47 protein-coding genes and 2 pseudogenes (1 of these 49 running past the window's edge) are annotated in these 57,671 nt (G+C 63.1%); 23 read left to right on the forward strand and 26 right to left on the reverse strand.

From position 1 onward, the window contains the following. Positions 1-670, reverse strand: a pseudogene (locus EBB56_RS21930) (hypothetical protein); the annotation flags it as partial. A 637-nt stretch (positions 671-1,307) separates the two neighbouring features. Between EBB56_RS21930 and EBB56_RS15655 the strand changes: the two are divergent. The 3 genes from EBB56_RS15655 to EBB56_RS15665 all read left to right on the forward strand — a co-directional run bounded on the left by EBB56_RS15655 (position 1,308) and on the right by EBB56_RS15665 (position 5,582). Next, positions 1,308-2,633 carry an MFS transporter gene (locus EBB56_RS15655; protein ID WP_124804774.1) on the forward strand — a complete coding sequence of 442 codons (1,326 nt, stop codon included), beginning with the start codon at positions 1,308-1,310 and terminating at the stop codon, positions 2,631-2,633. A gap of 296 nt (positions 2,634-2,929) precedes the next feature. Further along, positions 2,930-5,314, forward strand: a complete 2,385-nt coding sequence (locus EBB56_RS15660; RefSeq protein ID WP_221621201.1) for an arylsulfatase — start codon at positions 2,930-2,932, stop codon at positions 5,312-5,314. A 70-nt stretch (positions 5,315-5,384) separates the two neighbouring features. Further along, a complete protein-coding gene (locus EBB56_RS15665) occupies positions 5,385-5,582 on the forward strand; it encodes a hypothetical protein (RefSeq protein ID WP_124804775.1) in 198 nt (65 codons plus the stop codon). Positions 5,583-5,643: 61 nt separating this feature from the next. Here the strand turns inward: EBB56_RS15665 and EBB56_RS15670 are convergent, their stop codons facing one another. Next, the gene (locus EBB56_RS15670) at positions 5,644-6,441 is read right to left on the reverse strand and encodes a M48 family metallopeptidase (RefSeq protein WP_045993710.1); all 798 of its coding nucleotides are present in this window, start codon (positions 6,439-6,441) and stop codon (positions 5,644-5,646) included. A gap of 215 nt (positions 6,442-6,656) precedes the next feature. On the opposite strand from EBB56_RS15670, the gene gdhA reads away from it, so the two are divergent. Both gdhA and EBB56_RS15680 read left to right on the forward strand, forming a co-directional pair. Further along, a complete protein-coding gene (gene gdhA / locus EBB56_RS15675; RefSeq protein WP_045993711.1) occupies positions 6,657-8,009 on the forward strand; it encodes an NADP-specific glutamate dehydrogenase in 1,353 nt (450 codons plus the stop codon). Positions 8,010-8,240: 231 nt separating this feature from the next. After that, complete coding sequence (locus EBB56_RS15680) at positions 8,241-9,017, forward strand: hypothetical protein (protein ID WP_124804776.1); 777 nt, start codon at positions 8,241-8,243, stop codon at positions 9,015-9,017. Positions 9,018-9,139: 122 nt separating this feature from the next. Here EBB56_RS15680 and EBB56_RS15685 read toward each other — a convergent pair whose 3' ends face one another. Further along, the gene (locus EBB56_RS15685; RefSeq protein WP_108133392.1) at positions 9,140-10,846 is read right to left on the reverse strand and encodes a potassium/proton antiporter; all 1,707 of its coding nucleotides are present in this window, start codon (positions 10,844-10,846) and stop codon (positions 9,140-9,142) included. A 188-nt stretch (positions 10,847-11,034) separates the two neighbouring features. Between EBB56_RS15685 and EBB56_RS15690 the strand changes: the two genes are divergently transcribed. Next, positions 11,035-12,261 carry an ABC transporter substrate-binding protein gene (locus tag EBB56_RS15690; RefSeq protein WP_052704430.1) on the forward strand — a complete coding sequence of 409 codons (1,227 nt, stop codon included), beginning with the start codon at positions 11,035-11,037 and terminating at the stop codon, positions 12,259-12,261. Between the two features lie 25 nt (positions 12,262-12,286). Here the strand turns inward: EBB56_RS15690 and EBB56_RS15695 are convergent, their stop codons facing one another. Together EBB56_RS15695 and EBB56_RS15700 are read right to left on the reverse strand one after the other, a co-directional pair. Then, positions 12,287-13,066, reverse strand: coding sequence for an alpha/beta fold hydrolase (locus tag EBB56_RS15695; RefSeq protein WP_124804777.1), 780 nt, complete (start codon positions 13,064-13,066; stop codon positions 12,287-12,289). 214 nt (positions 13,067-13,280) lie between these two features. Beyond that, positions 13,281-13,970, reverse strand: a complete 690-nt coding sequence (locus EBB56_RS15700; protein ID WP_108133390.1) for a 7-cyano-7-deazaguanine/7-aminomethyl-7-deazaguanine transporter — start codon at positions 13,968-13,970, stop codon at positions 13,281-13,283. 711 nt (positions 13,971-14,681) lie between these two features. Between EBB56_RS15700 and EBB56_RS15705 the strand changes: the two genes are divergently transcribed. Further along, positions 14,682-15,011, forward strand: a complete 330-nt coding sequence (locus EBB56_RS15705) for a metalloregulator ArsR/SmtB family transcription factor (protein WP_045993715.1) — start codon at positions 14,682-14,684, stop codon at positions 15,009-15,011. A 175-nt stretch (positions 15,012-15,186) separates the two neighbouring features. Here the strand turns inward: EBB56_RS15705 and sohB are convergent, their stop codons facing one another. Further along, a complete protein-coding gene (sohB, locus tag EBB56_RS15710; RefSeq protein WP_124804778.1) occupies positions 15,187-16,218 on the reverse strand; it encodes a protease SohB in 1,032 nt (343 codons plus the stop codon). 143 nt (positions 16,219-16,361) lie between these two features. Here sohB and EBB56_RS15715 point away from each other — a divergent pair, with 143 nt between their 5' ends. After that, positions 16,362-16,670 (forward strand): SCP2 sterol-binding domain-containing protein, encoded by a 309-nt coding sequence (locus EBB56_RS15715; RefSeq protein WP_045993717.1) that lies wholly within the window; start codon positions 16,362-16,364, stop codon positions 16,668-16,670. A gap of 41 nt (positions 16,671-16,711) precedes the next feature. Here EBB56_RS15715 and nudC read toward each other — a convergent pair whose 3' ends face one another. From nudC to EBB56_RS15735, 4 genes are read right to left on the reverse strand one after another with little or no spacing between them, the layout of a single operon-like run. Further along, on the reverse strand, positions 16,712-17,488 hold the full coding sequence (gene nudC, locus EBB56_RS15720) for an NAD(+) diphosphatase (protein ID WP_124804779.1): 777 nt from the start codon (positions 17,486-17,488) through the stop codon (positions 16,712-16,714). Further along, the gene (gene dnaQ, locus EBB56_RS15725; RefSeq protein WP_108133387.1) at positions 17,488-18,264 is read right to left on the reverse strand and encodes a DNA polymerase III subunit epsilon; all 777 of its coding nucleotides are present in this window, start codon (positions 18,262-18,264) and stop codon (positions 17,488-17,490) included. The genes nudC and dnaQ overlap by 1 nt, the downstream gene beginning before the upstream one ends. A gap of 47 nt (positions 18,265-18,311) precedes the next feature. Further along, entirely contained in the window at positions 18,312-18,746 is a 435-nt protein-coding gene (gene rnhA / locus EBB56_RS15730; protein WP_231498692.1) for a ribonuclease HI, read from the reverse strand. A gap of 23 nt (positions 18,747-18,769) precedes the next feature. After that, on the reverse strand, positions 18,770-19,471 hold the full coding sequence (locus EBB56_RS15735) for a class I SAM-dependent methyltransferase (protein ID WP_231498691.1): 702 nt from the start codon (positions 19,469-19,471) through the stop codon (positions 18,770-18,772). 208 nt (positions 19,472-19,679) lie between these two features. Here EBB56_RS15735 and gloB point away from each other — a divergent pair, with 208 nt between their 5' ends. The 7 genes from gloB (at position 19,680) to EBB56_RS15770 (ending at position 30,007) form a co-directional block, all read left to right on the forward strand. Then, positions 19,680-20,447 (forward strand): hydroxyacylglutathione hydrolase, encoded by a 768-nt coding sequence (gene gloB / locus EBB56_RS15740; RefSeq protein WP_045993722.1) that lies wholly within the window; start codon positions 19,680-19,682, stop codon positions 20,445-20,447. A 74-nt stretch (positions 20,448-20,521) separates the two neighbouring features. Continuing rightward, positions 20,522-21,715, forward strand: coding sequence for a transglycosylase SLT domain-containing protein (locus EBB56_RS15745; protein ID WP_045993723.1), 1,194 nt, complete (start codon positions 20,522-20,524; stop codon positions 21,713-21,715). A gap of 45 nt (positions 21,716-21,760) precedes the next feature. After that, positions 21,761-23,587, forward strand: a complete 1,827-nt coding sequence (locus EBB56_RS15750) for an extracellular solute-binding protein (protein ID WP_108133385.1) — start codon at positions 21,761-21,763, stop codon at positions 23,585-23,587. 190 nt (positions 23,588-23,777) lie between these two features. Then, positions 23,778-24,851: a microcin C ABC transporter permease YejB gene (locus tag EBB56_RS15755; RefSeq protein ID WP_083970510.1), complete on the forward strand. Its 1,074-nt coding sequence runs from the start codon at positions 23,778-23,780 to the stop codon at positions 24,849-24,851. A 2-nt stretch (positions 24,852-24,853) separates the two neighbouring features. Next, positions 24,854-25,927 (forward strand): ABC transporter permease, encoded by a 1,074-nt coding sequence (locus tag EBB56_RS15760; RefSeq protein WP_253028636.1) that lies wholly within the window; start codon positions 24,854-24,856, stop codon positions 25,925-25,927. Then, on the forward strand, positions 25,917-27,506 hold the full coding sequence (locus tag EBB56_RS15765) for an ABC transporter ATP-binding protein (protein WP_124804781.1): 1,590 nt from the start codon (positions 25,917-25,919) through the stop codon (positions 27,504-27,506). The genes EBB56_RS15760 and EBB56_RS15765 overlap by 11 nt, the downstream gene beginning before the upstream one ends. A 206-nt stretch (positions 27,507-27,712) precedes the next feature. Then, positions 27,713-30,007 carry a GGDEF domain-containing protein gene (locus tag EBB56_RS15770; protein WP_162816497.1) on the forward strand — a complete coding sequence of 765 codons (2,295 nt, stop codon included), beginning with the start codon at positions 27,713-27,715 and terminating at the stop codon, positions 30,005-30,007. 142 nt (positions 30,008-30,149) lie between these two features. Here the strand turns inward: EBB56_RS15770 and EBB56_RS15775 are convergent, their stop codons facing one another. Next, entirely contained in the window at positions 30,150-30,845 is a 696-nt protein-coding gene (locus EBB56_RS15775; RefSeq protein ID WP_124804782.1) for a pseudouridine synthase, read from the reverse strand. Next, the gene (locus tag EBB56_RS15780; protein ID WP_045993728.1) at positions 30,845-31,660 is read right to left on the reverse strand and encodes an amidohydrolase; all 816 of its coding nucleotides are present in this window, start codon (positions 31,658-31,660) and stop codon (positions 30,845-30,847) included. Before EBB56_RS15780 ends, EBB56_RS15775 begins: the two co-directional genes overlap by 1 nt. 209 nt (positions 31,661-31,869) lie before the next feature. Between EBB56_RS15780 and rarD the strand changes: the two genes are divergently transcribed. Beyond that, complete coding sequence (gene rarD, locus EBB56_RS15785; RefSeq protein WP_045993729.1) at positions 31,870-32,769, forward strand: EamA family transporter RarD; 900 nt, start codon at positions 31,870-31,872, stop codon at positions 32,767-32,769. Here rarD and EBB56_RS15790 read toward each other — a convergent pair. Beyond that, the gene (locus EBB56_RS15790; RefSeq protein WP_124804783.1) at positions 32,745-35,174 is read right to left on the reverse strand and encodes an EAL domain-containing protein; all 2,430 of its coding nucleotides are present in this window, start codon (positions 35,172-35,174) and stop codon (positions 32,745-32,747) included. The genes rarD and EBB56_RS15790 overlap by 25 nt on opposite strands. Positions 35,175-35,459: 285 nt before the next feature. Between EBB56_RS15790 and EBB56_RS15795 the strand changes: the two genes are divergently transcribed. The 4 genes from EBB56_RS15795 to EBB56_RS15810 all read left to right on the forward strand — a co-directional run bounded on the left by EBB56_RS15795 (position 35,460) and on the right by EBB56_RS15810 (position 39,886). Then, positions 35,460-36,617, forward strand: a complete 1,158-nt coding sequence (locus EBB56_RS15795; protein WP_124804784.1) for an NAD(P)/FAD-dependent oxidoreductase — start codon at positions 35,460-35,462, stop codon at positions 36,615-36,617. A gap of 100 nt (positions 36,618-36,717) precedes the next feature. After that, positions 36,718-38,430, forward strand: a complete 1,713-nt coding sequence (locus EBB56_RS15800) for a SulP family inorganic anion transporter (RefSeq protein WP_045993732.1) — start codon at positions 36,718-36,720, stop codon at positions 38,428-38,430. 270 nt (positions 38,431-38,700) lie between these two features. Continuing rightward, positions 38,701-39,387 carry a DNA-binding transcriptional regulator CsiR gene (gene csiR / locus EBB56_RS15805; protein WP_108449393.1) on the forward strand — a complete coding sequence of 229 codons (687 nt, stop codon included), beginning with the start codon at positions 38,701-38,703 and terminating at the stop codon, positions 39,385-39,387. A gap of 286 nt (positions 39,388-39,673) precedes the next feature. Continuing rightward, positions 39,674-39,886 (forward strand): ribbon-helix-helix protein, CopG family, encoded by a 213-nt coding sequence (locus EBB56_RS15810; RefSeq protein ID WP_045993734.1) that lies wholly within the window; start codon positions 39,674-39,676, stop codon positions 39,884-39,886. A 156-nt stretch (positions 39,887-40,042) separates the two neighbouring features. Here EBB56_RS15810 and EBB56_RS15815 read toward each other — a convergent pair whose 3' ends face one another. The 9 genes and pseudogenes from EBB56_RS15815 to EBB56_RS15850 all read right to left on the reverse strand — a co-directional run bounded on the left by EBB56_RS15815 (position 40,043) and on the right by EBB56_RS15850 (position 50,008). Continuing rightward, positions 40,043-41,947 (reverse strand): protein kinase domain-containing protein, encoded by a 1,905-nt coding sequence (locus tag EBB56_RS15815; protein ID WP_124804785.1) that lies wholly within the window; start codon positions 41,945-41,947, stop codon positions 40,043-40,045. A gap of 64 nt (positions 41,948-42,011) precedes the next feature. Next, positions 42,012-43,292, reverse strand: coding sequence for a 2-oxo acid dehydrogenase subunit E2 (locus EBB56_RS15820; protein ID WP_409360216.1), 1,281 nt, complete (start codon positions 43,290-43,292; stop codon positions 42,012-42,014). 210 nt (positions 43,293-43,502) lie between these two features. Next, positions 43,503-43,709 (reverse strand): annotated as a pseudogene (locus EBB56_RS22420) (biotin/lipoyl-containing protein); the annotation flags it as partial. Positions 43,710-43,730: 21 nt separating this feature from the next. After that, on the reverse strand, positions 43,731-44,708 hold the full coding sequence (locus tag EBB56_RS15825; protein WP_045993737.1) for an alpha-ketoacid dehydrogenase subunit beta: 978 nt from the start codon (positions 44,706-44,708) through the stop codon (positions 43,731-43,733). A 1-nt stretch (position 44,709) separates the two neighbouring features. After that, entirely contained in the window at positions 44,710-45,918 is a 1,209-nt protein-coding gene (locus tag EBB56_RS15830; RefSeq protein ID WP_045993738.1) for a thiamine pyrophosphate-dependent dehydrogenase E1 component subunit alpha, read from the reverse strand. A 343-nt stretch (positions 45,919-46,261) separates the two neighbouring features. Continuing rightward, on the reverse strand, positions 46,262-46,996 hold the full coding sequence (locus EBB56_RS15835) for an ABC transporter permease (protein WP_124804787.1): 735 nt from the start codon (positions 46,994-46,996) through the stop codon (positions 46,262-46,264). Beyond that, complete coding sequence (locus EBB56_RS15840) at positions 46,989-47,933, reverse strand: ABC transporter ATP-binding protein (RefSeq protein ID WP_124804788.1); 945 nt, start codon at positions 47,931-47,933, stop codon at positions 46,989-46,991. The genes EBB56_RS15835 and EBB56_RS15840 overlap by 8 nt, the downstream gene beginning before the upstream one ends. Then, a complete protein-coding gene (locus EBB56_RS15845) occupies positions 47,930-49,084 on the reverse strand; it encodes an ABC transporter permease (RefSeq protein WP_311767540.1) in 1,155 nt (384 codons plus the stop codon). Before EBB56_RS15845 ends, EBB56_RS15840 begins: the two co-directional genes overlap by 4 nt. Positions 49,085-49,105: 21 nt before the next feature. Then, positions 49,106-50,008, reverse strand: a complete 903-nt coding sequence (locus EBB56_RS15850) for an ABC transporter substrate-binding protein (RefSeq protein WP_045993742.1) — start codon at positions 50,006-50,008, stop codon at positions 49,106-49,108. 87 nt (positions 50,009-50,095) lie between these two features. On the opposite strand from EBB56_RS15850, the gene EBB56_RS15855 reads away from it, so the two are divergent. Then, positions 50,096-51,235 carry a DUF1853 family protein gene (locus tag EBB56_RS15855; RefSeq protein WP_124804789.1) on the forward strand — a complete coding sequence of 380 codons (1,140 nt, stop codon included), beginning with the start codon at positions 50,096-50,098 and terminating at the stop codon, positions 51,233-51,235. A 2-nt stretch (positions 51,236-51,237) separates the two neighbouring features. On the opposite strand, the gene cysS is transcribed toward EBB56_RS15855, so the two are convergent. After that, the gene (cysS, locus tag EBB56_RS15860; protein ID WP_124804790.1) at positions 51,238-52,623 is read right to left on the reverse strand and encodes a cysteine--tRNA ligase; all 1,386 of its coding nucleotides are present in this window, start codon (positions 52,621-52,623) and stop codon (positions 51,238-51,240) included. Between the two features lies 1 nt (position 52,624). Next, entirely contained in the window at positions 52,625-54,304 is a 1,680-nt protein-coding gene (locus tag EBB56_RS15865) for a glutamine--tRNA ligase/YqeY domain fusion protein (protein ID WP_045993745.1), read from the reverse strand. A 172-nt stretch (positions 54,305-54,476) separates the two neighbouring features. On the opposite strand from EBB56_RS15865, the gene EBB56_RS15870 reads away from it, so the two are divergent. Both EBB56_RS15870 and EBB56_RS15875 read left to right on the forward strand, forming a co-directional pair. Next, positions 54,477-54,977, forward strand: coding sequence for a peptidylprolyl isomerase (locus EBB56_RS15870; RefSeq protein ID WP_045993746.1), 501 nt, complete (start codon positions 54,477-54,479; stop codon positions 54,975-54,977). Positions 54,978-55,035: 58 nt separating this feature from the next. Next, complete coding sequence (locus tag EBB56_RS15875) at positions 55,036-55,818, forward strand: UDP-2,3-diacylglucosamine diphosphatase (RefSeq protein WP_311767537.1); 783 nt, start codon at positions 55,036-55,038, stop codon at positions 55,816-55,818. A 62-nt stretch (positions 55,819-55,880) separates the two neighbouring features. Here the strand turns inward: EBB56_RS15875 and EBB56_RS15880 are convergent, their stop codons facing one another. Beyond that, the gene (locus EBB56_RS15880) at positions 55,881-56,942 is read right to left on the reverse strand and encodes a GTP-binding protein (RefSeq protein WP_124804791.1); all 1,062 of its coding nucleotides are present in this window, start codon (positions 56,940-56,942) and stop codon (positions 55,881-55,883) included. 326 nt (positions 56,943-57,268) lie between these two features. After that, a protein-coding gene (locus EBB56_RS15885; protein WP_045993748.1) for a SurA N-terminal domain-containing protein crosses the window boundary here: on the reverse strand, positions 57,269-57,671 show its 3' portion. The gene runs 1,418 nt beyond the window's last position; the window shows 403 of its 1,821 coding nt (coding positions 1,419-1,821); its start codon lies beyond the right edge, outside the window — the gene reads right to left on this strand; it ends in the stop codon at positions 57,269-57,271.

Here is a 57,671-nt window from a genome sequence, read left to right on the forward strand (position 1 = left end):
CCAGGCCTAGAGAGACGTTGAACGCCAAGACGCCTCTGGAGGTATACGCGGAGGTTCTCCAGAAGTCAGTGCCCGGATCTCCGGCACTCCAATAGTGTTGCGCTTGTAGGTTGAGACCGCCGGTTTCCTCCATGTGTTGTTCTGGAGCAAGGTTCAGTGCTTGTGATGCCTTACGATATAAAGCTGGCAGGTCATCGCTTCTGCCCGAGCACTCCTCTCCATCCACCTCTTCTATGATGTGCTTGCAGACACTTTCAATTAGGGACTTGGCCATTGTGATAGCACCCTCAGGGTCCGATGTTCTTCGAGACAACGTCTTCTGCCATGCTATATGAACATGGGTTGAGTCAAAGTTTTCGAGTGTATCGGTAATAGCCATATCAGATGGAGCACCTACTTGCTCCAGCTTGTCGAGGAGGGGCCTAAACTCGCTCCAGATGAACTGTCTTCTCGGTTCATACTGCTCGATTTTCTTGATGAAGCTCCAGAGCTGGCTTGGTGAACGGCATGTCTTAACCATTTGAGGAACAAGCTGCGCTATGCTTGGGTCATCTAGCAAAGCGGCTCGAATCTGAGAGTATTCGAAATCGCTAGCATCACCACCTGTGGCACGGGCCACCATCATGTTTTGCATCGATTCAGCATGTTCCAGCAAAAGCTGTCTATCCATGTTCTTGTCCTTCAACCCCATTGATCCGACGTCTAGCTTTCTCCCAGAGGCACTGTTATGACCTCTCGCTCTACGCGAATACCTACAGTAGCGCTGGACGATGGTTACCGCCAAGCTCCAAGTACGAACTCATTGCTTCTGTTACAGGAAAACGCTACATTGAGGAGGAATCAACACAGCCAAGCTGCTGATTTTAAATGGGTTTTCGGGTTGATGAGGGCGATCCCTGTCCCTCCGCCACCTCGAATCCAGAAGGGGATCAGTCGAAAGACTGATCCCCTTCTTCGTTTCTGCCCTCTTCCTTCAACAGCTCCCTGCCTGTCGGCACGCCAGTCCTTCGACGGTCTCGAGGCGCTGCCCCGCCATGGTCCTGCACACATGGTTCTTCACACCAGTGACTGCACACCAGCTACTGCACATCTGGTTCTGTACACCAGGCCCCCCAGCAGCAAGGTGTGTTCACCGGTTGTCGTGAAAAGGTCACCGATTGTCGTTGATGGATTGGCGACAACGCCGCAAATCGTGCACCCTGCTTGCATCTGTTGCTCCAGGCAGCACGACAGGGACGAACCAGACACGATGCATCAAGGCGCCAGATAACTACAGGTGGTGCAACGTGCATGTCGGAGGAGCTAGCATGAGGTCTCTTTCCAGCACCGGTTTTGCGATTTTCGGCGCGGCCCTGGTCGCCATCAGCTACGGACTCGCCCGTTTTGCCTTCGGCCTGTTTGTCCCCCAGATTCGCGATGAGCTGTCGCTGACGCCTGATGCCATCGGCATCATCGGCGCCCTTCCCCTGATCAGCTTCCTGCTGTCCACGGCGGTGGCGCCTTACGCCACCGATCGTCTTGGTGCCCGCTACGCAGCGGTACTGTCCGGGCTTTTCGGTATCGTCGGCCTGGCACTGATCAGCCGTGCGGCCGATGCGACCATGCTCAGCATCGGGGTGTTCGCCTGCGGCATCTGTACCGGCCTGATGATGCCCGCACTCACCGCCGGGATGCAGGCGCTGGTGAGACGCTCACTGCATGCTCGTGTCAGTTCGGTCATGAATGCGGGAACCAGTATCGGCGTGATCGTCGCCGTGCCAACGGTACTGTTCATGGCGGACGCCTGGCGACTGGCCTATCTGTCCTTCGCCCTGCTGACGGTCATCGGCGTGTGCGCTACCTGGCTGTACCTACCCTCGGTGTCGCGCATCACGCCTTCCAACGCCGCCGACCCACCTGCATTGCGTGAACTGCCGTGGTCACGGCTCGTGAGGCTCACCCTGTTTTCCTACGCGATGGGCTTCATCTCGGCCGCCTACTGGATCTTTGCTCCGGACCTGGTGGTGACCCTTGGCGGTCTGTCACCAAGCGCCACGGGGTGGCTGTGGCTCGCCGTCGGCATCGCCGGTCTCGGCGGTGCGGTGGTGGCGGATCTGGCCGACCGCAACAATCCGCCCATCACCCAGGCCTTAATGCTGACCATGCTGGCGGCAAGCCTGGCATTGCTTGCCGCCAGCCCCGCCCAACCCGTGCTGGCGGCATTCTCCGCTCTGGTCTTTGGCCTCGCCTACATGAGCTTGACGGGTCTTTACCTGATGACCGGCATTCGCCTGCTGCCCGGGCGCCTGGCGATGGGGCCGGTGCTGCCTTTCATGGCCGTGTCGCTCGGCCAGGCCACCGGCTCGCCGGTCATCGGCGAATTGCTCAATGTCTTCAGCTATGCCGAGGGGTTCGCCATCTTCGCGTCAATCGGCATCCTGGTTGCCCTGCTGTCGCCCTTGTACCCAGGCCATATTCATCAGGTGGGCGATGAAGAGGTGGAAGATCCTCCGGGCCTCCAGTCCGCCTACGATCTACAGCTGCAGAACGAAGCGGGCGAGCCACTGGAGGACCCTGAATACTTGGCTGGAGAAGACCCACGAGATGAGCCGACCGCCGGTCTTGAACACAGCCATAAAGAAGAACGGGGCTGACCCAAGACGCAGCTCCCAAATAGCGCCAAGCCCGGCATAAGTCATGCCCCTGCCAGGACCATGCGGCAATCCTGACCGGGGTCAATCACCCTAGATAACGTCGCGTCATCTCTCCTCGGTGTTATCGCCGCCGATAGCTCGGCCTGCTGTGATGAGTGACCCATAATTTCGGAACGAGTCGCCACCGAAACACAGCAACGATTGTCGCCAGGGACACGCCCGTCGAGCCAGCGTTTCCATGCGCAGCAATCCGCTATCGAGGAAGGTGTGTCATGCAGAGGTCCGTGCAAAGGTCCATGCAAGTCATGGTCGGCGTCCTCGCCGGCCTGGTGCTGCTCTCTCCCGTATCGGGCCCGGTTGGGGCAAGCCAGTCCGAGACCGGTCAGCCCGAGACGGACGGAGCGTTATTACCCTTCGCCCCCGCCCCCATGCCGAGCGATGTACCACCTCGCCTCCAGGACGCCACCATGCAGTGGCCGGACGAGCCGTCCCACCTGCCGGAAGACGCCCCCAATGTTCTGATCGTCATGCTGGATGATGTGGGCTTCGGGGTGTCCGAGGTCTTCGGTGGCGAAATCAGGATGCCAGCGCTGTCGCGCCTGGCCGATGAAGGCATCGAGTACACCGGCTTTCATACCACGTCCATCTGCTCTCCCACGCGGGCGTCCCTGCTGACCGGTCGCAATCATACCCGGGTGGGCTCCGGTACCATTGCCGAACGGGCGGTGGCCTTCGACGGCTATACCGGCGTGATTCCGAAGAATGCCGCCACCATGGCCGAGGTGCTCAAGCAGTACGGCTACCACACCGCCGCCTTCGGCAAGTGGCACAACACCCCGGCGGTCGAGACGACAGCGATCGGCCCCAAGGATCGCTGGCCCACCGGCTATGGTTTCGAGCACTTCTACGGCTTTCTGGGGGGCGAGACGTCTCAGTGGGAGCCACGCCTGACCGTGGACACCCTGCATGTCGAGCCCCCCGAAGACGATCCCGACTACCACCTGACCGAGGACCTGACCGACCAGGCGCTCGCGTGGCTCGCCGACTACCGGGCCTTCGATCCGGACAAGCCGTTTTTCATGTACTGGGCGCCGGGTGGGGCCCACGGCCCCCATCACGTTGCACCGCAATGGGCCGATCGCTACGACGGCCAGTTCGACGATGGCTGGGATGCCTACCGCGTGCGCACCCACCAGCGACAGCTCGAGATGGGCATCATTCCGCCGGGCACAGAACTCACGCCACGCGACGACAGCCTGCAAGGGTGGGACGAGATTCCCGAGAGCCAGCGCGACTTCCAGACTCGCCTGATGGAAATCTACGCCGGCTTCGTGGAGCACACCGACAGCCAGGTCGAGCGACTGCTCGAGGGCATGGCGGAAATGGGGCTTAGAGACAATACCCTGGTCATCTACATCGTCGGGGACAATGGCTCCAGTGCCGAAGGCCAGCACGGCTCGATCAGCGAACTGCTGGCCCAGAACAATATCGGCAGCAGTGTCGCCCAGCAGCTAGAGGTACTGGATCGCATGGGCGGCCTCGATGTTCTCGGCAGCCCCCAGACCGAAAACATGTACCACGCCGGCTGGGCCTGGGCGGGCAGCACTCCCTTCAAGGGCACCAAGCTGCTCGGTGCCTATTTCGGCGGGACCCGCAACCCCATGGTCATCTCCTGGCCCGGCCATATCGCACCGGATGAGCAGGTACGTCACCAGTTCCACCACGTGGTGGATATTGCCCCGACCCTCTACGACATTCTGGACATCCCGCTGCCGGACGTCGTCAACGGCTACCCGCAGATGCCGATGGACGGTATCAGCCTGGCCTACACCTTCGACGACGCCGATGCCCCCGGACGCAAGCACCACCAGTTCTTCGACAATAACGGCAGTCGAGGGCTCTACCTGGATGGCTACTTTGCCGGTACCTTTGGCCCGCTGGTTCCCTGGGATACCTCGAGCGCGGCACAGCGGATCGCCGACTGGGATTCCGCCGAAGATGTGTGGGAACTCTACGACCTGCGAAGCGATTTTTCCCAGGCCAGAGATCTGGCCCACGCTCAGCCTGAGCGACTGGCCATGATGAAACAACGCTTCATGGATATCGCCGAGGACAACAAGGCCTTCCCCACCGGTGCGGGCAACTGGCTTCGCGTCCACCCCGAGGACCGGGTCAAGACGCGCTACGATCACTGGACCTTTACCCAGACAACTCAACGCATGCCGGAATTTTCGGCCCCCGGCGTTGGTCGCCAGAGTACCCGGGCCAGCCTGCGTATCGACACTGGCCAGGGCGATGCCGAGGGCGTGCTGTATGCCATCGGAGGTGCCGGCGGCGGGCTCAGCGTCTATCTTGATCAGGGCAGGCTGACCTACGAGTACAATATGCTGCTGATGGAGAATACCCGCATTCACACAGCCGCCCTGGCTCCGGGCAGCCACGACATCGTCATCACCACCCGGATCCCGGTGCCCGGTAAAGCCGCGCAGGTGACGATCGAGGTGGATGGGCAGACCGCGGCGGAAGGTCAGGTGCCCACGACGGTTCCCCTGGCCTTCAGCGCCAGCGAGACCTTCGACGTGGGCCGCGATCTGGGGTCCCCCGTCTCACGCCACTACGCAGAGCGACGCCCTTTCGCCTTTGGCGGCAAGATAGAAGCCTTTACGATCGAGCTGCTCTAATTGGTGAGGCTTTCGAACTTTACGTCGGCAATCAGGGTCATACCCGTGAACTATGCCGAGATGGATGGACATGAAGCATTATCGTGTGGAGAGTTATCAGACAAGAACGATGAAGCGCACTCGCTGGGCGGTGGTGGCATTTTCGGATTCCTCTCCCAACGCCTCACGGCGGGTGGTCTCTCGCCACGATGGACAGGACGAAGCCAGGGCCGCCGCCGCGGCCCTGGCCTTTGAAGACAAGCTCGGTCGAACGCCTACCAACGTCTGACCCACCTGTTGATCTGATTTTCACGCCGTATTACCGAGCGCAGGCACTTTTCAGACAAGCCCTAGCAGCGGCTGGGCGAAACGCCTCTGTAAACCTCCTTGGCCTGCACCATCTCGGCACGCAACCCTTCGATACGTGACTGATGCCCCGGATGGGTGGACAGGATCTCCGGCGGTTGATCACCGCCAACCGATGCCATGTTGCGCCAGAGGGCGACGCTCTCGCCGGGATCGAATCCGGCGCGCGCCATGATGGCCAGCCCCATCACGTCGGCTTCGGACTCATGGGCACGACTGAACGGCAAGGCGATACCGAGCTGGCTGCCGATGCCCAGCGCCTGGAGCAAGGGCTCCTGACCCACGTCGCCCTCGCTCATCAGTCCTACCACCAGCAGCACGGCCTTGATGCCCAGTTGCTGGGTCAATCGTTCGTTGCCATGGTCGGCGAGCACATGGGCGATCTCGTGACCGACCACCGCCGCCAGCTGGGCGGGCGTCTGAGCGACCTGCAACAGCCCCGAGTGCACGCCGATGCGCCCTCCCGGCAAGGCAAAGGCATTTGGCGAGGGATTGTCGAACACGACCACCTGCCAGTCGTCAGGCATCTCGACCTTGGGATAGACGAGCCGCGCGGACTTGATCAAGGCGTCGCTGACACATTGAACCTCGGCCTTGATGGCGGCATCGGTGGAAAGCGGTAGCTGGCTTCGCATCTGCTCAAAGGCGTCACCCCCCATGTCGCTCATCACAAAGCCAGGCACCAAGGCAAGTTGGCTACGCCCGGTGGGTGTCTCGTCGCAGCCCCCCAGCCCGACGGCCAGCAATAGCGTCAGTACCACGGGAAAATAGGATCGTTTCATCGAGCCTGACCTTTTCATGAAAAGCTGCTGGGCGACCATCGCCCTATCGTCTGAATGATGCCGTTTGTCACGGTGTTTGACTACGGCCGACGTCAGACGCATCTGGAATTCGCCATAAAGCGCATCCTGCTGTCTGACCAGCCGCCCCACTCCTATAGTGAACGAGCCAGCGACGGCACAACGCCGAAGGAAGCCTCAAGAAAGGAGACGCGGCCGTGGATTACCTGCACAACACTCTGGAAGGGCTGAAAGCCACCAGTCCCGCCCAGGCGGAGTTCTATGCCGCTGCAGAGAAGATCCTGGCGTCCCTGAGGCCCCTGCTCGAGTCAGACGCCCGCTACCTCGAGCACGCCATCATCGAGCGACTGGTGGAGCCCGAGCGCCAGCTGATGTTTCGCGTCTGCTGGACCGACGACAACGGCAAGATCCAGGTCAACAAGGGGTATCGTGTCCAGTTCAACTCGGCTCTCGGCCCCTACAAGGGGGGCCTTCGCTTTCACCCCAGCGTCAACGCCAGCATCATCAAGTTTCTCGGGTTCGAGCAGATCTTCAAGAACGCTCTGACCGGGCTCGCGCTTGGCGGCGCCAAGGGTGGCGCCAACTTCGATCCACGCGGACGCTCCGACGGGGAAATCATGCGCTTCTGCCAGGCGTTCATGACCCAACTGGTGGATCATCTTGGGCCCACCGTGGATGTCCCTGCTGGCGATATCGGCGTCGGCGCCAGAGAGATCGGCTACCTCTATGGCCAGTACAAGCGACTGACGCGACGTCACGAAGGGGTGATTACCGGCAAGGGGCTGGACTGGGGCGGATCGCTGGGCCGCAAGGAGGCCACCGGCTACGGCGCCGCCTACTTTGCCCAGCACATGCTGGCAGCCCGGGGTGAAGAACTGCGCGGCAAGACCTGCCTGGTCTCCGGCGCGGGCAATGTCGCCATCTATACCATCGAGAAGCTCCATCAGCTGGATGCCCTGCCGGTCACCTGCAGCGATTCCGGTGGCTGCCTCCACGACCCGGACGGCATCGATCTGGAGGCTCTCAAGCGCTTGAAGGAGGTCGAGCGCGTCTCGCTTGAAGGCTACCTGAAGGATCACCCCCGGGCCCGCTTCATTGCGCTGGACGACTACCCCGCCGACGGCCACGCCGTCTGGCGCATCCCTGGCCAGGTCGCCTTTCCCTGCGCGACCCAGGGCGAGGTCACCCTGGCCGACGCCGAGGCGATGCTCGCCAATGGGCTCGAGTGTCTATGCGAGGGGGCCAACCTGCCGACCCTGCCGTTGGCGGTGGACCGTCTGCTGGAGGCCCGCATCGCCTACGCCCCCGGCAAGGCGGCCAACGCCGGCGGCGTCTCCACCAGTCAACTGGAAATGGCGCAGAACGCCAGCATGCAGATCTGGCCGCTGGAGAAGGTCGATGCCCACCTCCAGGCGATCATGGCCAATATCCATCGCTGCTGTGCGTCCACCGCAGAGGAATTCGGCGAGCCCCACAACCTGGTGCTGGGCGCCAACATTGCGGGATTCAGGCGCGTCGCCAATGCCATGATCGACCAGGGGGCCTGGTAAATCCTGGGACAGGTTTGTCCGGGGGACGGTTGGCAACAAGGCCCCTGCCGATCTAACCGCCGGCAGATAAGCACAAAAGCGCATATTACATGCAAGACCGACTACACTATGCCGAAATAGCAATCGAGCCCGCGTTGCAGGGGCTCTCTCATCGGCTGGGGGAATGTCGGGATGCATCAGGGAAGAGTCAGGATTCGGGGCGGCGAGCTCTGCGAACAGAATGGCCTGAGGGTGAACGTTCCGTTAGCCAGCAGATCCGTTGGTGCCGCGCTGCTGATCGGCACACTGGCGATCAGCCCCGGCGTCCTGGCCGAGCAGGAACTCGGACAGGCCGCCTCCGACCCCACTGCACCACTGATGAACTTCCAGCTACAGAATTCCTGGAGCCCGGAAGTCCACGGCACCAATGATTCACAGAACATCGTCCAGTTCAGAACGGCGCTGCCCTACCGGCTGGCGGGCCACCAGCACATCTTTCGCCTGACGGTGCCCTCACTGACCGAGGATCCCGGCGGTTCCACCGGCCTTAGCGATTCTACGGTGTTCGACCTCACCACCTTCGAACACTCCTGGGGTCGTTCTGGCTTCGGTGTGGTCGCCCTTCTGCCGACCGGCGGTGAGCATCGTGGCGCCGAACAGTGGGGTCTGGGTCCGGCGGTCGGGTTTGCGGCCTCGCGGGGCTCCTTCCTGTATGGCGCCTTCAACCAGAACATCTTCAGTGTCGCCGGTGAGGACGATCGCGAGGACGTCAACCTGAGCATCCTGCAGCCCATCATCAATCTCGGGCTCGGCCAGGGCTGGTCAGTGGGCACTTCGGAGATGAACATCACCTACGACTGGGAGCACAGCGACTGGAGCAGCCTGCCCGTGGGTGGCCGACTCAGCAAACTGGTAAAGCTGGGAGACTCCCCGCTGCAGATCAGTGGTCTGTATGAACACAACTTCGCCGACGACTACGCCGTGCCCGAAGACCAATTTTCGCTGCAGTTCAAGTTGCTGGTGCCCTGACGGGCTCTTCCAGGGCATCTTGGCAAGGGGCTTTCTCGACAGACCCCGCTCGATAATTTCCGCCCGGTTATTTCCGCTCGATGCTTTCCGCTCGATTCTTTCCGATACTGGAACGCTGCGCCTCAGTAGAGGCGCAGACCCACACGGGTGATATGGTTGCCTTCCATCTCGCTCACCACCCAGTGGATGCCATGCCAGTCGACGTCGTCGCCTACCACCGGATGCCCGCCCAAGCGTAGTCCCATGAATTCACCCAGTGTCAGCGAGGCCTCGCCGGGGCTCAGGGTCAACGCATAGGCATCGGCCACATCGCCCATCCTGGCGTCTGCATCCAGGGTGAAGGTGCCGAAGAAGGCGCGCTGCTGGCGATGCTTGGCGTCGCCGTTGAACAGCCGGTTCAATGCTGGCAGATCGTCGCTCTTGCCGATGACACAGATGATATCGTCGATGCGCAACTGTGTACTGCCCTTGGGGTGCAGCATCACGTGCTGGCGGAACAGGGCAGAGATCAAGGCACCTGAGGGAAAGCGCAGCAGCCGAATCGGGACGTCTTCGAGATCGGCATTTTCGACCTTGTAGACGAACATCTCGAAGTCGTTTTCAGGCAGGATGCCAAGTGGCCCCCGATGATTGGGAGTGGCACTGTCCGGCACCATGACCTTCATGCGGCGTGCCATCCAGGGCAAGCTTCCGCCCTGGATCAACAGCGACAGCAACACCACCGCGAAGGCCACATTGAAGTAGAGGCCGGCTTGCTCGACGCCACCGATGACAGGAAAGATCGCCAGCACAATGGGAACGGCACCGCGAAGCCCCACCCAGGAAATGAACCCTACCTCTCGCCAGCGGAAATGGAAGAACGGCTTGAGCGTCAGCACCACCGCCAACGGACGCGCCACGAAGATCAGCGCCAGGGCCACCACCGATGCAGGCAACAGCACCTCCAGCAGTGCCGAAGGTGTCACCAGCAAGCCAAGCACCAGAAATAGCCCGATCTGACTTAGCCAGGCCAGTCCGTCATGCACCGGCAAGATGAAGTTGAGGTGCCGCCCCGGCTGATTGCCGATCATCAATCCGGCCAGATAAATCGCCAGGAAGCCGCTGCCCCCCAGGGCACTGGTCAAGCCAAAGACGCAGAACCCCAACGCCAGGGCCAGCAGCGAGTAAAGTCCCGGTGCAAGATCCACATAGCGCAGCAAGCGACCGATCAGCCAGCCCGCGCCAAGCCCGATGGCGATGGCCATGGCGAACTGCTGAACAAAGAACAGCAGCATGTCCATGGGGCCACCGAGGTCCCCCACCAGCGCCTCGACCAGCACCAGGGTGAGAAAGATCGCCATGGGATCGTTGGTGCCGGACTCGATTTCCAGGGTGGCGCCGACCCGTTCATTGAGGTTGAGCCCTCTGCCACTGAGCATCGAGAAGACCGCCGCAGCGTCGGTAGAACCGACGATGGCCCCGACCAGCAGGCCCTGCAGCAACGATAGATCGAAGACCCACATCGCCAGCAGACCGACCAGACCGCTGGTGATGAAGACCCCGACGGTAGCGAGCCCCAGGGCGGGTTTGAAACCGACACGAAAGGTCTTGAGCCGTGTCCTCAGGCCACCATCCAGCAGGATCATCGCCAGGGCGAGATGGCCGATGACAAAGGCCAGCGAGTAATTGTCGAAGTCGATACCCAGCAGGCCGTCTTCACCCGCCAGCATGCCGAGTATCAGGAACAGCACCAGCAGTGGCACACCGGCCAGAGCGGAAAGCCGACTGGCCAGCACACTCAGCGCAATCAGCGTTCCACACAGAAGAAAGAGACTATTGATCGAATCCATGCGCATCCCTTGCAACGTTCATCATGATTGTCTCACGCCCGGCCCCACGCCGCGATCTGTCGAGTGTAACGTGATTCATCGAGCGCACTTCGAATTACCAGGATGTTGATGGATGCCGCTGGTGAACGAAGCTCGCCCTTGGATACACTAGCGCGCTGGTACGAATGCCTGACCCATGGAGATTGTTGATGCCCAAGTCGTCGCCCAGGCAACACCGGCTAATCCGGCTTGCGGGCTTGAGCTTGCTGCTGGCAAGCCTCGGCGCGTTGCCCCCTGCCCTGGCCGAGCCGGAGGCGCCCGCTGAAGCCGCAGCGCAGCAACAGGCAGCGCCGCCCCTTGCCCAGGAGCAACAGGTCGAGACTTCTTCCGAGCAGATTGGCGGAACGCCCCCTACAAGCGCCGAAGCGGCGGTGGTGAGCGATATCCTCGAGCGCTACCGTGGATTGCCTGGTGGACCCGGTATCGACACGCCCGCGATGCCGGTGGCACCGTCGGCCACGGCGGCTCCTGCCGATCCGATCGCACCGCCACCGGTCACCGAGCTGACTCTAGTGCTGGAATGGTCACCCGGGCCGCAGCACGCTGCCTTGCTGGTGGCTCAGGAGAGGGGGCTGTTCTCGCGGCGCGGACTGAACGTCGTGCTGCAGACCCCCGCCGATCCCGACGTACCTGCCAAGCTGGTGGCGGCATCCCAGGCGGATCTGGCACTGACCGACCAGCTGACCCTGCACCGGCTGGTGGACCAGGGGCGCCCCATCATCAGGGTAGCCACCTTGAGCGAATTGCCACTGTCGGCGCTGCTGGTACGCGAAGATGCGGACATCGACTCGGTGCTGGGACTGATCGATCACCGGATCGGCTACGCGCAGCGCGCGGGACAAGACGTCTTGCTCAGGGCCATCCTTCAACACGAAGGATTGAACCTGTCCCATGTCGAGGCCAAGGACGTGCACTTCAGCGTGATACGCGCGATGAACGAAGGCTGGATCGATGCCTTTATCGGCGGCGCGGCACTGTCTCTGCCGCGAGAGCTCGCCGATCTCGGCATCGCTACCCGCGCCATGCCGACCGAGACACTGGGTATCCCGGTGCATGACGGCCTGGTCGTCGTGGCCAACCAAGACCACTTTCAGGCACAGAAGGACGCCATTCGCGCCTTCGTCGACGCACTGGAACAAGCCACACGCTGGATCATCGACCATCCCGCCGCGAGCTGGGAGATCATGACTCGACTCGAGCCGACCATGGACAGCCCCGCCAATGCCGAGGCCTGGCCCGACATCAGGCGCCGACTCAGCCTGCGCCCCGGCGCCATGGATCACGGCCGCTATCGTCGCCTGGAGCGCTATCTACATGACCAGAAGATCGTCGAACGCTTGACCCCGATCTCGCGCCTGGGCAAGGACCCCGGCTAAACCACAGACGCCTTGATTGCAGTGGCTAGTCGTCCAGAGAGGCCAGAAACTCGGCCACTTGCTCCTGAAACTCCTGCGCCCGCTCGGTGTGCAGCCAGTGACCAGCGTCCAGGGTCTTGACTTCGGCCCTGGGCAGGACGGCGCGCAGCGACTCAAGCAGGTCATCGGCGACGTAGTCGGAGCGACTACCGCGCAACACCAGCGTCGGCACATCGATGCTTCCTTCGCCACCGGGCGGTGCCATGATCTGGCCGTAGCCGGCTTCGATCGCATCGAGATTGACCCTTAGGCGTAGTACGCGATCGTCGTCGCGCACCAGATTGGTAGCCAGAAACATGCGGGTGGGCTTGTCGTCGATCACCTCAGCCATCAAGGCATCGGCTTCTCGCCGGTCGGTGGGCTCACCCTGCTCGACACGCCGCAGTGCGCTGAAGACGCTATCGTGCCGGTGTTCATAGGCGACCGGCGCGATATCGGCAACGATCAGCGACGCCACCAGCTCAGGATGCAGCCTGGCCAGGGTCATCACCACCTTGCCGCCCATGGAGTGGCCAAGCAGGTGCCCTCTGGTGACGCCGCAGCGGTCCATCACCGCTGCCACGTCCTCGGCCATCTGGGCATAGTCCATACCCTCGGCATGAGGAGAACGGCCATGATTGCGAAGATCCAGGGCGATCACACGGCGCTCGCCCGACCACTGTTTGACATGGGAGCGCCAGTTGTCGGCGCTACCCAGCAGGCCATGAACGATGACCAATGGCTCTCCCTGACCACCACTGTCCGTATATTCCAGGGAAACCGTCATAGCTGCACTCCTTTGAGCGATCGAAGGTTGGTAGAGAGCCGGTAGAACGTCGTGCTTCACGACACCAGCATAGTACTGAACGTGCCAGGCGGGGCGCGGAGCCAGGCAGCAAGCACAGCCAGAGCAAACCAAGGCGGGGCTAGATCGGGACCAGAGCAGAACCAGATCGTAACACCGGCCCAGCAGGCTCAACCGCCGGGGATCGAGGCCCTTATCAGCGTCCCTCTCCCCGAGCGACCTGCTCCGGCCAGACGTCCTGACTGCCGGTCACCGCCACCAGTCGCTGGCTCAGATAACGCAGCAGCACGCCGTACAGGGGCAGGAAAAAGACCAGACTGATCGCAAGTTTGATGGCGTAGTCGACCGCTGCGATTTCTGGCCAATGCTGCGCCATGAACGGGTCAGGACCAGCCTCGAAGGCGATGGAGAAGAACGCCACGGTATCCACCAGATTACCGACCAGGGTCGACGCCGCCGGCGCCACCCACCAGTGCTTGAGTCGCCTGAGCCGGTCGAAGACCTGCACGTCGAGCAATTGTCCAAGCAGGTAGGCCATGAAACTGGCCAGTGCGATCCGGGCGACGAACAGATCGAAACCATCGAACGCGGCAAGGCCAGCGAAGCCGCCCTGCGGGAAGACCACCGAGACAACGTACGACACCACCAGCGCGGGCAGCATCACGCGCATCACGATAGCGCGCGCCGGCCCCTTGCCGAACAGGCGTACCGTCAGATCGGTGGCCAGGAAGATGAAGGGAAAGCTGAAAGCGCCCCAGGTCGTGTGCAAGCCAAACACCGTAAACGGCAACTGGACCAGGTAGTTGCTGGCGGCGATAACGACGATATGGAAAACGACCATCAACGCCAGCAGACGACGGCGCTGTTCGAAGGACAGAGTGAACATCATGATTCCTTTTTCGCAAGGGGTGAGGGAACCCTGGGAACAACCACAATACGGCTACAGGCACGCCTGGCTGCGATACCTCTGGATGGCGCAAGATTTCGAGCCGTATGGCGATAAGTCTAACGCCACCGCGCGGGATGCAAATTTTGCGGCAGAAATTATACGAGACAAGCCTGCGCCTTGCCAGCACTCCCTTGCTCGCCCCCTTCCCCTTTACCCACAGGCCACCCCGGGTAGACGGGCAAAATCAGATAACTGCAGATCCAGGCACCAGATGTGCCATACAGGATACCTAGAGAAACCTGATATTGCACAATATTGTCAGTCTGCTAAATACAAATACAAGAAACAACGCGATGGACACACTTTGAAAAACTTATTATCTAATTCTGCCGAAACGGTCACAAACACGCGTTTAAGACGCGTTTACTTCAACAATGCGCTATTATTGAGAAGTTTCTTAATCACTAACGGAAAGAAAGGCTTCGGCTTTCATCAGCGACCAAATGAAAGGAGTCCTGCGCCCCGGACCAACACTATTCCGAGGAGCCGGATACGCCGAATCCGACTAGCGGATCTCTTCGATGAGGATGACAAGCCATCCATGCACAACACCTCGATCCCTATTGCCGTCCATCTCGGGTGGCGCCTAGCGCCACGACGTCCAACGGGTGAAATTCGTGTCAGTCACCGCTGCAAGGGAGAGTGCTGATGAACAGCTCACAACGTGTTGCCGGCCGCCTGCTTGAGGGTGGAGATGCCGTGGTAGACAGAGCGAGCGGCCTGCTGAAAGCCATCGCCAACGACAATCGCCTAAGAATCCTGTGTCTACTTGAAGGCAACGAGCTGTCCGTGACAGAGCTCAATCAACGCCTGAGCCTGAGCCAGTCGGCCCTATCCCAGCACCTTGCCATCCTCAGGCGAGCCGAGCTGGTCAGCACTCGGCGCTCCTCCCAGACCATCTACTACTCACTGCAAGGCGACAGCGCGAGCATCATGATCGCCGCCATCGTCAAGATGAACGCAGCCAACGACGACTGAAGCGCGACCACAGACTCTGGTCAGGCGCTTCGCACCCGATAGCCCTCGCTGGAGGGCATCGGGCTCGCTCGATGGACAGAACGACTTGGACAGGCGGAGCTGGGGCGGCTCAGGTCAGGCAGTATTGCGATCCAATATTGCGATCCAATGTTATGAACCGCGACGCACGCTTCGCCTACCGATGCTCCCAGCCGGACGCATCGACACGCTCTTCCACCCGGTCGAGCGCCTGCTCGACCATGCCAGAGGCGGAAAAACCAAGACGCTCGGCCAGTGATGGCACCGCCGCAAGCCTCAGGCTCAGCACCTTGCCACGCTCCATCGCCTTGCTGAGATAAGCTTCGCTGGTGGTGACCTCATCCGCCAACCCTCTGGACACGGCCTCTTCTCCGTACCAGACCTCGCCGGTGGACACGGCGTCGATATCCACGCCGGAGCGGCGCTGGTCGACGTAGTCCTTGAACTTGGCATGGATGGCGTCGAGGTCCGCCTGCAGCTTGTCTCTGCCTTCCTCGGTGTTTTCGCCCAGCACGGTGAGCGTGCGCTTGTAGCGCCCGGCGGTCACCAGCTCCACATCGACGTCATGGCGCTTGAGCAGGCGGTGGACATTCGGGATCTGGGCCACCACCCCGATGGAGCCGATTACCGCAAACGGGGCCACCAGGATGCGTTGTGCGTTGCACGCCATCAGGTAGCCGCCGCTGGCCGCTACCTTGTCCACGCAGACCGTGGTCTTGAGCCCCCCCTCGGTGAGCCGGTGCAGTTCCGCCGCACCCTGCCCATAGGTGTGGACCAGGCCTCCGGGGCTCTCCAGCCGAATGACCACCTCGTCCCCTTCCTTAGCCACACCAAGCAGCAAGGACACTTCGCGAGCCAGGCGGTCCACGCCGCTGGCCTTGAGGGTGCCATGAAAATCGATCACCCAGGTGGTGGCGTTCGATGCCACGCCTTCGTCCTGCCTGGGCTTGGTATCCCGACGCCACGGCCAGCGCAGACGAGACCGCTTTTCTGTGCCTGTCCTGGCTTGTACCAAACGCTCACGCCACTGACGCTGACGCTGACCCAGGTCCTCGATCCTGAGTTGCTCCCTGGGTACACTGCCGCCACCCTTGGCCCGGGCAAGCACGATCAGCGCCAACAGCACGACCCCTGCCACCAGCAGCAGCTGAACAAAAAAGGTCAGGATCTCACCCAGCCAGTCTTCCATCGCTCTCTCCCTGTCAGCCGGCACGATTCTGCAAAGACCTGGACCTTGACGGTCATAGGCCCTGAACGGCGCCCGGCCTTGATTGAAACATTCGTTTGAAATACGCTGCCTGACAGCGACTCACACAACTGCAAGGAATTCTCATGTCACAGACACTCGATACGCTACGCTCTCGCTTCAATCCCGACGCTGCCCAGGGCATGCACGAGATCTTCCAGTTCCATTTCAGCGATACCGAGGATCACTATGTCGTCATCGACGATGGTGCACTGGACATCCAGCAGGGCGAGCACGACGATCCCTCTGTCAGCCTGAGCATGAGCAGCGACACCCTCAAGGGCATCATGACCGGTGATATCAACGGCATGACAGCCTTCATGACCGGCAAGCTCAAGGCGACCGGCAATATCATGCTGGCGACCCGCCTGACCGAGCTGTTTCCCGAGAAGTAATGCTCAAATGGGCAGTGGCTCCTCCTCCCGGCGACTGCCCGTCAGGACCGACCGTCACGCACCTCAGACAGGTGCAACTCGATCAACTCCCGCGAGATCGAATAAAGCGGCGGCAACTGCGGTAGCTGCCGTGGCGAGAACCAGGCGGCGTCTTCGATCTCGTGGCCGTCGATCACGATGCGTCGGCTTGCCGCCTCGACCAGATAGCCCAGCATCAGGGAGTGGGGAAATGGCCAGGCCTGACTGCGAATATAACGCAGCCGCCCCAGCTTCAGACCGACCTCCTCGTGGACCTCGCGATGAACCGCCTGCTCCGCCGACTCTCCCGGTTCGATGAATCCTGCCAGGGTGGAATAGCGTCCGGGTGGAAAACGCGGGCTACGAGCCAGCAACAGCGACTCCCCATGGGTCACCAGGGTGATGATGCAGGGCGAGATGCGCGGGTAGTTGCGATGGCCGCAATTGTCGCAGTGCATCGCAAACTCGTGTTCCAGACGCCTCGCTTGGCTGCCGCAACGCCCGCAAAACCGGTGATTGCCCATCCAGGCACCCACCTGCAGCGCCGTTGACACCAGCCCGTACCATGACTCGGGCAACCTCGACAGCCAGCTACGGCCGTCTGGCCAGTCGGCGCCTGGGCTGTCTTCAAGACGCAGCCCCACCGGCTCGTCCGACCACCAGCACAACGGCTGAACACGCTCATCCCAGGGCTCGACCGGCCCCAGCGGCGTATTGTCCAGGCCAGGCGCCATACAGCCTTTCGACAGGCGAATGATACGCCCCGACTCGACACCTCTTGGCAGCTCCCGATGCAGCATCAGACACCGTCCTGCGTGGCGCTGCCGGGGCCGGCGTAGACAGGGTCCAGGTCGTCCCAGCGACACTCACCTGCCTTGCCACGCACCTTGTCGAGCTTGGCCAGATGGGCAGCCATCTCCTGCTCTGTCGGGCGTACCACACTCAGCCGCCCCGGCTCCAATGACAGCCGACGCACCGAAAGCTCGCCGGGCACCGCCGCCTGCTGGTCGCTGTCGTTGCCCGCATCCAGGGTCAGGGCGGTCTGCCCACCGGTCATCGCCAGATAGACGTCTGCCAGGATCTCGGCATCGAGCAAGGCCCCGTGCAGCACGCGGTGACCATTGTCGATATCGTAGCGCTTGCAAAGGGCGTCGAGGCTGTTGCGCTGCCCCGGGTGCAGTCCCCGTGCCATGGTCAGGGTATCGAGGATACGACAGTGATCCTTGACGGGCCCTGCATATAGCTCGGGGTGGGTGGCCTTCAACAGCTTGAATTCGTGGTCGATGAAGCCGACATCGAAGGGCGCGTTATGGATGACCAGCTCGGCCCCGCGAATAAACTCCCAGAAGTCGGCCGCCACCTCGGCGAACACCGGCTCATTGGCGACCCGCTCGTTGGTGATGCCGTGGACACCGATCGCCTCGGCATCGATCTCACGCTCGGGGTTGATGTATTGATGGTAGGAATTTCCGGTCAGACGCCGGTTTATCATCTCCACGGCGCCGATCTCGATGAGACGGTGGCCGTCGCGCGTCTCGATACCGGTGGTCTCGGTATCCAGTACAATCTGTCGCATTCTGGGTCCCTGAAGTCGGATGGGCTGTGGGGTGTGGGCCGACGGCGTCAGGCGCCTTCCAGCAACTCGTCGATGGCCTCGTTGACCAGGGCGTCGGCGGCCTCGTTTCCAGGGTGGCCGCTGTGCCCCTTGACCCAATGCCAGCTGACCTGGTGTCGGCGTGTCTGCTCATGCAGCTCGCGCCACAGATCGGCGTTCTTCACCGGCTGCCTGGAAGCCGTCTTCCAGCCACGCTTGATCCAGCCATGGATCCATTCGGTGATGCCCTTGCGCAGATACTCCGAATCTGTCCAGAGATCCACGTGACACTCGCGCTTGAGCGTCTTCAGCGCCATGATCGCGGCGGTCAGCTCCATTCGGTTGTTGGTGGTATCACGCTCGGCGCCCTTGAGCGACTTGCGGTGATCCCCGCTTTCCAGCAGCGCTCCCCAGCCGCCGGGTCCGGGATTGCCGCGGCAACCCCCGTCGGTGTAAATGGTCACGACAGGGAGTGAATCGGGAGTGGTCAACGCATTGCTACCTTCTTCTGCTTGGGGGTCTGCCGCACACTGGGCTCGAGCCTGGTGGTGCCGAGTGCGGTGTTACCGACCGGCAAGCCGAACAGCGGGCGTTTTCCCTGGGTACAGGCCAGCTGCGAGCGGCAGCGAGCCTGGATGATATAACAATCGCCCAGGGGCAGGTTGTGGCGCCGGCCAAGGGTCTCCAGCATGCCATTGCCACCGGCGAGCCCCGGCAGGCGAAATCGGCAGTAGTCTACCCGCTCGATCTCGAAGTCGACAAACTGAAGCCAGTCCTTCATCGTCCGCGGCGTTCGCCATACGCCCTGCCCCGGCAGCTGCCGCCGGCGGCGAGGCCGAACCCTCATCAAGCCCGACGATGACAGCGGAGACCAGCCGAGCAGCACCAGTCGCCCCTGCGGCGAGACCACCCGGGCGGCCTCCTGCAGAAGCTGGTGGGGGTGGGACACCACCTCCAGCAAGTGATTGAGCACCACCACGTCCATCGCCCCATCGGGCAGAGCCAAGCGCTCAGGACGGCAAACCAGCGTGCTGGAACTTTCCGCCAGCTCCCTGGTCGGAGACCACCGTATCCAGTGGCGCACCGCGCTCATGTCGGCCAGTGGCTCGGCCAGTGACATTTCAAGACCGTGCTGGCCGCACCAGCGTTCGGCCAGCGGGCCCAGGCAGGCTCGTTCGGAACGCCGCACGGCGCATCCGCTGTCACTGGACCAATAGCGTCGAGCGTGCCGCACCAGGCACGCGAGCTCCATCGGCTCCGACGCATTTGACATAGTGGACCTGTGCCTCCAAAGTGTCTGATTTTGCAAGGCGAAAAAACGAAGTTTACTGAAGTCTGCGCCGGCCGCCCAGCTAGATGCTGCCCGCTCAAGGCTCGCTCCGAGGACCCTGCCGACCATGTTAAGCGTGACACCGATTCCAGCCTTTAGCGACAACTATATCTGGCTGCTGCGCCAGGATTCGAGTCAAGAGGTCTGCGTCGTGGATCCCGGTGACGCCGAGCCTGTTCTGCGCTTTCTCGAACGTGAAGGGCTGAGCCTGGGATGCATCCTGCTGACCCATCACCACCATGACCACACCGGCGGCGTTGCCGAACTGATCCAGCGCTATTCGCCCCGGGTGATCGGGCCGGACAACCCCGAGATCGCAGGCGTCGACGAGATCGTGCGTGACGGTGACGAGTTTCGCGTCATGGGCCGCCTGTTCGAGGTGATGGCGGTGCCTGGGCATACCTTGGACCATCTGGCCTTCTTTACCGCAGGCATCCCGCCGCTGCTGTTCTGTGGGGACACCCTGTTCAGCGGTGGCTGCGGACGCCTGTTCGAAGGTACCCCGGAGCAGATGAAGGGGTCCCTCGACCGACTGAATTCCCTGCCGGCGGATACACTGGTATTCTCCGCGCACGAATATACATTGGCCAACCTCGCTTTTGCGAAGGCGGCCAACCCCGGCAACCCCGACGTTGCCACCGCCTTCGACGAATGTCAGAAGGCACGAGATCTGGACCGACCCACGCTGCCTACAACGATGGAACGTGAGCGCCGCATCAATCCCTTCCTTCGTTGCGATGATGAAGATGTCAAGCGCGCTGCCTCAGCCCATGGGTCGACCGATAGCACGGACGCCACCTTTGCCACGCTAAGAGCCTGGAAGGATTCCTTCTGAACGGCTCGGCGTCCTGAACCATCGTCCCACAGGACGCCCGCGATAAGCATCGCGGGCCAGGAGTTTCTGTACGCATGACATTTCACACGACCCGTAGACGACTTCTTGGCGCGGCCAGCAGTCTGGCCCTCCTTGGCTCGTTGATGGCCGGTGCCTATACATCCCAGGCCTCGCCACTCCCCCCCGGTGGCGCCATGCCATATGGCGGAACCAGCGCTGACGCAAGCGCCGCGCCTTCGCATCAACACCTGACTCGCCACTTCTGGGATGCCCTGGAACTCGAGCCGCAGGATGCCTGGACAAGTCTGAGGGCGGATTTCCAGTGGCAGGACCAGCCGGTCAATGCCCGCGTGCAGGAATGGATCGACTACTACCAGGACAGCCCCCATAACGTGGCGGAGATCACCGAGCGCGCCCGCCCCTGGCTCGCCTGGATCACCCAGCAGGTCGAATCACGTGGTCTGCCGGGCGAGATCGCGCTGATCCCCTTCGTCGAGAGCTCCTTCGATCCCAAGGCACGTAGCCACTTTGGCGCCGTCGGACTGTGGCAGATCATGCCGCGTACCGGTGACGCCCTCGGCCTCAAGCGCAATGGTGCCTGGGATGGCCGCAATGATGTCGTGGCCTCCACCCGCGCCGCCCTGGACTACATCGAGATGCAGGCGGATCAGTGGTACGAGGGCGACCTCCAGTTGTCACTCGCGGCATACAACGCCGGCGCCGGCACCGTCAACAATGCCCGCCGTGCGGCGCAGGCCCGCGGACTCGCCGGCGACTACTGGGATCTCAACCTGCCCTCGGAGACCATGGCGTACGTGCCGAAGCTGATGGCCATCTCGCGGATCATCAATGATCCCGAGCGCTATGGCGTCAACCTTCCGGAGATCAGCGGCTCGGCGGCCTTTGCCAAGGTCTCGGTCACCGCACCGATCTCGTTGAACAAGGCAGCCGCTCTGGCCGGAGTGACCACCCACGAGCTGAGCGAACTGAACCCCGGACTCAAGTCGCGCAACGTCAACCCGCGTCACACCCGTCAGATTCTGGTGCCGGCAGAGAGCGCCGCCACCCTGCGCAATGCCTTGAGCAACCTGGGGCAGATCGAAGTGGCCAGCGCCTCCGACGAGACCCATGTCGTCGAGAGCGGAGACACCTTGAACCGCATCGCCATGCTTCATTCCATCTCGCCTCGGGACCTGGCACGCTGGAATGGCATCGACAACCCGCAGGCTCTTCAACCCGGTCAGCAACTGACACTTTCCGGTCGGTAAAGCGGGCGCCACGGTGGCGCCCCTCAGGACAAGGACTCCACCGCCATGCGACAGGTGGCAATTGGCGCCTGCCTGCTGGGCGCCCTGCTGGCGACCGCCAGCGAGGCCGCAGACGTTTCCAGCGTGCCCACCGTGCACGCCCTTCCGCTCTATGGTGAGCCGGCCCTGCCGGCTGACTTTCGCCACTTTCCCCATGCCAATCCTGATGCTCCGTCAGGCGGTGATTTGATTCGCGCCGCCCAGGGCAGCTTCGATTCGACCAATCCGTTTATTGTTCGTGGCACGCCAGCCTCTGGCCTTACACAGATCTACGACACCCTGCTCGAATCGAACCCGGGAGAGCCCTTCACCATGTATGGGCTCCTGGCCGAGGGTATCCGCCTGGACCCCGAACGGCGCTGGGTCGAGTTCGACCTGCGCCCCGAAGCGCGCTTCCATGACGGCGAACCCGTGGACGCCCAGGACGTGGTATTCAGCTTCGAGACGCTGACCACCAAGGGGCAGCCCTTCTACCGCGCCTACTACAGCGATGTCGACAGCGTCACCGCCATCGACAGCGACACCGTGCACTTCGACCTCGGTGACAGCGAAAGCCGTGAACTGCCGCTGATCCTGGGCCAGATGCCGATCCTGCCCGAGCACTACTGGCGTGATCGCGACTTCGAGGCGGTGACCCGCGATTCGCTGCTCGGCTCCGGCCCCTATCGGATCGCCGAGGTCGATCCGGGCCGCCGCATCGTCTACGAGCGCGTCGACGACTACTGGGGTAGCGAGGTACCGGTCAACGTCGGCCGACACAATATCGGACGGCTGATCTACGACTACTATCGCGACCAGACGGTGGCACTGGAGGCCTTCAAGGCCGGCAATCTCGACTTCCGTCTCGAGAATTCCGCGAGCAACTGGGCCACGGCCTACGACTTCCCTGCGCGCGAGCAGGGCTTTGTCAGGCAGCTTCAGGTCCATGACGGCCAGCCCGCCGGCATGCAGGCCTACGTCATGAACCTGCGCAAGGCCAAGTTTCAGGATCGCCGCGTGCGCGAGGCGATCACTCTTGCCTTCGACTTCCCGTGGCTGAACAGAAACCTGTTCTACGACGCCTATGCGCGCACCGACAGCTACTTCGAGAATTCCGAGATGGAAGCCACCGGCTTGCCGTCCGAAGACGAGCTGGCACTGCTCAAGCCCTTCCGCGACCAGCTGCCGGAGAGCGTCTTCAGCGAGCCACTGCCGATGCAGCAGCCCCAGGAGATGCGTCCACGCCTGAGGAAGGCCCTGGAACTCCTGCGTGAGGCCGGCTACGAGGCCCGTGACGGGGTAATGATCGACCCCGAGAATGGCGAGCCACTGCACGTCGAGATCTTGCTTTACAGCACCCAGTTCGAGCGCATCGCCCAACCGCTGCTGCGAAGGCTGGCCCGACTGGGGGTGCAGGGCAATATCCGTACCGTCGATGTCAATCAGTACCTCAATCGTCTGCGCAGCTTCGACTTCGACATGGTGGTGGGCAGCTTTCCGCAGTCCTTGAGTCCCGGCAATGAACAGCGTGAGTTCTGGGGCAGCGAGTATGCCGAACGCCCCCAGAGCCGGAATCTGATCGGCCTTCAGGATCCCGTCATCGACGCTCTGGTCGATCGCCTGATCGCCGCCGACTCGCGCCAGGCACTGGACACCGCCGCCCAGGCGCTGGACAGAGTGCTGCGCTGGGGCTTCTACGTGGTCCCGCAGTTCCATCTGGCCGCCCACCGCATCGCGGTGTGGGACAAGTTTGCCTGGCAGGAGCCCTTCCCCGAGTACACGCTGGACCTGAGCGCCTGGTGGGTAGACCCTGAACGCGAGGCGGTCATCGAGGATCGTCAGCGTAGCCGTTGATTCAACGGCGGCCAAAGGGCGCTGTGCTGTGGTAAGAAGGTCAAAGATTCAGAGGGCAGGCGCACGTGTCCAGCCCGAACGGCAGGCCCGACCACGCCGGCGGCCCTGATACAGAAAATGTTTCTGGTGGTGCGAAGCGTCGTGCGAAACGACGCTTCGCCTTGGCAAACCCAATCCTCAAGGAAATGCCGTGGGTGCCTACGTACTGCGCCGTCTGCTGCTGATGATCCCCACCCTGCTGGGGATCATGCTGCTCAACTTCATCATCGTCCAGGCCGCGCCGGGCGGGCCCATCGACCAGTTGCTGGCACGTTTCGAGGGCTTTTCCAGCGAGGCCAGTACCCGCCTGCAGGGCGGTGGCGGCGAGACCATCGATAGCGGCGAGTCTCGCGGCAGCCGCGGGATCCCCGAGCAGTTCATCACCCAGCTTGAGCAGCAGTTCGGCTTCGACAAGCCGGCCCATGAACGCTTTATCGACATGATGGTGGACTACGCCACCTTCGACTTCGGCGAGAGCTTCTTTCGCGGCGAGGCGGTCACCACCCTGATGTTCGAGCGACTTCCGGTGTCGATCTCGCTAGGTCTGTGGACGACCCTGCTGGTGTATCTGGTGTCGATCCCGTTGGGGGTACGCAAGGCCCTGAGACACGGCTCCGCCTTCGATGTCTGGACCTCCGGCCTGGTCATCGTCGGCTACGCCATTCCCGGCTTCCTGTTCGCTATCCTGCTGATCGTGCTGTTCGCCGGCGGCAGTTACTTCGACGTCTTCCCGCTGCGAGGGCTGACGTCACCGGACTTTTCCGAGCTCAGCGCCTGGGGCAAGGTCAAGGACTACCTGTGGCATATCGTGCTGCCGGTCAGCGCCTCGGCCATCGGCAGCTTCGCCACCCTGACCATGCTGACCAAGAACAGCTTTCTCGACGAGATCCACCGCCAGTACGTGCTGACCGCCCGTGCCAAGGGTGCCAGCGACAGGCGGGTGCTCTATGGCCACGTCTTCCGCAACGCCATGCTGATCATCATTGCCGGGATGCCGTCGGCGCTGATCGGGATCTTCTTCACCGGCTCGCTGCTGATCGAGGTGATCTTCTCGCTCAACGGGCTGGGCCTGCTCGGTTTCGAGGCGGTCATGCAGCGTGACTATCCGGTGATCTTCGGCACCCTCTACCTCTACACCCTGATCGGCCTGATACTCAAACTGGTATCCGACCTGACGTACGTCTGGGTGGATCCGCGCATCGACTTCGAGACACGGGAATCCTGATCGTGCCTAGCCTTTCTCCCATCACCCGCCGTCGCCTCGCCGTCTTTCGCCACCAGCGCCGTGCCTGGTGGTCACTGTGGGCCTTCGGCCTACTGTTCTTGCTCAGCCTCGGGGCCGAACTCATCGCCAATGACAAGCCGCTGCTGGTGCAGTATCAGCAGCAATGGTACTTCCCGATGCTGGTCGACTATCCGGATACCGTCTTCGACGGCTTTCTGCCGACCGCGGCGGACTATCACGATGACTTTACCCGCAACGCCATCGAGTCGGATGGCTGGATGCTGTGGGCGCCGATTCCGTTCTCCTACGACACCCTGGACGAGTATCTCGACCACCCTGCGCCGTCACCCCCGGATGGCCGCCACTGGCTGGGTACCGATGACCAGGGTCGTGACGTGCTGGCGCGGGTGATCTACGGCTTTCGCCTGTCGGTGATCTTTGCTCTGGTGCTGACCGCCGGGTCGCTGGTGCTGGGGGTGCTGGCCGGTGGGGTGCAGGGCTATTTCGGCGGCAAGGTCGACCTGATCGGCCAGCGCCTGACCGAGATATGGTCGGGGTTGCCGGTGCTGTTCCTGCTGATCATCCTGGCCAGCCTGGTGGAACCCAATCTGTGGTGGCTGCTCGGGATCATGCTGCTGTTTTCCTGGCTCGGACTGGTGGATATCGTGCGTGCCGAGTTTCTGCGTGCGCGCAATCTGGAGTATGTACGGGCCGCCAAGGCCATGGGGCTGCCGTCGCATCTGATCATGTGGCGCCATGTGCTGCCCAACGCCATGGTGGCGACCCTGACCTTCATACCCTTCCTCTTCACCGGCGCCATCACCACCCTCACGGCGCTGGATTTTCTCGGTTTCGGGCTGCCGCCAGGTTCGCCTTCCCTGGGCGAGCTGGTGGCCCAGGGCAAGAACAACCTCCAGGCGCCATGGCTTGGGATTACCGCCTTCATGACCCTGGCGGTCATGCTGTCGCTGCTGGTGTTCATCGGCGAGGGGATCCGCGACGCCTTCGATCCGCGCCACGTCCAAAGCGCCAGCGGCAACACGACACCGCAAGGAAGCCCCGCGCATGAACAATGACACCCTGCTGTCGCTGGATCGGCTGTCGATCGGTTTCGGCGACACCACCGTGGTCAAGGAACTGTCGCTGGACGTCAGGCGCGGAGAGACCCTGGCGCTGGTGGGTGAGTCGGGGTCCGGCAAGTCAGTCACCGCGCTTGGCGCGCTCAACCTGCTGCCGCCCAACGCCACAATCAAAGGCGGTAGATGGCTCGGCGACACCGACCTGTCGCGGCTGACGCCGCGCAAATGGCAGGGGCTGCTCGGCAACCGCGTCGGTTTCGTGTTTCAGGAGCCGATGACCTCGCTCAATCCGCTGCACACCATCGGACGACAGCTGGCGGAGACCCTGCGCCTGCATCAGGGCCTGCGAGGCCGTGGGGCTCGCCACCGCTGCCGCGAACTGCTGGAACAGGTAAAACTGCCGCGAGCCGAGGAACTGCTCGATGCCTGGCCCCACCAGCTGTCCGGCGGGCAGCGTCAGCGGGTAATGATCGCCATGGCCATCGCCAACCAGCCTGAGCTGCTGGTGGCCGATGAACCCACCACCGCCCTGGACGTGACCGTACAGCAGGAGGTACTCGCCCTGCTGGCCGAGCTGCGTGATCACCACGGCATGGGCATGCTGTTCATCACCCACGACCTGAATCTGGTGCGTCGGCACGCCGACCGTGTGTGTGTCATGCGTCATGGCGAGCGCCAGGAAACCGGGACCGTCGAGCGGGTCTTCCAATCGCCCCAGAGCGCCCACGCGCGGGAATTGCTGGACGCCGAGCCGGAAGGTGTCCCGGCCCCCTGTGGCGATGCCCCGACCCTGATCGAGGCCCGCCAGCTAAGCGTCACCTTCGAACGACGCCGACGCCTGTTCCAGCGTCGCCAGCCTGGCTTCGAGGCGCTGGCTCCGCTGGACTTGCACATCGCCGCCGGCGAGACCCTGGGCGTGGTCGGCGAATCGGGATCCGGCAAGACCACCCTGGCCTCCGCTCTGCTGCGCCTGAACCAGGCCAAGGGAGTCATCGACTTCGCCGGCGCCAGGCTGGATCAGCTATCGGGCAAGGCGCTGCGCCAGCAGCGCAGAAATCTGCAGATCGTGTTCCAGGACCCCTATGGCTCTCTCTCTCCGCGAATGCCGGTGGCGGATATCATCAGCGAGGGACTTCGCTATCATCAGCCTGAGCTTTCCGAGCAGGAAGTCAGCGCTCGGGTCCGTGCGACCTTGCGTGAGGTGGAGCTCCCGGAACACGTCGCCCAACGCTATCCCCACGAGTTCTCCGGCGGCCAGCGCCAACGCATCGCGGTGGCCCGAGCGATCATCCTCGAGCCGCGCCTGATCGTACTCGATGAACCGACCTCGGCACTGGACAGGACAGTGCAGAAACAACTGATCGCCCTGCTCAGGGACCTCCAGGCACGGCGCGGACTGAGCTATCTGTTCATCAGCCACGACCTGGCGGTGGTGCGCGCCATGGCCCACAGGGTGATGGTGCTGAAGGAAGGCCGCCTGATCGAACAGGGGGCCTGCATGGACGTACTTTCCCGGCCGGCCGATCCCTACACCAGGGCTCTGGTCAAGGCGGCGGGGCTTGAGCCCCAGGGATGAAGCAAGGCTGACAGGAGGTGTCCCGACAGGGGGGCGGTAGAAGGCATGGCATCTGTGCGCGGTTGCCGCCAAATGCGCTCCATGGCGGTTCATGCCGGTACTGGGGCCGTCCAGGCCCCAAACGTTTATTCTTTCGACTATGCCGTCGAATGTTGTTATTGCCACCTCGTTCTATACTGGCCGGGTTACCGTCCATAGGTCTCGCCATGTTCCGCTGCATCACGCTTCTTGTACTCGCCCTGCTCTGGCTGCCCGGCAGTCAGGTACTGGCTGGCGAGCTCGCGTTGAATGATGACTGGCAATATCGTTGGGGGGACTCGCCCCGCACTCCTGACGGAGAGCTTGAGTGGCTCACCGCCGCTGAAGGGGAATGGAAGTCCCTGGAGGGCATCGGCAATCCCCCGGGTCGTGACGGTCGCGACAGCCTCTGGCTGCGTCGGGAGTTGCCCGCCGGTGACTGGCTTCAGCCGGCGCTGTTCGTCTCAAGCCTCAACTTGGTGGCCGAAGCCTACGTCGATGGGCAACACGTCTATCGCCACGGTCAGCTCGAAGGACCGGACGCCGGGGCCTTCGCCGGCTGGACCTGGCACGCCATCGAGCTGCCCTCGCCCACCCAGGGCAAGACCCTGTACCTGCGCCTGAAGTCGTCCTACAAGGACATCGGGCTTTGGGGCAAGGTCGTGATCATGGAACAGTCACGGATACTGCCCTCGATTCTCGAGGCCACCAAGGGCGAACTAGTGATCGCGCTTGCCTGCCTGATCGTCGCAGCCCTGGCGCTCGTGTTGATCCTGACCCAGCCCGAACGCTGGCGGCTGGGTAGCCTCGGGCTCTTCTCGCTGGCGGTCGGACTCATGGTGCTGGCCGAGAGCGACGCCAGCCAACTGATCGTGTTCGCGCCCCTGGCGTGGGACTATGTCGCCGCCATCGCCTATTTTTCTTTGCCGGTGGCCATGGCGCTGATCCTCGAGCACTGGTTTCCGCAGATCCCGCGACAGGGCATGCGACGTCTGTGGCTAGGCTTGCTGGCCTACGCCATCATCGCCCCGGCGCTGGCGATGCTGGACGTGGTATCGCTTCCTCCGACCTTTCCCTTGTTCGACCTGATACTGCTCGGGGCGCTGGCCTATATGGCACGCTGGCTGTTTCGCTATCGACGAGAGTTCGACAGCGACCAACGCCTGATCGTCGCGAGCTACGCCATCTTTGCTGCCATCGCCATCACCGACATGCTGGTGGCCCACGGCCTGGTGGGCTGGATCAGTGTACCGGTGCATCTTGGTGCCCTGGCCTTCATCGTCGCCATGATCGTCATCTCCACGCGCCACTATGCTCGCTCCCAACGCCAGTTGCAGCGACTCAACGATCACCTCGAGCAAGAGGTGGCCGAGCGTACCCGGCAACTGGAAAGCCTCGCAGAACAGGAGAGACAACGTGCCCTGGTGCTGGCCACCGAACACCACAAGACCCAGCGACTGGCCAGTCTGATCGACACGCTGCAGGCATGCACCAGCCTCGAGGAAGCGCTATGCCTGACCCAGCGGGCCATGCCGGAGATACTGGAACCGATGCAGGGCGCCTTCTACCGGCCTCAGGATCAGCCGGACAACATGACGCTGGAACTGTTCTGGCCCACCACCTATCGCCCCCCGGCTTGGCTGGACACCACCGCGATTCCGCCGCTTCGAACGCGCACGGAAGAAAGCCTGCCCGCCCTGGACGACCTGCTCACGATCTCCACCAGGAGGCCGCCCTCGGACCCTTCGGCACCTTCCCCTGCCGACAACCTGCCTCACTGGATCTTTCCGTTGGACTTGACCGGCCCGGATCGCCAGCACCGCCGACTGGGCGTGATCTGCGTCGTGCCCGACGGGCCACTGGTCAAGCGCCCGCAGTACTGGGATCGCACCCGCAGCTTCATCGAACTCGGCGTCAGCCGCCTGGCCCTGGTATTGTCGAGCATCGCCCTGCAGGAAGAACTATCGGCGCTATCCTATCGCGATGATCTGACCGGACTGCACAATCGTCGCTACTTCGATGAGCTTTTTGCCCACGAGACGGCTATTTCGTTGCGCAAGAAGAGCCCCTTGGCGGTGGTCATCCTGGACATCGACCACTTCAAGAAATTCAATGACCGCTATGGTCATGCGGCGGGTGACACGGTGCTTGAAGGGGTTGGCAGAATGCTGGCCAACAGCTTTCGTGACATCGACGTGGTCTGTCGCTTTGGTGGAGAGGAGTTCGTCGTGCTGCTGCCCGGCGCCGAGGCCGACGACGCTCACCATCGCATGCAGCGCATGTGCCACGCCCTGGCCAGCGCGAGCTTCCGCCACGAGGGCCAGAGCCTGGGTACGGTATCGGTATCCTGCGGCATCGCCAGCTTCCCGGCCACCAGCGACGATCCGAGCTGCCTGCTGGCGATGGCAGACAGCGCCCTATATCGGGCCAAGCACGCAGGGCGGGCTCGCATCGCACTCGCCACGCCTCACGAGAACGACTAGCCGGCCGGGGAAGCCGCCTGGAGGGGCCTGAAGCGCTCTCGCTACAGCGCCCGGCCCCGCGCAGTCAATCCAGCGCCCGCTGCTGCGATCCAAACCAGCGCTGTCACACCAGCGCCCGCTGCTGCAATCCAAACCAGCGCTGTTAAAACAGCTCGCGTTCCTCGGCTGTCAATTCGCGCCATTGGCCGGGTTCGAGTGACGCATCCAGTGTCAAGGGTCCGATCGTGTGGCGATGCAGCGTTTCGACATGGTTGCCGATGGCGGCGAACATGCGACGGACCTGATGATAACGCCCTTCGACGATGGCGAGTTCGACCTCCCTCGGCCCGTGACAGGTCAGGGTAGCGGGACGCGTCGGGGTCTCCTCGCCCTCCAGCATGATGCCCTCGGCAAAACGTGCGACGGCCTCGTCAGGGTTGTCCAGGTCCCGTGCCAGCAGGGCCTGGTATACCTTGGCGCTGCGATGGCGAGGCGAGGTGATGCGGTGGGACCACTGGCCATCGTCGCTCAACAACAGCAAGCCAGTGGTGTCGACGTCCAGCCGCCCTACCGGCTGCAGACGCTCGGCCTTGGGCAGATCGATCAGGTCAACCGCCCGCGTGTAGAGTCCCCGTCTGGCCGTGCACTCCACCCCGACGGGCTTGTGCAGCATGATGTAACGAAGTCCAACCAGCTCAAGAAGTCGTCCCTCCCAGCGCACCTCGTCATCACTCGCCACATGTCGCGCAGCCTTCTTTTCAAGCTCGCCGTTGACCGTTACCTCCCCGCGCACCAAGGCTCGCTTGGCCAGGCTGCGCGTCAGGTCGGTGGTCTCGCTGAGAAAGCGGTCCAGACGCATCAGTTGGCCTCGTCATCGGCGAGTTGAAAGGCATCGGCATCCTGCCATGCCGGGAACTTCTCCCGGAATGCCGCCAATTCGTCGCGGTCGAGCACTCCGGTCTTGATAAAGGGCTCATCACGCGCCTCGTCGATCAGCGCCTCACCCTTGGCATCGATCAACATGGAGTCACCCGAGTAGGCGAGGCCCTTGGCGTCCTCACCGACGCGGTTGACACCGATCACCGGGGCCAGGTTCTCGATGGCACGCGCCTGCAGCAGTGTGCGCCAGGGATGGCGCCTCGGCGCCGGCCAGTTGGCAACACATAGAAGGGCGTCATATTCGAAGTGGGTCGATGGGTTCTGGCGTTGACGCAGCCATACCGGAAAGCGCAGGTCGTAGCAGACGCTCAGCAGGATGCGGAAGCCATTGAGCTCGACGATCACGCGCTCACGACCCATGTCGTAGCGTTCATGCTCGCCTGCCATGCGGAAGAGATGGCGCTTGTCATACCAGCTGATGTCGCCGTCCGGTCGCGCCCAGACCAGGCGGTTGAAGTACTCGCCCTGCTCCTCGATGGCCACGCTGCCGGTAACCACGCAGCCTCGTTGGCGAGCCTGATCCACAAGCCATGCCACCACGCTGCTGTCCGCCATGGGCTGGGCCATCTCGCGTGAGTTCATGGTGAACCCGGTGGCGAACATTTCCGGCAGCACGATCAGGTCGGTATCGTTGGCGCCCAGGTCCGCCAGGCTGTCCTCCAGCATCCGGCAGTTGGACTCGGGATCTTCCCAGTGAAGGTTGCACTGGACAAGCGTCGTACGCAGCTGTGTCATGGTAATCTCATCAATTGACGTCGTCCCCCTAGCCTAAACGACACAGCGCCTTGTCGCAGCAGGTGGCAACGGTCGAATGCCCCAGGCCCCGGAAAACCCCACCGTCATCCGGCCTGACGCGACGCGGCGATCAGCTCAACCTTCGCTATCAACATCGATACCAACGTCGACACCAACTTCGGCACCAACTCTGAACGGGAATTCGCGGCATGAAAGGACTCTCCACTCCCTCGGCCCAGGGCGTCGCCTTTGCGCTGCTGGCTTATGGCACCTGGGGTGGATTTCCCCTTTTCTTCGCATTGTTCGACGGCGTGGGTGCACTCGAGATACTCGCCCATCGCGTCATCTGGTCGTGCCTGTTTCTGGCACTGGTCATCAGTCTGCTCAAGCGCTGGTCGGTCATCGCCAATATTCGCCAGGCACCTCGGCAACTGCTGCCGGCGCTCGCCTGCGCTCTGCTCATCGGCGCCAACTGGGGCCTTTATATCTACTCGGTAGAGACTCACCGGGTGCTGCAGGCGAGCCTGGGCTATTTCATGACACCGCTGGTCAACGTGGCGCTGGGCGTGGTGGTGCTCAAGGAACGCGTCGCGCCGACGCAGCGCCTGGCCATTGGCCTTGCCCTCGGTGCCATCGTGCTGCAGCTATTCCAGTTGGGCACCTTGCCCTGGCTGAGCCTGTGCCTGGCGGTGTCTTTCGGCACTTACGGACTGCTGCGCAAGCAGCTTGCGCTGGACGGGCTGTCGGGCCTGTTCATCGAAACGCTGCTGCTCCTTCCACTGGCGCTGCTGCTGATACAACAGCTGCCGGTCAGCCACTTCGATGGGGCGCTATTCTTCACCGCTCCCTACAGCGCCGCGCTGCTGATGGCCTCCGGGGTGCTGACGGCCCTGCCGCTGCTGGCCTTTGCCGGCGCTGCGCGCCGGCTGACCCTCGGTACTCTGGGATTTCTGATGTACATCAATCCGACGCTGCAGTTTCTGATTGCGTTGTGGGTGTTCAACGAGCCCCTGGCGGTCGAGCAGCTTACTACCTTCGTGCTGATCTGGATCGCGCTGGCGCTCTACTCCTGGTCGAGCCTGCGTCAGCAGCGCCGAGTGCCCACCTGACGCAGTACCGTCGTCGGCATCGGGCCCGCTGGCTTCTCGCCATAGACCGCGACCAGATCCTCCAGCTCCATCGGTGGCGCGAAGAAGTAGCCCTGCCCTTCCTGGACCCCCAGGGTGATCAGCCAACTTGCGTCCTCGACGGTCTCGACGCCTTCCGCCACCACCGTCAGTTCCATGCGATGGCAGAGTCCCACCAGCGCCGCATAAGCCTGACGCGCCTGATCGAAACGCCGCGCGGCGTGAAGTAATGAATAATCCAGCTTGATCGCCGCCAGGGGCAGGCGCTGAAGCAGGTTGAAGGCGGTGTAGCCGCTACCGAAGTCGTCCAGGGCGACGCCAATACCGCGTTCGTGGAGCCGCCTCATCTGTCGCTGAACCCGCTCGACGTCATCGACATGCTCGTGCTCCACCAGTTCGAGTGCCAGGCAGCGTGGAGGCAGCCGACGTCGCGCCAGTTCAGTCACCATGAAATCGGGGAAGTCATCGGCCACGAGCGTCGAAAGGTGGACATTGACCGAGACGGTACCGAGCCAGGCCGCGCCTCGCAGTTCCATCAGCCAGTCGAGGGTGCGGCCGATCACCCAACGGTCGAAACGCTCCGCCAGGCCGAGCATCAGAATGACCGGAAGAAACTCCGGCGGCGGAATATTGCCCGCGTCGGGATGACACCAGCGGATCAACACCTCGGCACCGACCAGGGTTCTGCTCGAGGGCGCCATCTTGGGTTGGGCCACCAGACGCCATTGATTGCCGGGATTCTCGATCAGCAGACTGACCTGCCGGCACAGCCAACGCAGCTGAGTCTCGTGATAGGGACCCGCCGCGGTCACCCTGAGCACCGGACGTACCCAACCTTCGCTTTCCAGCCGCTGCACCCCCTCTTCCAGCGAAGCCAGACAGTTGCTCAGGTCCGTGGAGTGTCCGGGCACCACCACCACACTGGCATGCCAGCGCAGGACCCGTGCGCTGTCGCGCTGCTGAAACTGCCCCACCAAGGCCAGGTAGCTATCGAGCTGGGATTCCACGTCGGGTCCGTGGGCCTGGGCAGGGACCATGCCGATCAGCTGCTCTTCGCCCCCCAGATACAGCCGCCAGCCCTTGGGGAGGTGCGCCTTGAAGACATCGATACTGATCCGCAGAAGACCCTCCAGACTGCCGCTGCCAAAGCGCCTGCGATAGCTCCTGAGTTCGGGTGAGACCAGCACAAACAGCCACTCCACCTCCTCGCATCGACTGCCTCGATAGTCGCTTACCAACGCCAGCCTGGTAGGCAACCCAAAACGCTGATCGACCATCAACTTGCGACGAAGACGTCGCGACCTGTTGCGCGCCACCAGCAAGGCCCCCACGCCCAGCAGCGAGCCAACCGCCACCACCGACACCCCGTACAACGCCTGACGATACTCCCGCGCGACCTGCTCCAGCCGTCCGCGAACGCCGATCCACTGGAACGGGAGGTTGTCATGGCCCTCGAACAGACGGTACCAGCGGGCATCGATCAGGTGACGCTGGGCCATCACCGAGGAACTGGCCGGTACCAGGTCAAAGGCTGGCGTCAGCGCCAGTTCCACGGCGGCGTGGGCAAGGAAGTCGACATCGAGAATCGCCCCGCCGGCACAGCCTATCGCCATCTGGAATTCGAAATGGCAGAACACCGGATAGCCCTGGGCGGCCAGCGCTTCCAGTCGATGGGCGGTACTTCCCGCCCCTTCGGACCAACCGGAGTCCTGCCCCCCTTGCATGTACAGTCGAGTACCCGGCGGGCTTCGCGATAATCGCTCGATCACCTCTTCCGGGGTCCAGCCAGTGACCACATCGACCAGGGTCACATCGGCGACACTGCCGATCACCTCCACCATGTCATCGACGACATTGAAGGCGTGTTCGGAGTCTTCGGCCAGCAGCATCAAAGGCACCGGTGAGCCAAAGGTTTCCACCAGCATATTGAGCGACTGCGCCATGACCGGGTAGGACTTGAGCAGTTTCACTCCAAGCGCCTGGGCCTGCTCCCTGAAGCGGTCATCATTGAGTCCCAGTGCTACCACCTTGCGCGGCCAGGGGAGCTCGTCACGATACTCCAGATAGAAGGCCATGGCGGGGTCATCGGCAATGATCAGACTGCCGCTTTCATTCAAGGTGCTGGCGGTCAATCGCTGGAGCAGGGCCTCATGGGCCAGCGGCCGCGCCAGGCGCAGCGCATCGACATACTCCACCAGCAGTTGTCGGTCTGCGCTGGCTTCGTGACGAAAACGCGCCTCGACACTGCTGACCACATCGTCATTCCACCGGTACCCCTGGTGGTAAGAGGTCAACAGTGTCAGTGAAGCACCCTGCGACTCGTCCAGTTCATCACCCGATAGCATCGCAGAAGCGACCATGGCCACCAGGCCAAGGGTGGTCGGCACAAGTCTCCTGAGTCTCACCAGTAGCAGTGACCTCAACCACGGGAGAGGGCACGGCCCGAGCAGGATGTGCATGAGTAAGGCTCCCACGGGAGCGTCTGCTGGCGACGTTCGATCAAGTGCTGTCTCGCCCCGTAGATGAAGCCTAGAAGCCACCGATGTTCCCCTCGCGCTCCCTTTGGAGGTAGCGATGGACTGAAGATAGGGATAGGTCCAGCGCGCACCGTCTTTGACCTCGCGCATGTCAGCCGGGATGATCGCTACTCGCTTTCAGGATGACGGCCGCCCATGTCCTCGACCACCGCGCGATCCCGCCCTACCGCTATCGGCAGCAAGCCACGGCTGCTGCTGATCGGGGCAGGCCACGCCCATCTGCATCTGCTGCATCAGAGCTCCTTGCTGTCGCGCTTCGATGTCACCCTGGTCGACCCCGGCGCCTTCTGGTATTCGGGCCTGGCCAGCGGCGTGCTGGCCGGCGACCATTCACCTGCGACCGACAGGATCGATCCTGCGACGCTCTGTCATGGGCGAGGGGTTGCACTGGTCAGGGCGCGTCTTTGTGCGCTGAACACCGACGCGCGCCAGGCGCTGCTGTCCAACGGGACCTCTCTGGCGTTTGATCGACTGGGGCTGAATCTGGGCTCTGCTCCTGTGTTGCGGTCGAGCGATGATGAAGCCAGCAGCGATAGCGCAGCCTCGCTACCAGGCGACAAGCAGACACACTGGCAGATCAAGCCCATCCCCCATCTGGTCCGGCTGCGGCGCAGCCTCGAGCGTCGGTTTCAGCGCCGACAGTCGGTGAGCGTCGAGATTCTCGGTGCCGGCGCCAGCGGGGTCGAGATCGCCTGCGCCATCGAAGCACTCGGCCGCCGCCACCAGCTCACCGCTGGTGCTCTGACCATTCGCCTGCGACATCGCGGCTCTGGCCCCTTGCCAGAAGCGCCCGCGCGAGCCCGACGCTACCTGTTGGCAGCCCTGGAGCGTCGCGGAATCCTTGTCGTCGACAGCCGCCATGACCGACATCTGCCGGCGTCCGACATCGTCGACGCCACTGGGCTGGGTCCTCCGCGAGGACTCGAGAGGTTCGGCCTGCCGACGATCGATGGTCGCGGCATAGCTATCGACCCGTCGCTTGAGGTCCAGGGGACCGACGGCGTCTTTGCCAGCGGAGACTGTGCTGCACTGATCGACCATCCCTTGCCACGGCTGGGCGTCCACGGGGTTCGTCAGGGCCCCGTACTGGCCCGGAACCTGATCGCATCGCTGGACCCGCAGGCGTCACTGACCTCTTACCGCCCGCCTGCGCGGGCCTTGTCCATCGTCAATCTCGGCCACGGCGAAGCCCTGGCGCTCTACGGAAACGCCTGGTGGGGCGGACGACTGGCCAGCCGCCTGAAACGTCATCTGGACCTGAATTTCATGCAGCGTACCAGGCGTCTGCGCTGACAAGACTCTACTCGCTCACCGCTTTCGGCTAGGCTAGAGGTTTCTCGGCAAGCGCCTGCGCCAGGCCCTCCAATACCCTGACTAGGACGTCGGCATTTCCATGATCAAGCGTTACCTTCCGATTCTTGCCTGGTTGCCACACTATACGCCGCGTCTGCTGGGGGGCGATCTGCTGGCGGGTATCATCGTCACCGTCATGGTGATCCCCCAGTCGCTGGCCTACGCCATTCTGGCGGGTCTGCCTGCCGTGGTCGGACTCTATGCCAGTCTGCTACCGGCGGTGGTCTACGCCATGCTGGGCACCAGCCGGTCGCTGGCGGTGGGCCCGGTGGCGATCATCGCTCTGATGACTGGCGCCGCTCTGACCAAGGTGGCCACTCCCGGTAGCGCCGCGTACGTCGAGGCGGCGCTGGTGCTGGCACTGCTGTCGGGACTGATGCTGACCGCCATGGGCATGCTGCGCCTGGGCTTTTTCGCCAACTTTCTCAGCCACCCGGTCATCGGTGGCTTTCTCTCGGCCTCGGGACTGCTGATCGCCATCAGTCAGCTATCTCACCTGCTGGGCATCGAGGCCGGTGGCTATACCGCCCTGGCACTGATCTACAGCCAGCTATCCCACCTCGACCAGACTAACCTGATGACCCTGGCGATGGGCGCCTCGACCCTGCTTTTCCTGTGGGCGACCCGCCGCTATGGGCAACACGCTCTGACGGCACTGGGCCTGCCCAGGGGGCCTGCCAGCATGCTGGTACGCGCAGGTCCCGTGGCGGCGGTGGTCATCACCACGCTGATCAGCTGGCGATGGGATCTTGCCTCCAGGGGGGTTGCGACCGTGGGGCAGATCCCCGCCGGCCTGCCAGCCTTCGGTCTGCCGACATTCGAGCTGGGCCTGTGGCACGCGCTGCTGGTGCCGGCGCTATTGATCAGTGTGGTGGGCTTTGTCGAGTCCATCTCGATGGCCCAGATGCTGGCCGCAAAGCGCCGCGAGCGCGTCTCCCCCAATCAGGAGTTGATCGGACTCGGCGGCGCCAACCTGGCCGCTGCTGTCACCGCCGGCATGCCAGTCACCGGCGGACTGTCGCGCACCGTGATCAATCAGCAGTCTGGTGCACGCACCCCCATGGCCGGTCTGTTTGCCGCCATCGGTATCGGTGTGGTGACCCTGGCGCTCACTCCCCTGCTGGAACATCTTCCGATCGCCACCCTCGCCGCCACCATCACCGTGGCCATACTGACGCTGGTGGATATCCCGCTGATTCGCCAGACCTGGCGCTACTCCCGCAGCGACTTCTCGGCCCTGGCGGTGACCATGCTGCTGACGCTGGTGGAGGGCGTCGAAGCCGGCATCATCGCCGGGGTAGGTCTCTCGATTGCGCTTTTCCTGTACCGTACCAGTCGCCCCCACAGCGCCATCGTCGGTCGCATCCCTGGCAGTGAGCACTTCCGCTCGATCACCCGGCATCAGGTCGAGACCGTCAGCCATCTCGCCCTATTCCGGGTCGACGAAAGCCTCTATTTCGCCAACGCCCGCTATCTCGAAGACACCCTCTATACACTGGTGGCCCAGCGCCCCGAGCTGAGCGACGTGGTACTTATCTGCTCTGCAGTGAATCTGATCGACGCCTCGGCGCTGGAAAGCCTGGACGCGATCAATGCCCGTCTGAAGGACTCTCGCGTCACCCTACACCTGGCCGAGGTCAAGGGGCCGGTGATGGACCGGCTGAAGCATTCCGACTTTCTCGATGAATTGACCGGCCGCGTGTTCCTGAGTACCTATGCCGCCTGGACGGAGCTTCGACGCACCCGGGACTGATCCACCAGACTCGCCTCGCCGGACGATGCCTGGTAGCTGCCCGGTAGCTGCCCGGTATCTGCCCGGTAGCTGCCCGACAACCACCAGGCGAGGCTGGAGCCGTGTCGATCTTGCGGGTCAAAGGGCCCGCCTCGAGCCATCGTTGCCGCAGATAGAAAAGCCGGACCTGCTGCCATCGACACAACTGGGTGCCGACCGATGCCTTAGGAGAATATCGACATTGTCGGCATTGCGGTAAGATGGCCCGGTGATACATGGACGGGCCACGAGATGGAAGACTCACCCAAGCAGAACCTCGCCATCAGCGCTTACCGCTGGCTCAAGCAGGACATCATTCGTGGCGTCTTCGCCCCGGGCGAAAAGCTGTTGATGGCAAGGCTGAAAGAACGCTACGACCTGGGCGTGGGGCCGCTGCGCGAAGCCCTGTCCCAGCTGGTTGCCGACCGTCTGGTGGTTGCCATCAGTCAACGCGGTTATCGGGTGGCCCCCATGTCGCTGGCGGAGCTCGAGGATCTGTACGATGCCCGCGCCCAGCTCGAGGGGCTGATGCTGGAGTTGGCCATCCAACGCGGTGACGATCGCTGGGAAGCCGATATCATCGCTACCGCGCACACCCTGGCCAAGGTCGAAAGCGTCAGCTCTTCCGAGGAGCTGCTCGATATCTGGGACAGTCGCCACAAGGCCTACCACAGTGCCATCGTGGCCGGTTGCAACTCGCCTCATCTGATGCAGGTGCGCGACACCCTGTTCGACCAGGTCGAGCGCTACCGTCACCTGTGGCTTCGCGAGACGGTGTTTTCCAGCGAGGCCCTGGCGGTCAAGCGTGACGAACATGCGGCACTGACCGAGGCGGTATTGAGTCGGGACGCCGGCAAGGCCCGGCGCATGATGCGTGACCATCTGATGACGCCGGTACCGATCATCACCGAAGTGATGGCCCGGCGCGGCCTGGATTGAGTCACCATGACGGCGCTTACGCTTGAGCAAGGCAGTTGGCCTGCGCTCACCTGCGCTCAAAGAAGGGCCACACTCCCGCCTCGGCGCGCAGTGAGCTACTCCCCAAGGGAGAGCGACAGCGCCAGACGGATAGCTGCACACTTGGAAGTGCACCGGGCCTGGTCCTGAACCTCGATGGGCGCGGCACCGTCTAGACAGGGCCCGGGATTGTCACCGGACTGTCACCCGTAACACCTAGACTTTTCATAAATCTGATAGCCGTACGCGTTGCCACCGGAGGAATACCATGCCCCATCTACTCAGATTCTCGCGGGACCTGGAGGCACGCCTGGATTTCCTGGCCGAAAAGACCGGCCTGTCGAAGGCTGCACTGATCGAACGTCTGGTCAGCGAAGGCGCCGAGGTCCTCGAAGCCGAGCTGGCCCACGAGGGCGCCGGCAGCCAGCGTGCAGAGCGCTCCATCGATCAACTTCTGCGCGAAAGCGGGCTCGGCGCCTGACGACTCGCCTGAAAAGTGCCTGCGCTCGGTAATACGGCGTTAAAAATCGGCTGGTGCGCCAGCCCGGTTAAAATGCTCATTTACACCCCGTAAACTGCGCTTTCTCACCGATTTTTGCCTTGTCTAACCTTCGCTCGTCAACTTTTCGGACAGAGACTAGCGCTGCGCCTGGTGCAGACCTTCTCGCAGCGCTTCTGACTCCCCCCCGACCGGCTGCTCGGACATCGCTCTTGCCAGCGCCGCTCTGGGGTCGCGAGGATAGTAGCGTTCCGGCTGGCGTGCCACGTGGGGAAAGAACCGCGTGTCCTTGTAGGGCATCTTCATAAAGCCGGAGATACCCAGTCCCTCGATCAGCTTCACCGCATCGACGATGTCCTCGAGACAGTCATGGAACTCCTGCTCCCTTGAAGGATCGAGCAGCCGATAGTGGTGGTGAATCTTGAGATGCGACGGCAGCACCTCGAAGATGATCATGCCGGTGTGGTGGATATCATTGAGCGCCTGCAACGAGGTGATGATCGCCTCCGGCAGTATCAGCAATTCCTCAGGGTCGGGACCGTCCTCGAAATAGCTGTGCAGACGGGAACGATCCTCCAGTTCCGGCACCGCGCTGACCTCATAGGACAGTTTCAGCGACGGATCGACCACGAAGGGGTGATCCGGACTGGTCCGTTCCAGGTGCAGGGTATCGCGGGCATTGAACAGGCAGCTCTTGAAGATGCCCCGCCGATGGATCGCCCGCGCCAGGGTCACCATGTTGTTGACCGCCGCCACGAAGGCTCGCTTGAGCCCTGCATCGTGCAGATTCAATGACGAGTCGATATAGACGCCATCGGCCTCCCAGCGCACCGCCAGTCCTCCGACCACCGGGTACTTGCCCAGCCGGCTGACGGCGGCCAGAAAGGCCTTTTCGGTCTCCCCCATGCCCTGCATGAAGTTGCGATAGTAGCGGTCCAGCTGAACATCGTTGACGTCATTGAGCGTCTCCTCCACGCCCTCTTCCCTCAGAAATGCCTTGCGCGAGCTGTACACCACGGTATCGATCTCGCGACTCAGCGCGCGGCTCCACACCGGCACCTGTGCCACTTCCTGGGGCCGCGGCAGATCGAGCATCACCAACCGTCCCAGACGCGGCATTTCGGCAATGAAGTGGTCGCCGGCCCTCAATCGCACCTCGGGGTCGGGATCGAGCATCCCGTCCAGGGTCCTGGCAAACTCCATCGGCAGACCCAGCGAGGTGGCGGGAATGGCGCGATGTCCGAAACGGCAGGACTGCGCCGAGGCCAGCGCGTAGAGGGTCCCGGCGACGCCCTGCTCGTCGAAGCGCGGTGATGACAGCGCGCCCCCAAGCTGGTCCTCGCCGATGAAATAGACGTCCCCGAGCCTGGCATTGGTCTGCTGCAGATTGTCGGACATAAGCTCCATCACGTTGGCGGTGACGAACTGCAGCCGTGCGTCGAGCTGTGCAAATACCGACGACCCCCAGTCGATCAGCGCCACCGTTTCGTCGCGAGCGTCAAACACCAGATTCGACGGTTTGATGTCGCCATGGACCACCGGCTTTCTCGGGGCGCCGGCGGGGGTGGTTTCACGCCTCAGCTCACGCAGGATATCGGCCAGTTGGGTGGCGATACGCACCACCAGCCGTGGTGACAGCCGACCCTGACGCAGCGATACCTCTTCCAGATTGAGCCCCGGAGCCCGCTCCATCACCAGAATCGCCTGGTGGCGCACCCGCTGATAGGCGACCAGCGCCGGCACGCGGGGATGCACCACCTGCTCGAGCATGAAGGCCTCTTCCTCGAGGCGATCCTGCAGGTGCTGCGGCAACGTGACCCGGCTGAACTTGAAGACGTGATGGCGCTGGTCGGGACTGACCCCGGCAAACACGAAACCGTAGGCGCCCTTGCCGACCAGCTCGATGCGCCGATAGCCCAGCTGCTCGAGCTGGGTACGACACAGCGCGACCCACTCCTTGAGCTTGCGCGCGTCGTCCTGGCTGAGCAGGTAGATCGACTGATCTTCCGGGATGTAGAACTGCTGCAACGGGGCCTGGGGCATGGCGGTATCCTCCACCGATACACGATGCCACGGCGGCGCCTCGGGCGCACGCCGTCACAACCGTTCAGGACAGGTGAAGCAGCATGCTTTCAGGGTCCTCGAGATAGCCTTTCCAGGCATTGCAGAAACGCGCGATGGTGCCGCCATCCAGCAAGCGATGATCACCGGCCCAGGTCACCGTCATGATGCCCCGACGCACGACCTGCCCTGCCTCGTCGAAGCGCGGCAGCCACTGGGTCTTGCCGATGGCCACGATCGCCGACTCGGGGATATTGATGATGGGGGCTGCATAGGTCCCGCCGAGGGCACCGATATTGGAGATACTGATCGTGCCTCCCTTGAGGTCGCTGGCAGTCACCCGACCCTCGCGCGCGGCCTCGGTCAGGCGCTGCACCTCGGCGGCGATCTCAAGCAGGCTCAGGCGCTCACAGCCCTTGATATTGGGCACCATCAGGCCGGCCTTGCCGTCCACCGCCATGCCCACGTTGCAGTGGGGCGGATAGTGGATTTCGGTGGCCTCGTCATTGAGACGCGCATTGACCAGGGGATGTTCATCGATCGCCAGCGCCAGCGCCTTGATGAAAAACGGCATCAGGGTGAGCTTGACGTCCCTGGCTTCGGCCTGGGGCTTGAGCCGGCCGCGCAAGGCCAGCAGGTCGGTGACGTCGATCTCTTCACCGTACTGGAAGTGCGGCACGCTGCTGGCTGCCGCCACCATCTGGCGCGCCATGGCCGCCCGGACCCCGCGCAGCGGTTCCACTCGCACCTCTCCTTCGTCGCGGGCTGTTGCATCGGTGCCGGCGGGAGAGCCCGCCCCTGCTGACTCGACCCCGGAATCGGACCCGGAATCGGCCGCGCAAGCGGCACCGCTGTGTCGAGCGCCATCGAGAAAGTTCAGCACGTCTTCCTTCAACACGCGGCCCTGGCGACCGCTACCGGGAATGTCCTCGAGTCGCAGCTGGTGTTCTCGGATCAGTCGGCGTACCGCCGGGCTCGCCGGGATGCGCCCGTAGGGGCCCTTGCCCCCCTCGGACGCAGCCTTGTGCACGGGAGAGTCACTCTTTGGGGTCGGGGTCGGGGGCGACGCCTCCTCGACCGCCGGCGTTTCACCAGCGGCGGCACCCGCAACCTGATAGGCAAACAACGGCGCATGGACCTTGGCCATCTCGCCCTTGGCCACATACAGCTCGGCAACGACCCCGTCCTCCGGCGCAGTGATCTCGACCATGGCCTTGTCGGTCATGACATCGACCAGTCGCTGGTCTTCGCTGATCTCGTCACCCTGGGCCACGTGCCATTCGACGATCTCGCACTCGACGATGCCCTCACCGATATCGGGCAGAATAAAGTCTACCCGTCGCCCCGCACCGCCCTTTTCGCTGGAGCTCGACGGCGGCTCTACTGGCTCTGCCGGCTCCTGGACAGACGCCTCTGCGGCGCTCTCCGCCTGCACCGGCGTGTTGTCTTCGCTTTCAGTCTGACCCTCATCACGCTGGGCCTCTCCGCCCTGCCCATCGCCGCCCTGAGGCTCGCCACGATAGGCAAACAAGGGCGCATGGACTCGCGCCATTTCACCCTTCGCCACGTGCAGCCTGGTAACGACGCCGGCTTCCGGGGCGGTGATTTCCACCAGCGCCTTGTCCGTCATCACCTCGACCACAGGCTGGTCTTCGGCGATGGTATCACCCTCGGCAATCTTCCATTCCATCACCTCACACTCGACGATGCCCTCGCCGATGTCAGGCAGCTTGAACTCTGTCATGTCTTGGCTCCCGGCGCCGTCTCAGTAGTGGAGTGAGGTCTTGATGGCCTCGTAGATCTTCAGATGGTCGGGCAGATACTCCTTCTCCAGCGTCAGCGGAAAAGGTGTATCGATGCCGGTCACCCGTTGGATCGGCGACTCCAGGTAAAGAAAGCAGCGCTCCTGAATGGCAGCGGCGATTTCTCCGGCGAAGCCCCCCGTGCGGGGCGCCTCGTGGGTGATGACCAGGCGGCCTGTCTTCAGTACCGACTCGGCGACGGTATCCTCGTCCCAGGGCAGGATGCTGCGCAGATCGATCACTTCGCAGGACACCCCGTCCTTTTCTGCCATCTCCACCGCCCGATCGATCACCTCCATCTGAGCCCCCCAGCCCAGCAGCGTGATATCGGCTCCTTCCTTGGTCACCTCGGCTTCTCCCAGCGGCAGCTGGTAATCCTCTTCCGGGACCTCGCCGGTGGAGGCGCGATAGAGGCGCTTCGGCTCGAAGAACAGCACCGGATCTGGGTCACGAATGGCGGCCAGCAACAGGCCCTTGGCCTCGTAGGGATTGCGCGGCACCACGATCTTGAGACCCGGGGTGTGGGCGAAATAGGCCTCGGGCGACTGGGAGTGATAGAGGCCACCGGAGATACCACCGCCGTAGGGCGCGCGGATGGTCAACCCGCCGACGTTGAACAGATCGCCGGAGCGGTAGCGAAACTTGGCGGTCTCGTTGACGATCTGGTCGAAGGCCGGAAAGATGTAGTCGGCGAACTGGATCTCCGCCACCGGCACCGATCCCTGGGCCGCCAGCCCATTGGCGAAGCCGATGATGCCCTGCTCCACCAATGGCGTGTTGAAGCAGCGCGCCTTGCCGTACTTTTCCTGAAGGTGACTGGTCGCACGGAAGACGCCACCGAAGCCCCCGACGTCCTCACCGAAGCACAGCACCTTGTCGTCTTCGGCCATGGCGATGTCCAGCGCCTGGTTGATGGCCTGCAGCATATTGATGGTCGGCATCTCAGTCCCCTCCCTGGTCGGCATCGCGATGGCTCAACGCCGGGTCCAGCGACCTGGCCCCACGCGGATAGGCCTCCGGGTAGCGACGAACATGCTGCTTGAGAGCATCGAGCTGATGCTGCAGCGCAGGCGTCACGTCGGCATAGACGTCGGTGACCATGGTATCGATCGCCGGAGGTGGGCGCTTTTCGGCCCGTTTCATGGTTTCCAGCACCTCGCGACGCAGTTCGTCCTGCAACGCCTTTTCCTCGTCTTCGCTCCACCAGCCCTGGGCCTCGAGCCACAGCTGCATGCGCCGGATCGGGTCCTTGGCCCGCCAGGCGTCCTCTTCCTTGCGCGAACGATAGCCCGATGGGTCATCGGAAGAGCTGTGGGCCGCCAGACGGTAGGTCATGGCCTCGATCAGTACGGGCTTGTTCTCCTCCACCGCCAGACGTCGTGCCTTTTCGGTGGCCCGGTAGACCGCCAGCACGTCGTTGCCGTCGACGCGGATCACGTGCATGCGATATCCCAGCGCCCTGGGCGCCACGCCATCCGCGGCGAACTGCTCCACCGACGGCGTGGAAATGGCGTAGCCATTGTTGCGACAGAAGAAGATCACCGGCGCTTCGTGTACCGCCGCCATATTGAGCGCCGCGTGGAAATCGCCCTCGGAGGCAGCGCCCTCACCAAAATAGACGATGGTGCAGAGGCCCTCTCCCGCCAGCTTCTGGCCATAGGCATAGCCCGTGGCCTGGGGAATCTGAGTCGCCAGCGGTGATGAAATGGTCATGTAGTGCAGCTTGCGCGACCCATAGTGGATCGGCATCTGCCGGCCCTTGCCGTAGTCCAGTTCATTGCCGAACAACTGGTTCATGAACTCGTCGAAGCTGAAGCCGCGATAGGCCAAGGCGCCCTGCTCTCGGTACTGAGCCATGATCATGTCGGCGTCGTCCAGGGCGGCGGCGCTGCCGATGACCGCCGCTTCCTCGCCGGTGCACTGCATGTAGAAGCTCAGGCGTCCCTGACGCTGCGCCGCCATCATGCGCTCGTCCAGCACCCGGGTGGCCACCATGGCGTGGTAGATTCTCAGCGCCTTGTCGCGCTCGAGATCCGGCCCTTCGGCGCCGTCATGGAGGGTGCCGTCCTGGGATAGCACCGCATAGGTGGGAATGCTGTATTCGTCGCCGGACAGAAAGTCCGGGCGGTGGGTCTGTGCGGTCGTCGTCATCGTGCTGTTCCTTTGCCCCTTTTGAGGGCAGTGTTGTCTTTATTCCCGCCCCTTGCCAGGGGATTGCCCGTGGCGGGACCAACGCACTGACTTGACGTTAACGTAAACTGAGACGCCTGCCTAGCCGCGACTTTGGTCGAAAATTCGTCTCGAATTGCCTCGATGGACCGCTTTGCGGCGAGCACCATGGGACGCCCGAACCGGGCCACCGTGACGGGGAGACTGGCTGGTGAGAGACGCAGGCCACCACGAAGCCCCCCTCTCTGCACGGGGGGTTCGCGGATACGGAGATCAGGAAAGGGAAAGCGGACCAGGTCTCGGTGTTCGGACCCGGACGACGCCATCAGGCCCGGCGAGCAGGAGCCAGGCGCGCGAACACGCTGTCCACCGTCAGCGCCAGCAGTGCAATCAGCACTGCGCCCTGGACGATGTAGGCGGTGTTGCCATTGACGATACCGGAGATGATCGGGTCCCCAAGGTTGCTTGAACCAACGGTAGCACCCAGGGCGGCGGTGGCGATGTTGATCGTCACCGAGGTGCGAATACCGGCCAGGATCACCGGTGCCGCCAGCGGCAATTCCACCTGGAGCAAGATCTGGCCACTGGTCATGCCCATGCCACGGGCGGCCTCCCGCACCGAGGGATCGATACCCTCGATCCCGGCGAGAGTGTTACGCACGATGGGCAGCAGACCATAGAGCAGCAATGCCACCACGATGGGCAGGGTGCCGAAACCCAGCACCGGCACCGCCAGCGCCAGTACCGCCACCGGAGGAAACGTCTGTCCCAGCGATGCCACCTGGGCGACCAGCGGCAGAAAATCGCGTCCTCCCGGACGGGTGACGGCGATGGCGCCGCCCACCCCGATCAAGGTAGCCAGCACGGCGGCAACGCTGACCACCAGCAGATGGCGTCCCAACAACACCAGAAAGTCCACCCGCGAGAAGATCACGTCACGGCTATCGGGCTCGACCCAGCGAAACAGCGCTTCCAGCTGCCCCATCAACAGACAACCCGCCAGCAGCAACAGCCCCCAGATGACAGGAACCCGCCAGCGGCTGGCCCAGTGCTCAGTCATGGCCCCGGGCTCCCACCAGCCGACGAAAGCTCAGTTCGCCGATCGGAATATCATCGTCATCGACCACTGCCAGGCGCTCGACCCGGCGCCATAGCATCACCGATAGCGCCTCCCTGAGCGAGGCGCCCTGGTCGATCCGCTCGCGCGCCACGCCACCGGTGCCCAGAGGCATCATGCGCTCGCTGACCGGCAGTAGCGCTGCCTCCTTGAGGCCGCGATCCTCGCCCCCCAGCAACGAGGCGACGAAATCGTTGGCGGGGTCTCTCAGCACGCTCAATGGATGCCCCTGCTGCATGATCTGCCCTTCGTGCATCACCACCAGCCGGTCAGCCAGGGTCAGGGCCTCGTCCATGTCGTGGGTCACGAATACGATGGTCTTGCCCAGCCGCGCCTGAAGATCACGCAGCTCCAGTTGCAGGCTCTCGCGGGTGATCGGGTCCAGGGCGCCAAACGGCTCGTCCATCAGGAGGATATCCGGGTCCGCCGCCAGGGCGCGGGCGACCCCGACCCGCTGCGCCTGCCCCCCGGACAACTGGTCGGGGTACTTGCCGGCAAATTCGTCCATCGACAGCCCCAGCAAGGCCATCAGCTCCTCGACCCGTGCGTCGATCCTGGCCTTTGGCCACTTGAGCAGTCGCGGCACCAGGCCGATGTTGCGCGCCACGGTCCAGTGGGGGAACAGACCGGTGCTCTGGATGGCGTAGCCGATCCGACGCCTCAGCGCCTCTTCCCTGAAGCTGCGAATGGGCTGCTGGTCGATATGGATCTCGCCATCGCTGTGTTCGATCAGCCGGTTGATCATCCTCAGGGTGGTGGACTTGCCGCAGCCGGAGGTCCCCACCAGGCAGCAGAACTCCCCGCTCTCCACCTTCAGCGAAATGCTGTCCACCGCAGTGGTCGACCCGAAACGCTTGCTGATATTGATCAATTCGATCATGCGGCCTCTCCTCTCCCCAGTCGCCTCGACAGGTTGCCGAGTACCGCATCGGCGAGTATTGCCATCACCAGAATGGGCAAGGCCCCCAACAGCACCAGATCCATGGCGGCCTGACCCAGCCCTTGAAAGATGAAACGCCCGAGCCCACCGGCGCCGATCAGGGCCGCCACCGCGGTCAGGCCGATAGCCTGCACCGTGGTGATGCGCACCCCTTCCAGCAGTACCGGCACCGCCAGTGGCAGGCGCACCTGAAAGAAGATCTGCAACCGACTCATGCCCATGCCGCGCGCCGCCTCGATCACACCGGGGGAAACGCCCTCCAGGGCAACAAAGGTGTTTCTGACCATCGGCAACAGGCTGTAGGCCACCAGGGCCAACAGCGCCGGCGCCCAACCGATGCCGCTGATGCCGAGCGAATCGACCCAGGGGTAGCGATTGGCAAGCCACGCCAGCGGTCCGAGCAACAAGCCGAACAAGGCCAGACTGGGGATCGTCTGCAGGAAATTGAGTACCGCGAAGGCGCCCCGTTGCACTTCGGGGTAGCGCCGCATCAGCAGCGCGATGCCGGCGCCGAGGACCAGACTGACGCCGACGGTGGTAGTGACCAGCAGCAGGTGCTCGCCGATGGCCAGCCAGAAGTCATCGGCACGGCCCTGGTACTCCTGCCACAACGCCAGACGATTCAGCCCCAGCGGCAGGCAGACGGCGAGCAGCGCCAGCGGAGTCAGCATCAAGAGCCAGGACACCCCGGTCGACAGCCGCTGTCGAGTCCGCAGGTCCAAAAGCGCCAACATCAGCACAAACAGCGCACACCAGATGCCTGAACCGATCCCGAGCCGCGCCTGGGGCAGCTCAGGATCGATGAGCTGGTGCACCGCCAACACCAGCCACAGCGGCAGGCCCGCCAGCGCCAGCAGCACCAGCCCAAGCGAGCGCCAGCCGGGGTCAGCGCTACGCGCCGACAATGCCGCAAGGGCCATGGGCAGGCTGGCCAGCAGCGCCATGGCGGGCCCGGCCACCTCCCAGGCGTAGCGAGCCTCGCTGGGCACAATACGATTCGGTGCGACGCTGACCACAGGCAAGGCCCACCAGGCACCGAGCCCCACCAGCATCAGAGTCAACAATACCGTATTGCCGCGCTCACCGTTCACTGCACTCAAGAGACCGATGGCTCAGTCCTCGAGAGTCGACAGGTAGTCGGCGGCCACCTTCGCCGGGTCCAGACCGTTCACCGCCACGTCACCGTTGAGACGCTGCAGGGTCTCCAGATCCAGCGACTGGAACACCGGCGCCAAAGCCTCTTCGATCTCGGGGTGAGCCTCGAGCACCTCCTTGCGCACGACGGGAGCCGGCTGATAGACCGGCTGAACACCCTTGGTGTCGGTCATCACGGTAAGGTCCAGCGCCTGCAAGCCACCATCGGTGCCGTAGGTCATCGCAGAATTCACGCCGCTGGTCTGCTGGGCCGCGGCGCGCATGGTCGCGGCGGTATTACCCCCGGAGAGTACCAGCAGGTCATCATCGTCCAGAGAGAAGCCGTAAGCCTCCTCGAACGCCGGCAAGGCAAAGGCGGACTCGACGAAATCGGTACTGGCCGCGAGCTTGTATTCGCCCCCCTGGTTGATGAAGTCAGCCATGTCTTCCAGGGTCTCGAGCCCGTTGTCACGGGCGACGTCTCCGCGCACGCTGATGGCGTAGGTATTATTGGCCGAGGCCGGCTCGAGCCATACCAGCCCCTGCTCGGCGTCCTTGCTCTTCACCGTTTCATAGGCCTTGTCCGCGTCATGCCACACCGGGCTGTCGGTCATGTCGTGGAAGAAGGCACCGTTGCCGGTGTATTCCGGATAGATATCGATCTCGCCGTTGATCAAGGCCTCGCGCACGATGCTGGTGCCGCCAAGCTGAAGCCGATCCTCGACCTCGAGCCCTGCCGCTTCCAGGCGCTGCAGGATCATCTGACCCAGCACGGAGCCCTCGGTATCGATCTTGGAGGACACCACCAGCGGGTCCTGTGCTTGAACCTGCCCCGCCAGGGCAGAGGCGACCATCACGGCTAACACCAGGGGACGTTTCATATATCTCACCCAATTCCTTGTGTGTGTATGCTGAGTATAAGGAGGCAAGGCCAAGCCTGCTGAACGTTTCACCAACGTGAGTCCATCATGACCTCATGCCAAGGCGCAACCACCGCCGTCCAGCTCGGCGCAGTACCCAACCATCCCATGGTGCGTGATCTGGCATGGCTGATGACGGCTCCCGACCTGATCGACACCGACTGGCCCGGGCGTCCGAGTCTGACCCAGCTCGGGCTGGGCGAGCCGGAGCACCGACACGCCTATCTGGCGGCCATCGACGCCGACCCGAGCGCACTTGAGGCGATGGTGGGGCGCACCGCCACCACCCGGCTTGGACAATATCACGAGTTTCTTTGGCAATTTTTGCTCTCTACGGCACCGGCTACCGAGTTGCTGGCTCACAATGTGCCTATTCGAGAAGAAAAGCGGACCCTGGGCGAACTGGACCTGCTCTACCGCAACGCCGATGGGCGCCTTCAACACCTGGAAGTGGCGATCAAGTTCTTTCTCGGCCTCCCCTGCGGTCCGGGGGACTCGAGCGATACCTGTCGCTGGATAGGCCCCGGGGGGCTGGACAGCCTGGCGCTGAAGGTCAGCCATCTGTTGCATCATCAACTGCCCCTGCTGCAGAGCCAGCGCGCCCGAGAGCTTTTGCGTCTGGGCCTGAATGACAGCCCCGCCAACACGATCAAAGGGGCTCCCCTGGCGTCACTGCAACACGGAATCGAGGCCCACCTGGCGATGCCCGGGGTGTTGTTTCAACCCTGGCACTGTCCCATGGCGCTACCCCGCGGCGTGCCGGATTCGGCGCTACAGGGGCTCTGGTGTCACTGGCGCGACTGGTCGGCCCTGTGCCGACAGTTCGAGAACATGCGCTTCGGTACCTGCCTGGCGAAACCCCATTGGCTGGCCCCGCCACAACCGCGACACTGGAGCAGCCGTGACGACCTGACACGGGCGCTGGCGGCACATTTCGCCACCTATGCGACACCGGTACAGGTGATGCTGACCGAGGACCCCCTGCGCTTCGAGCGAGAGGCACTGGACCCGCCGCTGGATGGCTCATGGGTCCTTGGCCAGGATGCCGATGAGCCTGCCACCCCGGACATGAAAAATGCGCCGCCCGCGGCATGCGGACGGCGCATCTTCGTGGTCGGCGACGACTGGCCCCGACAGGTCCCCCTGCCGCCCCGTGCGGTGCACAAGCGACAGGCGACTACGGGCTGAGCTCAGCCCTTGTCGACCACCCAGGTGGTACCTTCGCGGGAGTCCTTGAGCACGATCCCCAGGGCGGCGAGCTCGTCGCGGATGCGGTCCGCTTCGGCGAACTGCCTGGCCTTCTTGGCCTCCGCCCGCGCCGCGATACGCGCATTGATCTCGTCTTCGGACAGCGCTACCGAACCACCCTTGAGGAAGGCGGCCGGCTCCTGGGTCAACAAGCCCAGGATACCGCCCAGACGCTTGAGCTCGAGCGCCAGGGCAGGAACGTCATCGCTGCCTTCCTTGCGCGCACGATTGAGCTCGCGTACCAGTTCGAACAGCACCGACAGGGCCTCCGGCGTGTTGAAGTCATCGTCCATGGCGGCGCTGAAGCGTGCGGCGTAGTCGCCCGGCCCTACTTCGATTTCCGCCGGCAGCGCGACACCGTCAAGCGCGGTATAGAAGCGCTCGAGTGACTTGCGTGCCTCGCCAAGCGCCTCCGGGGCGTAGTTGATGGCACTGCGATAGTGGCTTGCCACCAGCAGATACCGGACCACCTCTGGATCGTGGTGCTCCAGCACCTCGCGAATGGTGAAGAAGTTGCCCAGTGACTTCGACATCTTTTCGCTGTCGACCCGCACCGCTCCGGCGTGCATCCAGGTATTGACGTAGCGCTCGCCTGTGGCCGCCTCGCTCTGGGCGATCTCGTTCTCGTGGTGCGGGAAGGTCAGGTCCGGACCTCCACCGTGGATGTCGAAGGTGTTGCCCAGGCAGCAGGTGGACATTGCCGAACATTCGATATGCCAACCCGGACGCCCCTCGCCCCAGGGAGAGGCCCAGCTGGCCTCACCCGGCTTGGCACCCTTCCACAGCACGAAGTCCAGCGGATCTTCCTTGTGCTCGTCGACCTCGACGCGGGCGCCGGAGCGCATATCGTCGAGGTTACGATTATTGAGCTTGCCGTAGCCTTCGAACTTGCGCACGCGATAGTAGACATCACCGTTACCCGGCGCGTAGGCAAAGCCCTTGTCGATCAGCACCTCGATCATGCCGATGATCTCGGCCACGTGACCGGTGGCCCTGGGCTCCTGGTCCGGACGCTGGACAAACAGTCGACCTTCATCCTCGTGCATGGCGTCGATCATGCGCTCGGTCAGTTCACCGATGCTCTCGCCGTTCTCTTCGGCGCGACGCAGGATCTTGTCGTCGATATCGGTGATGTTGCGCACGTAGGTGACGTCATAGCCACGATGGCGCAGATAGCGGCTGATGACATCGAAGGCGACCATGACCCGGGCATGTCCCAGGTGGCAGAAGTCATATACCGTCATGCCACAGACGTACATGCGTACCTTGCCCGGCTCGATGGGCGTGAACTCTTCCTTGGTGCGGCTCAGCGTGTTGTAGATCTGCATGTCAGCCCTTCTTCTGCATCTTGGCCCAGGTGTCCTTGAGACCGACCGTGCGATTGAACACCAGGTGATCGGGGCGGCTGGCGTAGCGGTCGGCACAGAAGTAGCCGACGCGCTCGAACTGATAGCGATCCTCGTTGCCGGCATCGGCCAGGCTCGGCTCGCCGACACCCTGGACGGTCACCAGCGACTCGGGGTTCAGGTGCTCGAGGAAATCGGCGTCCTTGTCCTTGTCCGGCTGCTCGACCAGGAACAGATTGTCGTAGAGCCGCACCTCGATCGGCACCCCGTGGCTGGCACTGACCCAGTGGATGACCCCTTTCACCTTGCGCCCTTCCGGGTTCTTGCCCAGGGTGTCGAAGTCCACACTGCAACGCAGCTCCTGGATCTCGCCCGCCTCGTCCTTGACCACCTCGTCACAACGGATCACGTAGCTGTTGCGCAGGCGAACCTCCTTGCCCGGGGCCAGACGGAAGAACTTCTTCGGCGGCTCTTCCATGAAATCGTCGCGGTCGATCCACAGCTCTCGGGTAAAGGGGATACGGCGCACCGGCATGTCGTCACGGGCCGGGTGTCCCGCCACCTCATAGACCTCTTCGTGGTCGGCGTCGACATTGGTCAACACCACCTTGAGCGGCTTCAGCACGCACATGGCACGAGGCGCATTGTCCTCGAGGTCGGAGCGGATGGCATGGGTCAGCATGGCGATGTCCACCAGACCGCCGTCGGCCCGGGTCACACCGATCATCTCGCAGAACTTGCGAATCGACGCCGGTGTATAACCGCGCCGACGCATCCCGGAGATGGTAGGCATGCGCGGATCATCCCAGCCATCGACGATGCCGTTGTCGACCAGCAGCTTGAGCTTGCGCTTGGAGGTCAGGGTATAGTTCAGATTCAGGCGCGCAAACTCGATCTGCCGGGGCTTGGCCGGCACCGGCAGCTGCTCCAGAAACCATTCGTAGAGCGGCCTGTGGTCCTCGAACTCCAGGGTGCAGACCGAGTGGGTAATCCCTTCGATAGCGTCAGACTGGCCGTGGGTGAAGTCGTAGGACGGATAGATCTTCCACTTGTCGCCGGTCTGGTGGTGGCTGGCATGCCGAATGCGATACAGGATCGGGTCGCGCAGGTTGATGTTGGGCGAGGCCATGTCGATCTTCGCGCGCAGCACCTTTTCGCCTTCGGCAAATTCCCCCTGGCGCATGCGCTCGAGCAGATCGAGGTTCTCCTCTGCGCTGCGGTCGCGGTAGGGACTGGGGCGACCGGCTTCGGTCAGGGTACCGCGGTATTCGCGAATCTCATCCGGAGACAGATCATCGACATAGGCCTTGCCTTCCTTCACCAGATGCTGCGCCCAGGCGTAGAGCTGGTCGAAGTAGTCGGAGGCGAAACGAATGTCGCCCGCCCACTGGAAGCCCAGCCAGTGCACGTCTTCCTTGATGGCGTCGATGTAGGCCTGCTCTTCCTTGGCGGGGTTGGTGTCATCGAAGCGAAGATGGCAGTCACCACCGAACTGCTCCGCGAGTCCGAAGTTGAGACAGATCGACTTGGCGTGCCCGATGTGCAAGAAGCCATTCGGCTCGGGGGGGAATCGCGTCACGATCTTCTGTGACCGTCCGGCCTCGATTTCCTCGCGAATCTGATTGCGAATGAAATTCGGCGCGTTGCTGGTCTCGGTGGTCATGTTGATGAATCAACCTCTGGTGAAGTAAGGGCTTTGAAGGGCACAGATCCGCCCCCGGCTTCGCGCTGCGAAGCAAAACGGCTATTATAGCGTCACGCCAGGGCCCGGCGCCAAGCCGGGCCGAGAACGAGAAAGGCGCCAAGAGGCGCTGTAAACGCTACAGGACCACTCCATGATCATTCTGCAGACCAATTTTGGCGACATCTCGATCGAACTCAACCATGAAGAGGCGCCAAAGACCGCGGCCAACTTCGAGCAGTACGTCCGCGATGGCTTCTACGATGGCACCCTTTTCCATCGCGTGATCGACGGCTTCATGGTCCAGGGCGGCGGCTTCGACAGCAACTTCGAGCAGAAGCCCACGCGTGACCCCATCGAGAACGAAGCGGACAATGGCCTCAAGAACGCCACCGGCACCCTGGCCATGGCGCGGACCCAGGACCCTCACTCCGCCACCGCCCAGTTCTTCATCAATGTGGCCGACAACGACTTCCTCAATCATACCGGCAAGAACATGCAGGGCTGGGGCTACTGTGTCTTCGGTCGTGTGGTCGACGGCATGGACGTGGTCAACCGGATCAAGGACGTGGCCACCACCCGACGCGGCATGCACGCCGACGTCCCTGCCGAGGACGTGATCATCCAGCGCGCCTACGTCAAGGACGACGCCTGATCCTCCTGCCTTTCCACCGAGCACGCCCGCGCTGCGGGCGTGCTGCGTTCAGGAGACCATGAACACCATGACCACTCTGTTGATCGCTGACCTGCACCTGCATCCCGAGGCGCCGCAGATCACCCAGGGATTCTTCGACTACCTCGAGCGCAACACCGCCGAAGGCACCGATCTTTACCTGATCGGTGACATCTTCGACGCCTGGATCGGCGACGACCTGATGGATCTCGGCGCCGCGGATCCGTCTGGCCACGCGGCTCTGGCCTGCCAGGTGGCCGAACGCCTCAAGGCTGCCAGCGACGCCGGCATGCGACTTTTCCTGATGCACGGCAACCGCGACTTCCTGCTGGGCGAAAGCTTCGCCCAGCGGGCCGGCGCCACCCTGCTCGACGAACCACAACGACTTGACCTTGGCGGTGAGCCTACGCTGGTGATGCACGGTGACAGCCTGTGCACCAGCGACGAAGCCTACATGGCGTTTCGCGCCAAGGCCCGTGACCCGCAGTGGCAGGCAGGAGTCCTTGCCATGCCGATCCCGGAGCGTCTGGCCTTGGCAAGCCAGTTGCGTCAGCAGTCCGGCGAGGCCAACAGCACCAAGGCCGCTGACATCATGGACGTCACCCCCGAGGAAGTCGTCGACGTGATGCAGGCCCACGAGGTTCGCAGGCTGATTCACGGTCATACCCATCGTCCCGCCGTGCATGACTTGAGCCTTGCCGGCCCTCAGGGCGATCCCGTGTCGGCGCAACGTATCGTGGTCGGCGACTGGACCCGCGATCAGGGCTGGGAGGTGCGCATCGAAGACGGCGAGGCCCCATCACTCAACCGCTTTTCCTTCTGACGCAGCCTTTATCGACGCCCTGCCCGCCCTGGGCCTTCGGGCGTCGATGACACGCCGGACGCTCAGGCGTCCGGCCCCGCCTCACCCGACGGCCGACGTCGACACTGCTCGAGCGCCCGCTCCAGGCCATCGATATCGAGTTCCATATCCTCTGGCCAGATCATCTCGAGCCGCGAATCCTTGCGCCAGGACGCCTGAGCCTCCTTGCCGGGAACGGACGGAAGCGGGAAGGTGCGCCAGCCCCGGCCGGTTCGCATGACCCCTTTCACCCGCACGCCAGATGGCAGTTGCTTCCACCACTGGTCCAGCGCTGCGAGATCGAAGCACTCCTCGCGGTGCCAATGCCAGCTTGCGGAGCGATACCCCAGACCGTGTCCGTTCTGTCTTGCTGCACCACCGGCGATGGGCGCCGGGACCTCTGGCGTACCTGGCGACGAGTCGATCGTCTCGGCATGCAGCGAAGGCCGACGCAGCAGCAGACTCTGAGCATCGCCACGGACGTTCTGACGGCCTCGCGCCGGGGAGTCGAGCAGATGGCTGATCGGCAACCCTTTCGCGCCGCCTGGCACCATCCAGGATGGTGCCAAGCCACTCTCCTGGCGCCATCGTTCAACCCCTTGGCGATGCTCGTCCTCGAGCAGGTCCTGCATGGACAGCACCCATCCATCGGCCACTGCCAGCTGATCGATAAAGGTGGAGTGGTTAGTGACTCTGGGATCATCGAGACGGCGTGCATCGAGCACAGTGATGACCTGGCGGAGATCCAGCACCTGGGCAAGATCGCCGCCCCCCAGCACCTCCAGCAGGCCGGCCGGGTGGCCGAGCCCGGAGGGCTCGATCAGCAGTCGATCTGGCCGTTCGCGGCGCAGCAACTGCACCAGCACCGAGCGGAAGACCGTCGCCACCTGACAGCAGAGACACCCTCCTGGCACCCCCTGCACGGTGACGTCGTCGCGCTCCCCGACTATCGCTTGGTCGATGCCCACCTGACCAAATTCATTGATCAGGATTGCCCACCGCTCACCAACGGGTTTGCGATCGATCCAATGGCGGATCAACTGGCTCTTGCCGCTGCCGAGAAATCCGGTGATGACATGGGTGGGGATGCTGGCCAGTGGTTGCATGATGGTTCTTGGCTCCGGCTAGAAGATTGGCAGCAGATGACGACCAATAAGATAACGGTATAAATATAAACAGCCTATGCATATGCAGAGGCCTTGTGCGACGCTATACCCTGAACGCCGTATGCGCTTCACTAGAACGCAAGATAACGGTATAAAAAGAACCATCGAGCAGGCACGCAATACCCGAAACATCGCTCCAACAATCGTTCCAACAGGACTTCACAGGCCGGCGCCAACGAAAAGGAGCGCCAGATGGCGCTCCTTTTCGACAGCAGGGGGACCGCGACACGCGTGCGGCCCCTCTCCGCGCTGGCTAGACGAGTTGGCTAGTAACGCTCGATCTCGCCGGTATCGCGTAGATGGGTCAACAGGCCATCCAGCACCGCCTGGGCACGCAGCCGCTCGGCCATGCTGGCGACAAACTGCTCCATCTGCTGGTTACCCTCACCCTGGCCAATGCTCTCTAGGGCAATAAGACTGACATCGGCGCCATCGACCGCCCGGCCGTAAACCACCTGGCCCTCTTCAGGATGCGGCAGCTTGAACGCGGTGGTCAGCACTGCATCGGGTACGCTGGGCGCGTCCTGACGGCTGATGTTGTCAGCACGCTGCCAATCGATGTCCAGAGACTGGCCCCCCTGCAGCTGCGACACTCGCTCTTCAGCAAGCTCGATCAAGGCGTCGCGGGTCTTGGCTTGACGCACCGCCGCTTCGACCTGGTCCTTCACC

It is taken from the genome of Halomonas sp. YLB-10, from assembly GCF_003856855.1.
Taxonomy (GTDB): Bacteria; Pseudomonadota; Gammaproteobacteria; order Pseudomonadales; family Halomonadaceae; genus Halomonas; species Halomonas litopenaei.

Coding starts and splice junctions, on each gene's coding strand:
- EBB56_RS15655 (WP_124804774.1), top strand. CDS start 1,308: ATGAGGTCTCTTTCCAGCACCGGTTTTGCGATTTTCGGCGCGGCCCTG.
- EBB56_RS15660 (WP_221621201.1), top strand. CDS start 2,930: ATGCAAGTCATGGTCGGCGTCCTCGCCGGCCTGGTGCTGCTCTCTCCC.
- EBB56_RS15665 (WP_124804775.1), top strand. CDS start 5,385: ATGAAGCATTATCGTGTGGAGAGTTATCAGACAAGAACGATGAAGCGC.
- EBB56_RS15670 (WP_045993710.1), bottom strand. CDS start 6,441: ATGAAACGATCCTATTTTCCCGTGGTACTGACGCTATTGCTGGCCGTC.
- EBB56_RS15685 (WP_108133392.1), bottom strand. CDS start 10,846: ATGGATTCGATCAATAGTCTCTTTCTTCTGTGTGGAACGCTGATTGCG.
- EBB56_RS15690 (WP_052704430.1), top strand. CDS start 11,035: ATGCCCAAGTCGTCGCCCAGGCAACACCGGCTAATCCGGCTTGCGGGC.
- EBB56_RS15695 (WP_124804777.1), bottom strand. CDS start 13,066: ATGACGGTTTCCCTGGAATATACGGACAGTGGTGGTCAGGGAGAGCCA.
- EBB56_RS15700 (WP_108133390.1), bottom strand. CDS start 13,970: ATGTTCACTCTGTCCTTCGAACAGCGCCGTCGTCTGCTGGCGTTGATG.
- EBB56_RS15705 (WP_045993715.1), top strand. CDS start 14,682: ATGAACAGCTCACAACGTGTTGCCGGCCGCCTGCTTGAGGGTGGAGAT.
- sohB (WP_124804778.1), bottom strand. CDS start 16,218: ATGGAAGACTGGCTGGGTGAGATCCTGACCTTTTTTGTTCAGCTGCTG.
- EBB56_RS15715 (WP_045993717.1), top strand. CDS start 16,362: ATGTCACAGACACTCGATACGCTACGCTCTCGCTTCAATCCCGACGCT.
- nudC (WP_124804779.1), bottom strand. CDS start 17,488: ATGCTGCATCGGGAGCTGCCAAGAGGTGTCGAGTCGGGGCGTATCATT.
- dnaQ (WP_108133387.1), bottom strand. CDS start 18,264: ATGCGACAGATTGTACTGGATACCGAGACCACCGGTATCGAGACGCGC.
- gloB (WP_045993722.1), top strand. CDS start 19,680: ATGTTAAGCGTGACACCGATTCCAGCCTTTAGCGACAACTATATCTGG.
- EBB56_RS15745 (WP_045993723.1), top strand. CDS start 20,522: ATGACATTTCACACGACCCGTAGACGACTTCTTGGCGCGGCCAGCAGT.
- EBB56_RS15750 (WP_108133385.1), top strand. CDS start 21,761: ATGCGACAGGTGGCAATTGGCGCCTGCCTGCTGGGCGCCCTGCTGGCG.
- EBB56_RS15765 (WP_124804781.1), top strand. CDS start 25,917: ATGAACAATGACACCCTGCTGTCGCTGGATCGGCTGTCGATCGGTTTC.
- EBB56_RS15770 (WP_162816497.1), top strand. CDS start 27,713: ATGTTCCGCTGCATCACGCTTCTTGTACTCGCCCTGCTCTGGCTGCCC.
- EBB56_RS15775 (WP_124804782.1), bottom strand. CDS start 30,845: ATGCGTCTGGACCGCTTTCTCAGCGAGACCACCGACCTGACGCGCAGC.
- EBB56_RS15780 (WP_045993728.1), bottom strand. CDS start 31,660: ATGACACAGCTGCGTACGACGCTTGTCCAGTGCAACCTTCACTGGGAA.
- rarD (WP_045993729.1), top strand. CDS start 31,870: ATGAAAGGACTCTCCACTCCCTCGGCCCAGGGCGTCGCCTTTGCGCTG.
- EBB56_RS15795 (WP_124804784.1), top strand. CDS start 35,460: ATGTCCTCGACCACCGCGCGATCCCGCCCTACCGCTATCGGCAGCAAG.
- EBB56_RS15800 (WP_045993732.1), top strand. CDS start 36,718: ATGATCAAGCGTTACCTTCCGATTCTTGCCTGGTTGCCACACTATACG.
- csiR (WP_108449393.1), top strand. CDS start 38,701: ATGGAAGACTCACCCAAGCAGAACCTCGCCATCAGCGCTTACCGCTGG.
- EBB56_RS15810 (WP_045993734.1), top strand. CDS start 39,674: ATGCCCCATCTACTCAGATTCTCGCGGGACCTGGAGGCACGCCTGGAT.
- EBB56_RS15815 (WP_124804785.1), bottom strand. CDS start 41,947: ATGCCCCAGGCCCCGTTGCAGCAGTTCTACATCCCGGAAGATCAGTCG.
- EBB56_RS15825 (WP_045993737.1), bottom strand. CDS start 44,708: ATGCCGACCATCAATATGCTGCAGGCCATCAACCAGGCGCTGGACATC.
- EBB56_RS15830 (WP_045993738.1), bottom strand. CDS start 45,918: ATGACGACGACCGCACAGACCCACCGCCCGGACTTTCTGTCCGGCGAC.
- EBB56_RS15835 (WP_124804787.1), bottom strand. CDS start 46,996: ATGACTGAGCACTGGGCCAGCCGCTGGCGGGTTCCTGTCATCTGGGGG.
- EBB56_RS15840 (WP_124804788.1), bottom strand. CDS start 47,933: ATGATCGAATTGATCAATATCAGCAAGCGTTTCGGGTCGACCACTGCG.
- EBB56_RS15850 (WP_045993742.1), bottom strand. CDS start 50,008: ATGAAACGTCCCCTGGTGTTAGCCGTGATGGTCGCCTCTGCCCTGGCG.
- EBB56_RS15855 (WP_124804789.1), top strand. CDS start 50,096: ATGACCTCATGCCAAGGCGCAACCACCGCCGTCCAGCTCGGCGCAGTA.
- cysS (WP_124804790.1), bottom strand. CDS start 52,623: ATGCAGATCTACAACACGCTGAGCCGCACCAAGGAAGAGTTCACGCCC.
- EBB56_RS15865 (WP_045993745.1), bottom strand. CDS start 54,304: ATGACCACCGAGACCAGCAACGCGCCGAATTTCATTCGCAATCAGATT.
- EBB56_RS15870 (WP_045993746.1), top strand. CDS start 54,477: ATGATCATTCTGCAGACCAATTTTGGCGACATCTCGATCGAACTCAAC.
- EBB56_RS15875 (WP_311767537.1), top strand. CDS start 55,036: ATGAACACCATGACCACTCTGTTGATCGCTGACCTGCACCTGCATCCC.
- EBB56_RS15880 (WP_124804791.1), bottom strand. CDS start 56,942: ATGCAACCACTGGCCAGCATCCCCACCCATGTCATCACCGGATTTCTC.